Source organism: Campylobacter concisus, assembly GCF_002912895.1.
Lineage (GTDB): Bacteria > Campylobacterota > Campylobacteria > Campylobacterales > Campylobacteraceae > Campylobacter_A > Campylobacter_A concisus_G.
Window position 1 is genome coordinate 1 of the sequence record NZ_POZX01000009.1, and the last position, 57,671, is coordinate 57,671.

Below are 57,671 nucleotides of genomic sequence, written 5' to 3' on the forward strand. Positions count from 1 at the left end.
GCCTGTGATAGAGATAACGAAGCTATAAATTTTTCACTAAAAAAACTTGAGCCATTTGGTAGTAGGGTTAAAATTTATAAAAGTAACTTCTCTGAATTGACTAGCAAGCTAAGTCAAGAAGAAATTTTAAATATTAGAGGAATTTTGGCTGACATCGGTGTTAGCTCACTTCAGATAGATAAAGATGATAGAGGCTTTAGTCTTGGCTCAAGCGCGCTTGATATGCGCATGGATAAAGAGCGAAATTTTAGCGCATATGACGTTGTAAATGGATACTCTTTTGATGAGTTGGTTAGAATTTTTAGAGATTATGGCGAGCTAAAAAATGCTGTTGGGATTACAAACAAGATTATAAATGCTAGAAATTTAGGCAAGATAACGAGTGCAAAAGAGCTTGCAAATTTAATAGGTACAGCCCAGATAAAAGGGCGCGGAGTTAGCCCTGCAATACTTGCCTTTCAAGCCATCAGGATAGAGGTAAATGGTGAGCTAGATGAGCTAACAAATTTACTTGATAGTATAGAAAAATGTGGGTTTAAAGATTGTCTTGTGGCAATTATTACGTTTCACTCGCTCGAAGATAGGATCGTAAAAGAGCGCTTTAAAAAATGGGCAAATAGCTGTATCTGCCTACCTGGCGTCTATAGATGTGAATGCGGAAACAATCACGAACTAGGAGAAATTTTAACCAAAAAGCCACTAACAGCAAGCCAAAATGAGTTAAAGGTAAACTCACGAAGCAAGAGCGCAAAACTGCGGGTTTTTAAGATAAAGGGATAAAGATGCAAGAAAAAGAAGAGCTACTAACGCTTCACGACGAGGAGCAAAAACGTGAGGTAAATTTAAGCTTCAAGACATTAGTGATGGTCTATTTAGCTGTTTTTATAGCTCTAGCTATATTTTTGCCAAAAATTTACATAGCAAATCAAATTTATTATATAAGTAGGGATATAGCCGACATCAGTGGTAAACGAGATATGCTTTTAGAGGAAAATAGAGCCCTTAATATAAAGCTTGAAAATTTACGTTATAAAAATCAAATTTTAAACAATATGCAAGAGCGTCAATGGAAATAACTAAACATTTAAAGTTTTTTAAATTTTAGTGATTCAATTACATTGGCAAATAATATAGTCATTTTGTATACAACTGCACAAAAATAAAATTAACTCAATAAACAAAGCCTAGCTTAACTTACTAATTACTTTCTTTTTGAGAGATTAGCTTTTCATATATATATTGTTCTAAATCTTTTTTTGATATGTCATTTTTTATAGCAGTATTATAAATTTCTTCGACCTTGCTTGAGTATTTTTCATAGCTAAAATAAGGAAAATGCACACTCCATGCTTTCTTGATAAGATCGTGGCTTATCTCTCTTCTTGCCCAAACTTTAAACATATCAAAGCCAATAAAAACGGCCGAAGTGACGACAGCAGTCGCTATTATCGATATATGCGCGTCAGTCTTTGCTAAAAAATGATGCGTGATGATTAACAATGGAAATAAAATGGCAAAACAGATAAGTGCGTAAATCTGATAGAGCTTGATGTGGTTAAATCTAAAATTTAGCTTTGCTCCATCTATTAGCATACCTTCGTTAAAAAGGGCATTTGCTTCAAGTAGATCCCTGAATAAAACTGGCTGTTTTGAAACAAAAAAAACGTTTTTTATGATTCTATCTTTTAAAGTTTCTTGCATTTTTTATAGACTTTTTACCTTTGAAATTTTGGCTTATTATATCTAAGAATCTATAAATTCAAACAAAATTAGATACAATTTGCCCAAAATTTAAGGAGCTAAAAATGGCAGATCAAGCTTTACAAACCGTCTTTTTAAATGGAGAATTTTTGCAAAAAGATGAGGCAAAAGTTAGTGCTTTTGATAGAGGATTTATATTTGGTGATGGAATTTATGAGGTTGTGCCTGTGATAAATTCAAAAATGGTTGATAAAGATGGATTTTGGGCGAGATTTGAAAGAAGCTTAAATGAAATAGATATAAATTTGCCCTACGAAAAGGAAAAATTTGAAGCGATCTTAAACAAGATAATCTCCAAAAATGCCTTAAAAGAAGGCGGAATTTACATGCAAGTAACAAGAGGCGTGGCGTTTAGAAATTTCTATTTTATGGAGAATTTAACACCAAGTGTCTTTATTTTCTGTTACGAGAGTGAAATTTTAAACAATCCTGCTGCAAAAACTGGCATAAAAGTGGTAAGTATCGAGGATATCAGGTGGAAGAGGCGTGATATCAAGTCTATCTCACTTCTGGCTCAATGCTACGCTAAAAATGAAGCTCACAAAAAAGGTGCAGATGAGGGCTTTATGGTGGAAAATGGCTTTGTCACAGAGGGTTGTAGCTCGAGTGCTTTTATCATCAAGGATAAAACTCTAATCACAAAACCACTTTCAAATGAAATTTTGCCAGGAATTCGCCGTATGAGACTTTTAAAGATTGCTAAAGATATCGGTCTAAAGATAGAGGAGCGAAAATTTAGCATGGATGAAGTTTATAGTGCTGATGAAGTCTTTATCTCGGCCGCGACGCTCATACTCCTACCAGTCGTTTATGCTGATGGCAATGCGATAAATGGTGCAAAAGTAGGAGAAATTTCAAGCAAACTTCGAGAAATTTATGCTGGCGAACTTTTAAAAGAAGCCGGGCTTTGAGAGAAAAAATCTTAATAAGTGCTTGCTTGGTCGGCATAAATTGTAAATTTAACGGCGAAAATAATCTCTTAAATAAAGATGTTTTGGATGAAATTTCAAAGAGATATCATCTGCTTTTTGTTTGTCCTGAAGTTTATGGTGGACTTAGCACGCCGAGGGAACCGGCTGAGATGAAAAATGGTGCAGTTATTTGTAAATTTTCAGGTAAAGATGTGAGTGAAAATTTTAAAAAAGGAGCAGAAATTTGCCTGAGAATAGCCAAACTAAATGGTTGTAAAAAGGCTATTTTAAAATCAAAAAGTCCAAGTTGTGGAAGTGGGCAAATTTATGATGGAAGCTTTAGTAAGAGGCTTATTTTAGGCGATGGCATCACAGCAAAACTGCTAAAAGAAAATGAAATTTTAGTTTACAGCGAAGATGAGATAGTAGGGCTTGATGTTTGATAGGCTAAAAGACAACATTATACTTGAGGTGATTTTTAAATATATCATCTTGTTGCTGCTTTTTATCTGTGTGATCGGTCTTTTTATGAGCGGCGTTCTTTTCTTAAATGGGGAGATGAGTGAAAGTTCGCTGAATTTACATATTTTCTTTGGCTTTAGTTTGGTTGTCTTGACGATTGTTCATAGTTATGTTAAGAAGAAAAAGTTAAAGAAGCTAAGCCTTGAGTTTAAAAATATCTTAAATCACAAGCCAGTGCAGATGGACTGCAATACAACTAGGTTTTTAAATGCTTTAAATGATGTAAAAGTGGGCGAGCTTTCAAAGAAATTTGGCTCTGATATTGTAGAAATTTTAAGGTCAAATGACATAAAAGTAAAAAGCGTGAATGAGACTATGAAACAAATTTGTAAAAATAACGATGAAAAGATGTTTTATATTTTTGTTTTGATTGTAGAAGCTATTTTTAAGGATAAGGAAAAAAGTTGAAAAAGGGTATATTTTTAGCATTTAGTATTGCTTTATTTTTGGGATGTTCGCAGACCCAACCAAAGCCAAGTGTGCAAAATTCTTTACCAGATGAAAACGTATATAAGCCAAATGAACGCATTAGTTTGCTTGATTTTGAAATTAAGCAAGATGCCTCGTCGCTACCTCAAAATATGCAAAGTGCAAGCTTTGACCAAGAAGAAATTTTAAAAAGAAGGTTTAAGGTTTTTACATTAAGGGGTGTAAAATTTAATCCAAACGATGTCTTTTGGGCATTTAATATATATAAGCCAAGCGAAAAGAGAAAGTATTTTGGCTCAAATTTTAGACAGATACCTCAAAGCTGGTTTGACGCACAAAAGGACAATGCAAATTTTTCAGCTCTTTCAAGTATCTCTGCTTATGCTCTAACTTCGGCAAACACTGCTTTAAGAAATTTTCCAACCGATGAGCCGATATTTTTAAATCCGCAAACTCCAGGCGAGGGCTATCCGTTTGATTATCTGCAAGAATCAACCCTAAGCATCGCTCATCCGCTCTTTGTATCGCATCTTTCTAAAGACAGGGCTTGGGCGTTTGTTAGTGATGATGCGGTTTGGGGCTGGATAAAGGTCGAGGATATAAAATTTATAAGCGATGATGAGGTAAATGCCTATCAAAAGTCAAGTTTTGTAACTATAAAAACGGATAAAATGCCAGTTTATGACAAGGCTGGAAATTTCTTATTTTACTCAAGAGTTGGGGCGATACTTCCTGTTTTGGCACAGGATGATAAAAACTACTACGGTAAAATTTATGTAAGAAATCTTTTAAGAGAATTTGTGTTGCCAAAGTCTTTTGGTGCTCTTTTTCCTCTTAAATTTAACGACTCAAATCTAAAAACACTTATTAGCTCCCTTCTTACTCAGCCTTATGGTTGGGGTGGGGTCGATAAGCTAAGGGATTGCTCGCTTTTTACGAAAGATCTGCTAGCTAGCTTTGGTGTGTGGCTACCTAGAAACTCAAAAGCTCAAGCAAATATGGGACAAAAATTTGATCTAAAAGGGCTTAGTAACGCTGCTAAAACAAAAGAGATAAAAGAAAAAGGGGTGCCATATCTTACGCTTGTGCATCTGCCAGGGCACATAATGCTTTATGCTGGGTACAAGGGCGATGATATCTACGTGGTGCATGATGCTTGGGGGTTAAAAACTGAAAATAACGGTAGAGCGTTAATCGGTGCTACGGCAGTAACTACATTAAACATCGGACAAAACAGAAGCGATATACAAAACTCAAATTTGCTTATTTCAAAGGTTGATTCTATAAATGTGATAAAGCCCGAAAATGTAATAAGTGATAAAGTTAGAAAAATTTCAGCTTTACAAAGGGCTTATGATGTTAAGGTTGAGGATAATTTGGTCAAATTTGGTGATGGAACAATATTTGTCTATGATGACTTTAAACAAAAAGATGATGAGTGTAGTATCGGTGCTGATATAGAGGATATGAACGCGCTTGATTACGCTGCATTTTCGCCACTTAGCACCGCACTAAGCGATGCTGGCAGATGTAGAAATTATGAATTTTTAGGAAAAATTTATGGCTCAAGCGAGAGTGAAGTAAAAGCAAATTTGGTAGATGTTGTTTGGCTAAAAGATAGCCTTGCGCTAAAACTACCATTTAACTCTAAAAATGGAGCCGCAGCTGCTTTGCAAGACGTAAGCAATGAGCTCAACGATATGGTAAAAAGCGATGCGAGCTTGCTTGAGTATTTAAAAAATCCAGGTGGGACATTTAAATGGCGCATCATCGCTGGCACAAACCGCTTGAGTCCTCACAGCTACGGCATTGCGATCGATATAAATGTGAAAAAGAGCCACTACTGGCAGTGGAGTAGTGGCTACCAAAACCTCATCCCTGAAAAGATAGTGCGTGTTTTTGAAAAACATAAATTTATCTGGGGTGGACGCTGGAAGCACTTTGATACGATGCACTTTGAGTATCGCCCAGAGATGTTTGAGTAGATGCTAGATCAAATTTTAGAAATTTTATCTCGCTCAAACGTCTTTTTAACTGGTGGTGGAGGCGTTGGCAAGAGTTATCTAACGGCCTCTGTCATCAGACACTACAAAGAAAATTTTAAAAACGTCATCATTCTTGGCTCAACTGGCATAAGTGCCGTTAGCCTTGGAGGAGTTAGTTTGCATAGCTTTTTTAAATTTGGCTACTGCAAGGACTACGAGGAGCTAAGGCGCTTTGACTATCATCAAAAAGACAAACTAAGCAAGCTAAGAAATATGCTTGATGCATGTGATCTGCTTGTAATTGATGAAATTTCAATGGTGAGTTCAGATTTAATGGAGATGATAAGATATCGCCTGCTCACCTCTAAATTTAAAGGCAGGGTGCTTATAGTGGGTGATTTTTATCAGCTTCCGCCAGTGCAAAAGGAGCAAAACGAAAATAGGCTTTTTAATTTTTTATACGCTTTTAACTCCAGTGCGTGGGAGGATATGAAATTTACAAATGTTGAGCTACTAGTCTCAAAACGTACAAACGATCTTAAATTTTATGAGATTCTCTCTAGGCTGCGAGTAGGCGAGCTAGATGATGAAATAATGAGCTACATAGAGAGTTTAAGAGTGGTCAAGATAGAGCCAGATGATGATACGAGTGTGCTTTTTGGTAGAAACGCTGAGGCTGAAATGCTAAATCAAAAAAGGCTTTCAGAACTTGACACGCCACTTGAAATTTCAAACTCAGATGTGAGCATTTTGGATGAAAATTTAGATAAAAAAGAGTTTGAAAAATGGGCAAATACACTAAATATCTCAAGGGATTTGGAGATGAAGATAGGCGCTAAGATCATCTTTACGTCAAATAAATGGGGCGAGTACTATAACGGTGAGCAAGGCAAGATCATGCAAATTTTAAAAGAAAATGGCATCATCTCAAGCGTGATCGTGAAAAAAGATAGCGGCGAAATTTGTGAGATAGAAAAAGCCGCTTATATATTTAGTTCGTTAAATTTAAACGAAGATGAGATCGAAGAAAATGTACAGGCATCGCTCCATCAGTTTCCATTTAAGCTTGCCTATGCCCTAACCATCCACAAATCTCAAGGAATGAGCATAAACTCGCTCATTTGTAATATCAACCATATTTTTGCCAAAGGACAACTCTACGTCGCACTTTCTCGTGCAGTAAGTCCTAAAAATTTAAAACTTTTTTATGATAAAAAAAGTGATTTTAGGCAGCATTTAAGAAAAGTGGTTAAAATTGACGACGAAGTTAAGAAATTTTACCAAGAAAACGTATTTTTGCATATTAAGGAGAATTTATGAAAAAGCTATTTTTAAGCCTTACTTTTTGTATTTTTGTATTTGCAGACGTGCTAAAAGTAAGAGATTTTCAAACAGATATCTACTCAAAAGCTGGACAAAATTTAACAAAAAAGATAAATATGAACCTTGAAGTTGTCGGACGTGACGTTGAAGAAAATGAAGCGTATGTGCTTGATGCTTTAAACATAATAGTTGGTAGCTTTTACGTGGAGGATATCCTAACCTCAATGGGAAAAGAGAAATTTAAAGAGCTTTTCATAAAATACGCAGCCAAAAAGCACTCTCTTGATATTGATGATGTGCTTATCTTAAATATAAAAGTAATAAATAATCTTGAGCTAAGCGAGATCATAAAAGCAATAAAGAGCCAAAATTTATGCTCCGATCCAAGTGTTAATGAAGAGATTGTAACAAAACCAGAAAAGAAGAAAAAAGGCAATGAGATCATCATCTCGCCAGATCCAAATGATGTAGTTCAAAAGCCTATTGATCTAAATAATGTTCAAGAATTTGGAAAAGATTTTGGAGAGAAGTGAGTAAATTTGGCTAAAGCTAGCCAAATTTATTGATTTACAATGTCATAACCTTGAGGAATGACAGGTGTTAGCGTCTCTTGTGGTATGAGTGCATCTTTTACTGGATTGCTTAAGGTTATCTTTATTTTATTTGAAAGCTTGTCTTTATAGTCAATCGTCGTTGGAAGCGTGTTTTTAATAGTTATAAAGTACTCAACTCCGTCGTATATTGCTTTGTAAAGTGTTGGTTGAATTTGCTCCGCATGAGCCAAGATTTGTGTCAAATTTGGCGTATCATCAAGCTTTGAAATGATAGCTTGCTCAAGCTCGTCCTCAATCACGATCACACGCTCTTTGTTAAAATAAATTCTCTTTGGCGTTGGACTTTCATATATCCAAAGTGCAGTATTGTCGTTTTTTGCGTAAAATCTACCCTTATAATTTATGCTTTTGCCTTCGCTAAATACAGTTTGCGTAAAGTCACTTTGCAGGCTTTTGAAATTTAAGCCAGCACCAAATGAGCAAACTGCAACGAGAGATGCAACTAGAAATTGTCTCATTTTTTATCCTTTTTTGGCGTATTCTAGCCCAGTTTAATTAAATAAATAGTTAAACTATGCTAAGATCCAAAGTTTAAAAATTTAGGAAGGTAAAATAATGATTTCATCGGTATTTAGAAAGATTTTTGGCACCAAAAACGATAGAGAAGTCAAAAAGTATATAAAACGTGTGGCGCAGATAAACGCGCTAGAACCAACTTATGAAAAGATGAGCGACGATGAGCTTAAGATAAAATTTAACGAGCTTAAATCCCAAGTCGTCGAAGAAAAAGTCACTTTAGATGAAATTTTAAATGATGTTTTTGCGATCGTTAGAGAGGCTAGCAAAAGGGTGCTTAAGATGCGCCATTTTGACGTACAGCTAATAGGCGGCATGGTGCTAAACGAGGGTAGGATCGCTGAGATGAAAACGGGCGAGGGTAAGACCTTGGTGGCGACTTTGCCAGTTATCTTAAATGCGATGAGTGGCAAGGGCGTGCATGTAGTAACTGTAAATGACTACCTTGCAAAGCGTGACGCTACACAAATGGGCGAGCTTTATAACTTTTTAGGCTTAAGCGTAGATGTGATACTAAGCGGTGGATACGATGATGAAGTAAGACAAGCTGCTTATAACGCCGACATAACATACGGCACAAATTCAGAATTTGGCTTTGACTATTTGCGTGACAATATGAAATTTGAAGCTGGTCAAAAGGTACAAAGAGGCCATAACTTTGTTATCGTGGACGAGGTCGATAGTATCTTGATAGATGAAGCAAGAACACCACTTATAATATCAGGTCCAACAAACCGCACACTTGATGGCTACATAAGAGCCGATCAGGTCGCAAAACAGCTTACTAGAGGCACTCCAGCTGATCCAAATGTGCCAGGCTCAAAGCCAACTGGGGACTTTATAGTAGATGAAAAAAATAGAACGATAATGATCACAGAAGCTGGCATAAGCAAGGCTGAAAAATTATTTGGTGTTGAAAATTTATATAACCTTGAAAATGCCATACTAAGCCACCACCTAGATCAAGCTCTAAAGGCACACAACCTCTTTGAAAAAGACGTTCATTACGTCGTAAAAGATGGTGAGGTAGTCATTGTTGATGAATTTACAGGACGTCTAAGCGAGGGTAGGCGTTTTAGTGAGGGGCTTCACCAAGCACTTGAGGCAAAAGAGGGCGTAAAAATTCAAGAAGAGAGTCAAACGCTAGCCGATACAACATATCAAAACTATTTTAGGATGTATAAAAAGCTTGCAGGCATGACTGGTACGGCTCAGACAGAAGCTACTGAGTTTTCTCAAATTTACAACCTTGAAGTTATCTCGATCCCTACAAACCTGCCAGTTAAAAGAATCGATCAAAACGACCTTATCTATAAAACTCAAAACGAGAAATTTAAAGCGGTCATCGACGAAGTTAAAAAAGCTCACGAAAAAGGTCAGCCAGTGCTTGTGGGAACTGCAAGTATCGAGCGCAGTGAGGTGCTTCACGAGATGCTTAAAAAAGTTGGCATCCCACACTCTGTGCTAAATGCTAAAAATCACGAAAAAGAGGCCGAGATCATCGCACAAGCTGGCGTAAAAGGTGCTGTGACTATCGCTACAAACATGGCTGGACGTGGTGTTGATATCAGGATCGATGATGAGGTTAGAAATTTAGGCGGTCTATATATCATCGGCACTGAAAGGCACGAGAGTAGAAGGATAGACAATCAGCTCCGTGGCCGTGCTGGACGTCAGGGCGATCCTGGCATGAGTAGATTTTATCTAAGTCTTGAAGATAATCTTTTAAGAATTTTTGGTAGTGACCGCATAAAGGCGATCATGGATAGGCTTGGTATCGATGAGGGCGAGAGCATCGAGAGTCGAATGGTAACAAGAGCTGTTGAAAATGCCCAAAAGAAAGTTGAGAGCTTGCACTTTGAGGCTAGAAAGCACTTGCTTGAGTATGACGATGTGGCAAATGAGCAAAGAAAGACTATCTATAAATACCGCGACGAGCTACTTGATAAAAACTATGATATGAGCGAAAAGATAGCTCAAAATAGAAAAGAGTACGCTGCAAATTTACTTGATACGGCTGAAATTTTCCATGGTGGCTTGAAAGATGACTTTGATATTAAAAATTTATGCTCTATCATCCTTGCAGACTGCGGTGAAGAGATAGACGAGAGCGAGTTAAAAGGCCTAGAGTATGATGAGCTAATAGAAAAGCTTGCGCAAATTTTTGAAGCAAGATATAACGAAAAAATGAGCGTGCTAAATGAAGATCAAAGAAAAGAGATAGAGAAAATTTTATACCTTCAAGTGCTTGATAATGCGTGGAGAGAGCACCTTTATCAAATGGATATCCTAAAAACCGGCATCGGCCTTAGAGGGTATAATCAAAAAGATCCGCTTGTTGAATACAAAAAAGAGAGCTATAACCTCTTTATGGAGCTAGTTAGCAGGCTAAAAAGTGAGAGTGTTAAGACGCTTCAGGTTGTAAGATTTAAGAGCCGTGAGGAGCAAGAAGAGCAAGCTAGAATGATGCTTGAAGCTAGCCAAAATGCTGAAAATGAAAATTTAAGCTATAACAACCAAGGCGAGGATGAAAATTTCACGCCTGAAAAAAAGATACCAAGAAACGCTCCATGCCCTTGTGGAAGTGGTAAAAAATATAAAGATTGCCACGGAAAAAGTGGCCCTAAAAAAGGCATATTTGCTTAAAATTTCTACTTTTAAGGCGCCAAAAGCGCCTTAATCTTTTAAAGGCTATTTGATGACAAGCTTACCAAAGTATCTACTTTTTAAATATTTAAGATTTGATAAAACTCAGCCATTTATCACTCTAAGTGCCTTGCTTGCCTTTCTTGGTGTTAGCATCGGACTTATGGTTTTAATCGTTGCGATGGCGATTATGAATGGATTTGACAAAGAATTTGAGCGTAAACTTTTTACTATGAACTATCCAATAACCGTTCAAAGCGCCTTTAAGGGCTCCATTGATGATGACTTTGTTGATGAGCTAAAGGCTAGATTTAGCGATTTAAAATTTAGTCCATTTATAAGCACACAGGTCATTTACCGCTCGGCAAATGCACTTGAGGGCGGACTGGTTTATGGCGTAAATTTTAAAGATGAAAAACAGATAAACTCAGTCGTAAATGAAGCTTTAAAAGACAAAGAGCTAGATGGTTTTGAGATACTTGTGGGAAGTGGCATAATGAGCGAGTTTAGGCTAAGAGATGATGAGAAACTAACGCTTATCTTTACAAAGGCTGATCCTGCTGGCTTTTCGCTAACGCCAAAGATGAAGCGCTTTGGTATCGGTGGCTCATTTACATCTGGGCTAATTGCCTACGATAAGGCGTTTTCATACACTTCAGTTGAGGCTTTGAGGAAAATTTTAGACTATCCAAAAGGCGTTTATGATGGAATTCATATCTTTTCAAATAAGCCATTTGATGATATAAAAAGAGTGCGTGAAGGCCTGCCAACTGGCACGGTTGCCATTGGCTGGTGGGAGCAAAATGGCAACTTTTTCTCAGCACTCGCACTTGAAAAACGAGCACTTTTTATCGTTTTGATGCTAATTATCCTTGTGGCGTCGCTAAATATCATAAGCTCGCTGCTAATGACAGTGATGAACCGCAGGCAAGAAATTGCCTTGCTTCTTGCGCTTGGTGCTAGTAAAAGTGAGATAAAAAGAAGCTTTTTCTATCAAGGGCTAGTAATCGGCGGTGGCGGCATTATATTTGGCTTGATGCTTGGCTTTTTGGGGTTATTTTTACTTGGAAATTTCAACATCATAGACCTGCCAGCTGACGTTTATGGCTCAAGCAAACTACCACTTGAACTCTCAACCATCGATCTTGTGCTGATCGTAGTTGGGGCTGTGTTTATCGTGGCTATCTCGTCTTATTATCCAGCCAAAAAAGCTACTGAGGTAAATGTCCTTCAAACTTTAAGAAATGAGTAAAAGCCTGGCAAAACTAGGCTTTAAATTTAGTTTTTAAAAGCATATTATTAGATAATATGCTTTTATTTTAATTTGTACTAAATTCTATATTTTATCTTTTAATAGCTCATCAATTTTTACTTCTTTCCCATTAAGACTAGCATTGATGTTGTGGCTAGACAAATTTTTAGCTTTAAAATGATTTGTCTTATTATCTCTCTATTGTTTCTTATACAATTAAAAAAGTTGCTAATAGTTTTATCAATTTATTTAAACGAACTTAAAAAGCGTGTTTTAAGAAGCTAAATTTACTACGCTCTTACGTCGTGGTCGATCTTGCACTGAAGGGCTTCGTGAACAAGGGTTTTTGCCATGACGCGCTCTTCGCTTATAAGGTGGAAATTCTCGCCTAGCTCGCCAAAGATATCTTTGTTGCCCTCGCCATTTGCTTTGATGATCGTTTGGATATTTGCGCCGTAGTCTTTGATCTTTTGCGCGATTAGCTCAACTCTTTGCTCGTTATTTACAGTTATGATGACAGCGGCTGCATCGTCTAAGCAAGCGTTTTCAAGAGTGTTGCTTTGAAGCACATTTCCTAAAAATACATTTTCCCCGCGGCTCCTACCAAGCTCGACTAGGCTGATATCATTATCAAGCACGATGTATAAAAGCTTTGTCTCTTTTAGTCTTAAAACTACCTCTTGACCGAGCCTATCATAGCCAAAGACTACGATGTGATTTTTTAGTTTTTGTGGTTTTAAGGTCTCGTTTGACTCAACTACCACCTCACGCTCTACAAGATCAGCTAAGACATCAAGCTTTTTAAGTATAAAAGGTGTTGCAAACATCGATATAACAGAGGCTGCGATGAAAATTTGAGCTGTTTGTATATCAAGTAAATTTCTAGTAGTCATTAGTCCAAAAACAGCTAGTGCAAATTCGCCTATTTGACAAACACTAAGTGCGGTTTTTGCAGCAACTCTTCGCTTCAAATAGATATTTAAGATAGCAAAAACAACAACCGCTTTTATAACCATGACACTAAATACTAGGCCAAGAACAAGCCAGATGTTTGAGATGACGACAGCAAAATTTATCTGCATACCAACGGTTATAAAAAATAGCCCTAAGAGCAAATCTCTAAAAGGTATGAGATCAACTTCGATTTGGTGTTTATACTGTGTCTCAGCCATCATCATACCGGCCAAAAATGCACCCAAAGAGTATGAGAAGCCAAAGAAGTGAGCCAAAGTGCTAGAGCCAACGACCATAAATAAAATCGTAGCTATAAAAACCTCTTGCGAATTTGTTTGAATAACTTTATAAAATATCCAGTTGATGACATATTTACCAAGTAAAAATAGCACAACAATAAGAATAATCGCACTTGTAAATGTCTTTAGCAAAAGCTCATTTATTGAAGCATCTTGCGAGCTAAACATATCTATCATAAGCAAAATAGGAATGACTGCAATATCTTGAAATAGTAAAATTCCAAGTGCTTTTCTGCCGTAAATTTTACTCACATCGCCACTATCGTTTAGTGTCTTTAGCACGATCGCAGTTGATGATAGTGCAAGCGCAAGACCTGCAATAAGTGCTGTTTCGTCTTTTAAGTGAAGGGTATAATAAAGCATCACACCCATTATAAAGCCACTTAAACAAACCTGTAAGCCGCCATTTAAAAAGACCTCTTTTTTCATACCCATTAAGTGTTTAAAACTAAACTCAAGCCCAATGGTAAACATCAAAAATGCGATACCAAATTCCGCGATATGGGAAATTTCATCATTGCTTTTTAGGTTGAAAAATTCTGATATAAGCGTACCTGTTACGATGTAGCCGATGATGGTTGGTATCTGAAATTTTTTAAAAATGACGTTTAATGCGACTGAGATCGCTGCAACAAGCAAGAAACCTTCTAAAATTTGTTCCATAAATTATTTTTTACCTTCATAAAAGACTAGATCAAAGCTATTTTTTCTCTTTACGAGCGATCTTTTTGTGCTAGTTTGGCTGGTAGCTTCGTGCAATTTTTTATTTAGCTCATCAATAGTTGATTCTAAATCGTCAATTTTTTCTTTCAACTGAAGTATCACATCAACGCCGGCTAAATTTACACCTAGTTCGCGTGTTAAATTTAGTATAGTTTTTACGCGATCAACGTCTTTTTGTGAGTAGAGCCTCATCTTGCCATCTGTTCTTGATGGCTCGATAAGTCCCTCTCTTTCGTATTGTCTTAAAGTTTGTGGATGTATGCTTAAAACCTTTGCAACAACGCTTATTAAAAAAAGTGGTTCTTCATAATTTTGCATTTTTTTACTCCGGTAATTTCTCTTTTAACTCTTTTACTAAGCCTTCATCAAGCTCACTGATATTTGGAAGTTTTACCCTGGCTTTTAAGTAAAGATCGCCATAAATTCCGCTCTTTCTATTTTGCACGCCATATCCTTTTAAACGGATCTTTGTGCCTGTTTTTGAGTTCTCAGCGATCTTGATCGTGACATCTTTTTTGTAAGTATGCACATTAACTTTTCCGCCAAAAAGCATAGTTTTTAGTGGAATTTCTATATCTTTATAAAGATCGTCTCCGACTCTTTCATATTCGTCGCTTGGCTCAACACTAATAGCAAGTATGAGGTCGCCTTTCTGACCACCAGCGCTTTTACCTTTGCCTTTTACACGAAGCTTCTCGCCGCCTTCTATGCCACTTGGAATTTTTATCTTAATGCTTTCGCCATTAAAATTTATCTTATGTTCGCCACCAGTTACAGCTACGTCAAAGGGTATAGAAATTTTTGCGTTTACGTCTAAATCAGCTCCGCCAAAGCCAAATCCACCACTACTAAATCCGTCAAATCCACCAAAATTACTACCAAATCCGCTGCTAAATTTAGCTCCACCGCCGCCAAAACCACCTGAGAAGATATTCTTTAAAATTTCATTTAGGTCGCCCATATCGGCTGAACTACTAGCAAAGTCGTGGAAATTTTGACCGCCAAACATAGTATCGCCGTACTGGTCATATTGAGCTCGTTTTTTATCGTCGCTTAAAATTTCATAAGCAGCATTTATCTCTTTAAATTTATCTTCTGCTCCAGGGTCTTTGTTTATATCTGGGTGATATTTTCTGGCAAGTTTTCTATAAGCTTTTTTTATCTCGTCGCTTGAGGCACCCTTTGAAACTCCTAAAGTCTCATATAAGCTTTCACTCATATATTCTCCTTATATTTTTTTGATACGGATTATATCACAAAGCTTTAGTCTATGCAAGTCAAGTTTATTTTTGTTTAATAACAAGAAAAAGTGTTAAGATTTTATTTTTTCACTATATTTATAATTTGCAAAAATTTTTAGTTTAAAGGAAAAAAATGAAAAAGATTGTGCTAATTTCATTAGTAGCAGCTTCTTTTTTAGTGGGGGCTGATATTAAATTTAATGAAGCTAACTCTAATACCACGAGAGTCTCGCCACTTAGCGATAAAAATAGCGTACTTTCTTATTATGACTCGATCGCTCAGGCAAAGCTTTCAGTTGTAAATATCTCAACTACAAAAACGGTAAATAACGCTGGCATTGAGCAGATGTTTAACGACCCTTTCTTCAATGAATTTTTTGGATTTAATTTTGCAAAACCAAAAGAAAAAGAAAAAACTACTTCTCTTGGTTCTGGAGTTATTATCTCAAATGATGGATATATCGTTACAAATAACCACGTTATAGAAGATAGCGACCAAATAGTCGTAACCCTTGCAAATGGTGGTAAAGAGTATAAAGCAAAGCTAATAGGAAGTGATCCAAAAACCGATCTAGCTGTCGTAAAGATAGAGGCAAACGGACTAAATGCGATCACTTTTGCAGACTCATCAAAGCTACTTGACGCAGATGTCGTATTTGCAATAGGTAATCCATTTGGCGTTGGTGAAAGTATCACTCAAGGTATCATTTCAGGGCTAAATAAAGATAATATCGGCCTTAATCAATATGAAAATTTCATCCAAACAGACGCCTCTATAAACCCAGGAAATTCAGGTGGAGCTTTGGTTGATAGCAGGGGATATTTAGTCGGAATAAACTCGGCCATACTTTCAAAAAGTGGTGGCAACAACGGCATTGGCTTTGCTATCCCATCAAATATGGTAAAAGATATCGCTAAAAAGCTGATAACTGACGGCAAGATCGAGCGTGGCTTTATCGGCGTTACGATTGCAAATTTAACTGATGAGCAAAAAGAGCTTTACACAAATAAAGAAGGTGCTTTAATAAGTGGCGTAGAGCAAGGCATGCCAGCAGATGAAGCTGGACTAAAAAGAGGTGATTTGGTTATATCAGCTAATGACAAAGCTATAAAAAACGCAAATGATCTTAAAAATTTCATCGGTTCACTAACTCCAAATAGTAGTGTTGATATAACTTACGAGCGATCAAATAAAATAATGAATGCAAAAATCAAGCTTGCAAACGCTGATCACAATTCAAAAGACATAGCAAAAAGCATTATCATCGAAGGACTTAGCGTTAGCAATCTAAGCGATGAGATAAGATATAAATACAAAATTAGCCCAGATACTCAAGGCGTGCTAGTAACTGATGTAAAATCTGGCTCAAAAGCTGAAGACTTTGGCTTTGAAAGAGGCGATGTGATCGTGCAAGTTGGTGAAGAAAGCATAAAAGATCTTCAAACATTTGCAAATACTATCAAAAATACAAAAGGTAAAAAGACGCTAGTGTGGATAAATCGCGGTGGTATCATACAAGGCCTTGTTATAAAATAATCATCTAAGAGCTGAAATTTCAGCTCTTAACCCTTTTAAATTTTTAAAATCTTAATCTGCTATAATCCTTAAAAATCAAATTTACAACAGGAAAGATCATGACTAGAATTTTAATGATAGAAGATGATATGGAGCTTGCTGAAATTTTAACTGAATATCTAGAAAACTATGATATTGAAGTAGTGACTGCTGAAGAGCCATATATCGGACTTTCTACGCTAAATACAAGTAAGTTTGACTTAGTGATACTAGATCTTACATTGCCTGGTATGGATGGATTGGAAGTTTGTAAAGAGATCAGGAAAAATCACAATATCCCTATTATCATATCAAGTGCAAGGCATGATATAACAGATAAGGTAAATGCTCTTGATAACGGAGCGGATGATTATTTGCCAAAGCCATATGACCCACAAGAGCTTTTGGCTCGTATCAAAAGTCATCTAAGAAGGCAGAGTATCACCCCAGCAAGTGAGGCGAGAAATTTAAATAAAGACCTAGTTTTAAAAGAATTTGAACATGAAATTTTATTTAAAGGAAATGTACTAAATTTAACTGCCGCAGAATACGACATCTTAAAATATCTACTTTTAAAAGAGGGCGGAGCGGTTACTAGAGAGGAGCTTATCTATAACTGCGAGAGCATAAACGAAGATAGCTCAAACAAAAGTATCGACGTCATTATCGGCAGGATTCGCCAAAAATTAAATGAAAATCCAAAAGAGCCAAAATACATCCACGCGATCCGCGGTATCGGCTATAAATTGGTTCTTTGATGCCAAGATCGTCTATTTTTATAACCATAACTTTTATCTTTGGACTCGCGCTCGTTTCGATATTTCTAGCTTTTTTGTGGCTCATGGGCTTTGATAAGCAAAACTATACAAGAGAGCTAAATAACAAATACTCAAACGTTGCTAGGACAAATTTATTTTATATGGGTGGCATCATAAATAAAGCTCAGTATGATCGCCAGCTTTCAAATATCGATATGCCAGAGATAATAGACGAGAAGAGAAAAGATGAAATTTTAAAGCAAGCAACCGTTTTAGAAGAAATTTCAAGCGATTTAGGTTCAAGTGCGATCTTGCTTTATGACAAGCACCACTACTTAAGGATTGAGCATTTAGACGAGCTAAAGCTTTTAATGGATAAGGAATTTCAGCCTTATAGATACGAGGTGATAAAGGCAGTTTTTCTGGTGGTTGCGGTCATTTTGCTAGGTGCTTACATTTTTGTCATATATAAGATAAAACCACTTAGAAAGCTAAAGCGTCAGATCGTAAAATTTGCAAATGGTGAGCTTGACGGCGTACAAAATGTTGGCAACGGCAAGGATGAAATTTCTGAAGTTTCAGAGGCATTTTATGAGGCGGTTTGTCAGATCAAGGCGCTTAATGACTCAAGGCATCTTTTCTTAAGAAATATCATGCACGAGCTAAAAACTCCTATCACAAAAGGCCTAATAGCCGCTCAAATGATAGAAAAAAGTAAAAATCAAGAAAGGCTAATCTCTGTCTTTCACAAGCTTGAAAATTTAATAAACGAACTTGCAGCGATAGAGCAGATAACATCAAAAATAGGACTTAGCAATAAAACGCCATGTTTTATGAGGGATCTCATCGATGAAGCAATCGATATAGCCATGGTGGAAAAAGAGTGTGTTGGTGTCAGTGAGCTTGATGAGGTTAGGGTGCTCGTTGATTTCAAGCTATTTTCAGTCGCTATAAAAAATATGATAGACAATGGCATAAAATATTCAACTGATAAGCACGTAAATATCGTTGTTAGTAAGGATCATATGAAATTTATAACTCAAGGCGAGAAGCTAAAAAATGATCTTGACTTTTATATCCAACCATTTATTAAAGGAGAGGATACGCAAAAGAGTTTTGGCCTAGGTTTATATATAGTTAGCAATATACTTGATGCTCATGGACTCAAATTTAGATACGAATATAAAAACGGAATGAATGTCTTTGTTTTTGAAAATTTACAAGATATAATAGTGACTTAAATAAAACATAATAAACAAAAAAGGGCTAAAAATGGCAGCAAAAATTTTCTCACCAGTTGATATCTCATCAATAATAGATCTTGAAATAGCTTTTATAAATCGTTATAAAAATGTAAAAGATTATGCAAAAAATTTATCTTTGATATATTTTTCTTTGCCAAGCACTAAAGAGTATAGTGAGCTTTTTGAAAAATTTTTAAGACAAACTGATGTTGTTGTAAGAGAGAATGAGCATTATGTGGTCGTACTTCATGGAACAAATGAAAGAGGAGCTAGCGAACTATTATCAGGTATTCAAGAGTTTTTAAACGCTGAGCCAATTGATTTGATAGTAAGCTATCCAAAAGACGGAAGAAACGCTAAAGAGCTTACTACTAAGCTTCAAGATGAGATAAAAGATAATTACGGTGTATTGCTTGAAATGCTTTCAAATCAAGAAAAATTTGAAGCTTTTGAAAGCATGATTTAATATAATTTTGTGGAGCTTGTTTGGAGAATTTACTACTATTTTTTGCAGTTTTGCTTATAACTAGTATTCTTCTTAGTAAGATCTCTGATAAATTCGGAATTCCATCTTTAATAATATTTTTAGGTGTTGGCATGCTGGCTGGCTCAGACGGGCTGCTTGGTGTAAATTTTGACGACCAAGCAATCGCTCAAAATGTCGGCATGCTGGCACTCATATTTATACTTTATGCTGGTGGGCTAGATATTGATTTTGCAGCGATTAAACCGATTTTTGGTAGAGGTTTGGCTCTTGCAACACTAGGTGTTTTTTTAACTGCGCTAGCTATCGCTCCAGTAGCAAAATATCTGCTTGATTTTACTTGGGCGGAGGCCTTTTTACTAGGCTCCATTATCTCTTCAACAGATGCAGTAGCGGTATTTGCCATACTAAGAGCTAAGAAAATTTCACTTAAAAATAGCATTGCGCCATTGCTTGAACTTGAATCTGGCTCAAACGATCCAATGGCGATATTTTTAACTATGACGATCATTCAAATGATCTCACTAAATAGCACTCCAAGTGCGTCAGAGTGGGCGATCACACTTGTTAAGCAGTTTGGCATAGGTATCGCTATGGGCTATTTATTTGGCGTTGCTTTGCCAGCTATCTTTAATAGACTTCGCCTAAAAAGCTGGGGCCTTTATCCAGTTTTTTCTATCGCTTGGATATTGCTTTTATACACACTTTGCTTTAAGGTTGGCGGTAATGGCTACCTGGCTGTTTATATTGCTGGAATTTTTATAAACAAAAAAGAGTTTTCTCACAAGAAAAATTTGGTCGGTTTTCACGACGGTATCGCTTGGGCGATGCAAATAGTTGTCTTTTTAACACTTGGTCTTTTGGTAAATCCTTCCGAGCTTCCAGCAACAGCACTAATGGCGCTTGTTTTGGCCTTGTGGCTTATGTTTTTTGCAAGGCCACTTGGTGTTTTTGCATCGCTTGCATTTTCAAAATTTAAGATAAATGAGCAAATTTTTATCTCCTGGGTTGGGCTAAGAGGCGTTGTGCCAGTTGTGCTAGCTACCTATGTTTATGTCGATGGCGTACGTGATGCAGATATGATTTTTAACATTATATTTTTTATGGTTTTGATTTCTATTTTGATACAGGGCATGTCGCTTGGCTTTGCAGCTGATAAATTTAAGGTTAAAGAGAGTGAGCAAGAGGATGTTAAGGCAGTAGAAAACTCTCCGATCTTAAGCTACACACTTCGTCAGCATACCATCCACTATGGCTCAAAACTAATTGGCAAAGATTTGGCTCAGCTTGAGCTTCCAACTGAGTTTTTAATAATCCTAATAAAGCGTAAAAACGAGTATCAAAAGCCGACTGGCTCAACAATCTTTGAAGAAAATGACTTGCTACTGATACAATGCGAAAATCAAGTGCTTTATCAAGATACGATTAAGTATTTGACTTATTAAAATTTTGATAAAACTTGCCACATTTCATTTCTCTTTGTAAATTTTTAAAACTTTACTCGCTTGCCTTAGCAGACTACTAAAATTAGGCTACACTTCGTTTAGCACTAAATTTAGAGCCGTGATATGCTCGCTCATAAATTTTAAAATTTGCCAGAGTTTTTAATAGCATGCGGCGCGTTAGTACCTTTGTGTGCTACCTCTAATATGCGAGTGGTTTTAGTGGATTTTTAAAAGAGAGATAAGGAGACGACTTCTCGTATATGCCGTGTAGTTGCGAGCCTGCGAAGTAAAATTCAATCCCCCCCCTTGTCTCCATTTTGATGAAACAAAACTTTAAATTTCTAAAAAATATTTTTGCAAATTTTAAAATTCCATTCACTCGCAAGAATTGACTACTAAATTTTGGTTTCGCAAAGCTTGCCACTAAAATCAGAGCTGAAATTAATCGTTTATGAAATTTTAAAATTCGATAGACCTTTAATTAAAGCTATGCGATGTGGCGTATTTTCAGTGTATGAGAAAATTTACATTGATTTATTATTTTGGTCAAAAGCATACAGAAGGTTTAAAAGTTGAGTTAAATTTCTAGCCCAAAATGAGCTAGAAATTTGATTATTCTAAGGCTTGAGCCAGATCAGCGATTAGATCCTCAGCGTTTTCAAGGCCTATGCTAACTCTTATTAGCTCTTTTGTGATGCCGGCTTTGATGAGCTCTTCACTGCTTAGCTGTTGGTGGGTCGTTGAGGCTGGGTGTGTGATGAGTGACTTTGTATCGCCGATATTTACCACGATTTTAAAGAGTCTTACGCGCTCTAGCATCTTTTTTGCGCGCTCAAAGCTATCAGTCTCAAAGCAAAATAGCCCATTTGCCATGCCATCTTTAAAGTATTTTTGCGCCTTTGCGTGATCTACGTTATCGGCAAGCCCTGGGTATGCCACGCTTTTTATATGTTTGTGAGAGTTTAGAAATTTAGCCACTTTTAGCGCGTTTTGCGAGTGTCTCTCAACCCTAACAGCAAGCGTTTCGAGGCCTTGTATGAGCTGCCAAGAGTTAAAAGGAGAGATCACAGCACCGATATCGCGCACGATAGCAAGCCTCATTCTTAGCGTATAGATATCAAAACGATCCGTCATATCAGCATATACGATGTCGTGATAGCTCGCGTCTGGCACGTTAAAGTGCTCATATCTCTTGTTGCCTTTTAGCTTTTCGTTTAGGTGATTTGCGCTTACGACCACACCTGCTAGGCTAAGGCCCTGACCGCTCATGTATTTGCTTGCACTATGCACGCAAACATCGACTCCGTGGCGAAGTGGCTGAAAGATGATAGGCGTTGGTACGGTGTTATCAGTGATGCTGATGATGCCATATTTGTTTGAGGTTTCTACGATTTTTTCGATATTTGGGATAGAAATTTGCGGATTTGAAAGTGTTTCAAAAAATATAGCCCTTGTTTTATCATCTATCAAGACCTCCAGATCATCAGCCGTGTCGCTGTCAAAGACTCTGGCCTCTATGCCAAATCTTTTTAGTGTGTGCGTAAAAAGTACTGTCGTGCCGCCATAAATTTTTTTGGCAATGATGATATTATCGCCTGCTTGGGCTAAATTTATAATGCTGTAAAACAAAGCTGACTGACCGCTCGCAGTCGCTATCGCAGCGGCTCCGCCCTCAAGTGCAGCGACCCTTTTTTCAAAGATATCTGTCGTTGGATTGCCAAGTCTTGTGTAGATGTGGCCACCATCTTTTAGATCGAACCTAGCAGCCGCAGTCTCGGCGCTTCCAAAGTCGTAAGCTGTGCTTTGAAAAATAGGCACAGCCATCGTGCCAAAGCCCTCATGTGTGTCGTAGCCTACGTGGATCGCAGCGGTTTCTTGCCTCATTTTTGCTCCTTTTATGGTAATTTTGGCGTAAATTATACATTAGCAAAGCCAAAATTTAGGGGATAAAATCAAATTTTGATATAATTTGCCAAAAAAAAGGAAAAATTTGAACCAAGTTACGGACAAATTTAAACGTGTAAAATATCTTCGTGCACTAGAAAAATTTGCAAAATCAGCGATAAACGGGCTAAAAAGAGATGATTTTGACGAGGCTGAATTTCGCCAAAGAGTGGAGAAAAACGCGAAAGTCATCGAAAAAGTCGAGGCTGTCTATCTTGATCAGCCATACTCAAAGGTACTAGAAAATTTTATAAATTTGCTTATCAAAAATGCCTCAAAAGAAGAGCTTTTAAAGGCGGCAAACCTACTTGATAAGCTCAAAAATCAAAAGACATATAAAAAAGAAAAACATAAAAATAAATTTAAGGATGAGGATTGAAAGTAGTTATTCTTGATATGGATGGCACAGTGATCGATAGCGGCGAGGCGATATATAAAACGGTAAATGAAGTAAGAGATGAGCTAAATTTGCCCCCACTTGAAAAAGAATTTATTATAAAAGCGATCAACGAGCCAGGTAGAAATTTGCCCCTTGAGTTTTATGGCATCGATATGCCAAGCAGGAGCTTAAAAGAGGGTTTTGAAGAGAAATTTAAGAAATTTTACGATGAGTGCGCGACTACATATGAGGGCGTAAAAGAGCTTTTGCAAAAGTGCAAAGAGGCTCATTACAAGGTCGTTTTGGCAAGCAATGCACCACACGATACGCTAGAGAAAATTTTAAAGAAAAATGAAATTTATGAGCTATTTGACGAGGTTATCGGCGCTAGCAAAGAGATACCGCAAAAGCCTGATCCTGCGATGCTTTACTTAGCTGTTAGTAAAACTAAAGCTAGTAAGGCGATCTTTGTAGGAGATAGCCTAAAAGACGAGCTAGCTGCCAAAAATGCAAATATGCCTTTCTTACAAGTTAGCTGGGGATTTGGCGAGGAGAGCAAAACTGCCACATATAACGCTAAAAATGTTAGCGAAGCTTGGGAGATAATATTAAATTTTTAACTTAGTTTTAATTGGCTATAATCTTAAGAAATTTTCAAAGAAACAGCGATGATAGATATATTTGAGGGCAGTGCGAGGGATAAATTTTATGACATTTTGTTTAACGCAAATGCCGTTTTGGTTAAAAACGAGATAGATAAAATTTTTGAAAAATTTGTGGCTATGAGCGAGCTTTGCGAAAAGCATGGCATTAGCGAGGGCGAGATCAGAAATTTTATAGTCTCAGAGCAAGATAAAATTTATAACGGAGTAAATGACCTATATATCGAGCTTAGCGGAGAAATTTTAAGCCAAAATGAGTAAGATTTTCGCGCTCATTGCTTTGCTTGCCTCCATTGCTTTTGCAAAAGAGCCAAATTTTGATCCAAGCTCAGTGCATACATTTGAGCTTAAAAAAGATGAGTGGGCTAGGGTCTTTATAACTGAAAAGCGAACTCAAAGGGTTGAAACGTTTGACTTTCGCTGGACGCTATTTGATAGTACAAATATCACCGTGCAAAGCTTTTTTAGGCGCTATCCAAGGCAGATGGTCTTTTCACTAAGACAAGGACAGAACACCTATATGCAGCGAGTTTTGCCTGATTTTACGATGCCGCCAAATGAGAGCGTGAGCCTTTACATATCGTTTATTGATTTTAAGGATAAAAAGGCGCATTTTAGGGTGGCTCTGCTAGATGAGAGCAAGCGTGTGGATGTGGGTTTTAGAGATCCAGATGAGGCTAAATAGAAGGATAAAAATGGATAAAATCGATGAAATAATGGGTAAATTTATAAGCGAGCTTGGCTACAAAGAGGCGTTTGAGATGTTTTTAAAGATAAGCTCTGGCAAAAAGCTTCGCTCAAGACTTCTTTTAAAGATCGCGGGCGAGAGCGAAATTTCTCTTAAGCTTTGCGCTATCATCGAGCTCATCCACCTTGCAAGCTTACTGCACGACGACGTCATAGATGAAGCGAATATAAGACGCGGCAAGCCAAGCATAAATGCACTTTTTGGTAGTAAAAACTCAGTCATGCTAGGCGATATCCTCTACTCAAAGGCCTATTTTGAGCTTACAAAATTTGACCCAAACATCGCAGCTGTCATCTCAGATGCAGTCAGCAAGCTAAGTATCGGCGAGATGATGGATGTGAAAATGGCTGAAAATTTTAATGAAAACGAGCAAGAATATTTAAAAATGATCTACTATAAAACAGCTGTTTTGATAGAAGCCACGGCTATTTGCGGAGCAAAGCTAGCTGGCAAAGATAGCGAGAAATTTGGAATTTATGGCAAAAATTTAGGCCTTGCGTTTCAGATCGTTGATGACATATTAGACATAACTCAAGATGAGAAAACGCTTGGCAAGCCAGCACTCAATGACTTTGTCGAAGGCAAAACGACACTTCCTTACATTTATCTTTATAAGAGCTTAGACGAAGCTGGTAAGACAAAGCTTAAATCGCTTTGGTCAAAGAAGCTAAACGCGGGCGAAATTTCATGGCTAAAAGAGGAATTTGTTAAGACAACTTCGCTTCAAAAAGCAGTAAATGAAGCAAAAAGGCTTGGAAATGAAGCGATAGAATCGATAAAAGAGTATAAAAACGCCGAGCTTGAAGGGATCATAAAAAGCATGATAGATAGGGAATTTTAATGCACTATTTAGATATAAGTTTTACATATAAAAATACTGATATTTCAGTCAGAGAAAAGCTTGCATTCGATAGCGATGAGAAAAAAGAGCAAATTTTAAAACTACTAAGATCAAACAAAAGTATAAACGAATGTATGGTTTTAAACACATGCAACCGCGTCGAGATAATTGCAAGCGTTAGTGATCTAGAAAGTGCAACGACGCATGCGTTTAGATGCATGTCTGTATTTTCAGGTGTTTTTGAAGATGAGCTTTATGAGAGGGCTGATATTTATGAAGATAGCGGAGCCGTGCACCACCTCTTTGCCGTGGCAAGCTCGCTTGATAGCCTAGTCGTCGGCGAAACGCAGATCGTTGGCCAGCTAAAAAATGCTTTTAAATTTGCTTACGATAGCTCAGCTTGCGGCGAACAAATCAGTAAAATCATCCACTATGCATGTAAATGTGCTGCTAAAGTTAGAAATGAAACTCAAATTTCTAAAAACCCTATCTCTGTTTCAAGCGTTGCTGTGGCAAAAGCAAAAGAAATTTTTGGCACGCTTGAAGGCAAAACCGCTATCGTCGTAGGAGCTGGCGAAATGGGCGAGCTAGCAGCAAAACACCTAATCTCAAGTGGCGCAGAGGTGATCATTATAAACAGAAGCTCCGAGCGTGTTGAGCAGCTAGTTGATAGCCTTGGTGACAACGCTAGCTGGGATAGCATTTTAAAATTAAAAGAGTATGTAAATAATTACGATCTAATATTTTCAAGCACCGCAGCCCCGCACGCTATCATCACAAACGCTATAATCGAACCGAGAGAATTTCACAGATACTTTTTTGATATTGCCGTACCAAGGGATATTGATCTTATAAATACAGAATTTATTAGCGTCTATACGGTCGATAGTTTAGAGGAGATAGTAAGGAAAAATTTAGCCCTAAGAGAGGAGCAAGCACAAAAAGCTTATTCAATCGTAGGTCAAGGCACAAGCGAATTTTTAAAAATTTTAAAAGAAGATATGAGTGTGCCACTAATAAAATCGATCCGCAAACAAGCTGAAATTTGCGCTAAAAACGAGCTAGAAAAAGCGATAAAAAAAGGATATTTAAAGCATAGTGATTATGAGGAGGCACAAAAGCTCATTCATCAAGTTTTTAAAGCCTTCTTACATCAGCCAACGATGAAGCTAAAAAGCCTTGCGGATGAGGAGAGATCTAGCGAGCTTTCAAATGGAGTTAGATTTTTATTTGATATAAAAGAAGAGCAAAATTTTCAAGTGGGAGATATAGATGAGATTTAGTAAATTTTATGCACCAACGACCAAAGAAGCACCAAAAGACGCATCTTTGCCAAGCCATAAATTTTTAATAAGAGGTGGATTTGTCGAGCAGATAGGCTCTGGTCTTTATAACTATCTACCGCTTGGAAAGATCATGCATGAGAAAATTTCTCGTATCGTGCGAGAGGAGATGGATGAGGCTGGAGCGCTAGAGGTGAGCTTTAGCGTGGTTACTTCAGGCGAGCTTTGGAAGCAAAGTGGACGTTACAATGTCTTTGGCAAGGAGCTTTTGCGCTTTAAAGATAGAAAAGAAAATGATTTTGTTATAAGCCCTACAAACGAAGAGGCAGCCGTTGCTTTGGTACGTGGCAAGGTGACTAGCTACAAGCAGCTACCACTAAATTTATACCAGATAAACACCAAATTTCGTGACGAGGCAAGGCCACGCTTTGGCTTGCTAAGAGGGCGAGAATTTACAATGAAAGATGCTTATAGCTTTCACTCAAGCAAAGAGGATCTAAAGCGTGAGTTTGACCTTATGGAGGTAACTTATAGTAAAATTTTCACTCGTTTGGGGCTAAATTTTAGAGCTGTTGAGGCTGATAGTGGAGCTATCGGTGGTAGCGGCAGTAAAGAATTTATGGTGCTTGCAAGTAATGGCGAAGATGACATCCTTTGCTGTGAGGCTTGCAAATACGCTGCAAATATAGAGGCTGCTAGGAGAAAAGCTAGAACAACCGATGCTGAAGCACCAGAGGCTGACGCGGCTAAATTTAAAACACCAGATACAAAGACTATAAAAGGTGTGGCTGAGTTTTTCAAAGTTAGCGAGTTTTACTGCATAAAAGCTGTTATTAAAAAAGCTATTTATGAAGACAAAGAAGAAGTTGTGGTCTTTTTTGTAAGGGGCGATGACGAGCTTCAAGAGACAAAGGCACAAAACGCTTGCAAGGCACTTGAGCTTGTCGATGCTAGCGAAGAAGAGATTATAAGAGCTGGGCTTGTGGCTGGATTTTGCGGACCAGTTGGGCTAAAAGATGTAAAATTTTACATAGACAACGAGCTAAAAGGCGCAAATAATATGATATGTGGTGCCAACGAAAAGGATTACCACTTTGTTGGCGTTAGCGTTAGCGGATTTAACGAAGAGAGATTTAAAGACCTTGTAAAGGTAAAAGAGGGCGATAAATGCCCAGAGTGTGGCGGAAATTTAAAACTTAGTAAGGGCATAGAAGTCGGTCATATCTTTCAGCTAGGCGATAAATATTCAGCTGCGATGAATGCGACATATCTTGATGAAAACGGTAAGGCTAAGCCATTTTTGATGGGCTGCTACGGCATTGGCATAAGCAGGCTTATCGCTGTAATGATAGAGGCTAGCCACGATGAGAAGGGCTGCATCTGGAAAAAAGAGTGCGCGCCGTTTGATGTGGAGATCATCATCTCAAATTTAAAAGATGAAGCGGGCGTAAAATTTGCATTTGAGCTTTATGAGAGCCTTAAAAAAGCTGGCGTTAATGTCATCATCGATGATAGAAACGAGAGATTTGGCGTTAAGATGAATGATTTTGAACTCATCGGCTTCCCTTATGCGCTGCTTGTGGGTAAAGAATTTTCAAATGACAAGGTCGAGTTTATAACAAGAGATGGTTTAAGTAAAGAAACGATCGGTGCGAACGAAGCTTTTAAAAAGATAAAAGAAAGCTTATGAGATTTTTTGCTTTTTTGTTTTTTTTGATAGAAGCGATATTTATCTATCTTTTTGTTGATAAATTTGGCTTTTTAAACTACTTTCTTGAGGTGCTTGTTTCTGGATTTGTGGGTATCGCACTTCTTTTTAATGCTGGATTTTCTAGCTTAAATTCGCCTCAAGTGGCGTTTAAAAGCTTTCTTAGCGGAAATTTATTTAGTCAGTTAGGGCTTAGCTTTGGCGGAATGCTTTTGTTTCTGCCAGGAATTTTAACAGATGTTTTTGGTATAGCCGTAGTCGTTTTTTCTTTGATATTTAAGAAAAATGCAGCGAAAAATGAGAGCTATCAGGAGTTTAAATTTCAAAATTTTAGCGAGCATGGCACTAAAAAAGATGATGGCGAGATTATCGACGTTGAGGTTATAGAAGAGCCAAAAAGAGTAAATTAGGAGAGATGATGAAAGAGATAAAAATAGCAACTAGAAAGAGTATCTTAGCTCTTTGGCAAAGCGAGCATATCAAAGCTAGAATAGAATCAAAACATAACGATATAAAAGTTGAGCTTATTGGCATGAAGACAAAGGGCGATGTTATCCTTGATACGCCACTTGCGAAGATCGGCGGTAAGGGGCTTTTTACAAAAGAGCTTGAAGATAGCATGCTAAAAGGCGAGACTGACATCGCAGTGCATAGCCTAAAAGACGTGCCAGTAGTCTTTCCAAAAGGACTTAAACTAGCAGCGATTTGCTCACGCGAGGATACAAGAGATGCGATGATAAGCGAGAAATTTGCTAAATTTAGCGACTTGCCACATGGCGCGAAAGTTGGTACAACGAGCCTACGCCGTAAGATGCAACTACTTATCATGAGGCCTGATCTTGAGATCGTTTCGCTTCGTGGAAATGTACAAACTAGACTTAGAAAGCTAAAAGAGGGTGAATTTGACGCGATCATTTTGGCTATGGCTGGCATAAATCGCTTAAATATCAAGGCTGAAGTAGCGCACATCTACACATTTGGCTTTGACGAGATGATACCTGCGATGGGGCAGGGTGCTCTTGGGGTAGAGGCTAGAGATGAGAAGCAAATTTTAGATGAGATCTCTTTTTTAAACGACGAAAATGCGGTTATAGAAACGACCATAGAGCGTGACTTTGTAAGCGTTTTAGAGGGCGGCTGCCAGGTACCAATTGGCATAAGCGCAAGGCTAAAAGGTGATGAAATTTCTATCGATGCGATCGTTGGTCTGCCTGATGGAAGCGAGTTTATAAAAGATAGCTTAAAGGTCAGCAAAGATAAATTTCAAAGCGTTGGCAAGGAGCTAGCTCATAAATTTATAGAAAAAGGGGCGAAAGAGCTTTTAAAACGCGCTGAAGAGATGGCTTAGAGTGTGTTTGAGCTAAAATTTAAAGCAAAAGCCCTAACCGCTACTAAAAATAGCAAAGACAACTACTATATGATCGGTCTTGCAGACGACAAATACGACTATAAAAACTACATAATCTTTCAAAGACCGATCAGACTCAAAAAAGATGACGACGAAAACGCCGATATAAACGGCCTATACGCAGAGTGTAATGGCGACGTTTGCTATAACGCTTGCAAAAAGGTTAAGATCACTGATAAAACTATTATTTTTGAGGTGCAAGATAGCGTTATTAGCGTTGATATAGAGGGTGTTCAACTTAACGAGCGCTTTATGAAATATAGCAAAGAGATATTTGGCGAGCTGCTAGAGTAGTTTTAAATTTAATCATTCGCCTGCTTTGCCGCCATTTTTTAGCTGTGGCGAAAGAGCGTAAAATTATTATCATTGCGATAAAAATAGACAATAAACTAAACGCCACACAAACTGCCTTTGCGTGCAATAACAAAATATTAGCATCGCCTTTTTTATCAAATTTTAGCTATCATCTTTAAAAATTTAAGGGAAAAATATGGACTACATCAAGCTTTTAAAAGAAAATAATCTACTTCGTGTTATCGATGAGCCAACAGATATTGATCTCGAGATCGCACATGCAAGCTATATCGAGGTCAAGCGTGAGGGTTCGCAAGCGCTACTTTTTACAAACCCAGTCTGTAAAAAAACTGGGCGTAAATTTGCCCCAGTGCTTACAAATATCTATGGCTCAAAACACGCACTTGAGCTGATATTTGGCGTGCAGCCTGCTGAGATCGCAGCTGAGATAGAGAAGCTTTTAAAGCCCAAAAAACCTGAAAGTTTTAAAGAAAAGCTTGATTTTTTAACCTATCTTTTTAATATGAGAAAAATTTTTACTAAGAGATTAAAAGGCGAGGGCGAGTGTCAGCAGGTAAAATTTATAGGCGAGGATGCTGACCTTTTGAGCCTACCTGCGCTAAAGACGTGGCCACATGATGGTGGTGCTTTTATTACAATGGGGCAGGTCTATACGCAAAGCTTGGACGGCTCTTTGCAAAATTTAGGTATGTACCGCCTACAAATTTATGACAAAAACCGCCTTGGCATGCACTGGCAGATCCACAAAGACGGCGCAAATTTCTTTCACGAGTACAAGCGTGTAGGTAAAAAAATGCCAGTTTCAGTAGCCATTGGCGGCGATCCACTCTACATCTGGTGTGGGCAAGCACCGCTTCCAAAGGGAATTTTTGAACTTTTGCTTTATGGTTTTATCCGTAAAGAGCCAGCCAAACTTGTAAAATCCTTAACGAATGAAATTTATGTCCCGTACGATACAGACTACGTGATAGAGGGCTTTGTGGATACGACTAAGAGTGAGCTTGAGGGGCCATTTGGCGATCATACTGGCTTTTATACGCCTATCGAGTCTTTTCCAGTGATGGATGTAACGGCGATAACTAGCAAGCGTGAACCGGTATTTCACGCGACTGTGGTTGGAAAGCCGCCACTTGAGGATAAATATATGGGCTGGGCGACTGAGAGGGTTTTTTTGCCGCTTTTGCGAACGACCGTGCCTGAACTACTGGACTACAATATGCCTGAAAATGGCGTTTTTCACAACCTAATCTTAGCCAAGATAAATACGCTCTATCCAGCTCATGCAAAGCAGGCTATGCACGCATTTTGGGGCGTTGGGCAGATGAGTTTTGTAAAACATGCCATTTTTGTTGGAACCGATGCGCCTGAGCTTAAAAATTATAATGAATTTACTAGCTTTGTTTTAAATCGTTTTGGTAGCCAGAGTGTGCTAATAAGCCAAGGTGTGTGCGATCAGCTTGATCATGCTAGTCCAAACTCGTGTTTTGGTGGCAAACTCGGCGTAGATGCGACGCAAGACTTTTGTAAATTTAGCCCTGTGGTTTTAAGCGACAGTGAACTTTTGGCTAAATTTCAAAGCGTTACGCCAAATGTAAAAGAGCTTAGGCAGTTTAAAACAGATACCAAAACGCCTATTTGTGTTGTGAAATTTGAAAAAGATTGTGTGGTAAAAGAGCTTTTTGACAAACTTTTGACATTTAGAGAATTTTTCAAACTCCTTATCGTTGTAGATATGCAAAATCACCTTGAAAACCCATATATGCTACTTTGGCGCGTGACAAACAATATCGATGCATTGCGTGATATTTTCATAGATGGTGAAAATTTCTGCGTAGATGCGACGAGCAAGGACGAGCTAGAGGGATATACGCGTGGCTGGCCGTTACAAACGGATTGTGACCGCGAAGTAGTTGCTGATCTAGTTAAGCGCGGTATCGTAAAAGATGAGCCAGAGTTATTTAAAAAATTTGAAATATTTGGCTAGCTTTGAGGTGCTCAAGCAAATTTATAAATTTGCTTTTTGCTGCGGATTTGAAATTTTTAATAAGACTTGCTTAATCAAATGCTAGTGTTTGTTTGCTAATTAAAAATAGCTTTTAGACTAGGTCTAAAAGCTTAATTTGTTTTTTTAGCTCTCTTTTAAGAGTTTACTTGCGAGCATATCGGCTTTTGCTTTATCTGTATCTTTTTTTACGGATTTGTAAATTTTAGATATATAATTTTCCAAAACTTCGTGGCAAGATATTACTTTTTCATTTTCACCTCTTGCTACTTTTACGTATTCACCGCTATTTTGTAGCTCAAAAGCTAGGTCGTTATCGCTTAGCTGAAGCTCTAAAATTTCAAGTAGTCTCTCTTGAAGCCTTGGCTCAAAAATAGGTGTCATAAGCTCCAAGCGACGCTCTAAATTTCTTGGCATCCAGTCAGCACTTGAGATATAAATTTTTGGCTGAGCATGTTTAAAATATAAAATTCTAGCGTGCTCTAAGTATTTGCCAATTATTGAGCGAACTTTTATATTTTCGCTTTTGCCTTTTATGCCAGGCCTGAGTCCGCACACACCACGAACTATGAGATCGATTTTGACACCTGCGTTTGATGCGCGGCTAAGCTCATTTATCACATCTTCGTCGATTAGCGCATTCATTTTGGCAATGATCCTACCCTCGCTGCCTTTGCTTGCTTCTACTCTTATCTTTTCGATGATGCGCTCTTTTATCTGAAAAGGCGACATGCTAAGAGCGTTTAGACGGCGATTTTTATTATATCCTGAGAGGATGTGAAAAAACGAAGTCGTATCTTGGCTAAATTCTTCTTTGCTCGTAAATAGGCTCACGTCGGTGTAAATTTTAGCCGAACTGCCGTTGTAGTTGCCTGTGCCAAAGTGCATATAAAATTTAAGCTTATCGCCGATTTGGCGGATGACCTGGCTAACTTTTGCATGCACCTTAAAGCCTGTGATGCCGTATATCACGTGCGCACCTGCGTCTTCAAGTGCCTTTGCCCAGTGCAAGTTATTTTCCTCGTCAAACCTTGCCTTTAGCTCAACCATCACGGTTACTTGCTTGCCGTCACTTGCGGCGTCTATTAGACTTTGAATTATTGGTGAGCTTTTATCGACTCTATAAAGTGTCATTCGAATAGATATGACTTTTGGATCTTTACTAGCTTCTTTTATAAAGCTTACAACTGGATCAAAACTCTCAAATGGATGCACTAAGAGCACATCTTCTTTATCTATGGCGTCAAATACCGAGACACCATTGCCAAATGGCGGTAGCGTTTTTGGAACATAAGGTGCATTTGCCAGGTGGGTAAAATTTTTGCTTCCAGCTATCTCCCAAAGCGAGCTAAGAGTGAGCGGAATGCTTGAAAAATAGACATCTTTATGAAAAATTTTCATATGAAAATTTAAGAAGTCCAAGATATCAACGTCTACGTTTTTATCGATTTGCATACGAACAAAAGCCCCTTTTCTGCGAAGCTTTAGCCCTTGCTCAAGTATCATCATAAAATCATCCGCCTCTTCTTCTTCGATGACGATATCAGCGTTTCTCGTCACTCTAAAAGCAGCTGAGCTAAGTAGCTTATACCCTGGAAAAATTTCTTCTGCGTGGCGGTGTACTATCGTTTCAATCGGCACAAAAACATTACTACTTGGCTGTGTAAAACGTGGCAAGACTCTTGAAATTCTTATCATGCCGTATTTTAAAATTTCTGGATGCTCAATATCGGCAAGCTTAACTGCAAGCGAGAAGCTAAGGTTGTTTAGGTGCGGAAATGGATGAGTCGCATCAACAGCGATAGGAACGATGACTGGCAAGATATTTGAGAAAAAGTATTCGTCGCACTTTTGCTTCAAGCTATCATCAAGCTCGTCATAATTTTTTATAAAAAGCCCCTCTTTGCTAAGAGCATTTACTGTTTTTTTATAGTGATCTTCTACTAAATTTTGCTCATTTTGTAAATATTTTCTAATCTCTCTTAGCTGATCAAGTGGGCTCATGCCATCGCCACTGCTTGTAGTAGCTCCAGCTGCGAAAAGCTGCTTTAAGCCAGCAACTCTGATCATATAGAACTCGTCTAGATTTGTCATATAAATAGCTATAAATTTTAGCTTTTCAAGTAAAGGGATTTCCTTTTCACACTGAGCGAGCACCCTTGAATTAAAGCGTAGCCAGCTTAATTCTCGGTTTATAAAAAGAGTTTCATTTTCGCTCATCATCTTCTCCTTGTACGTTTTTGAGTTATTTTATGATATGTGCGGTTATAAAGTTCTTACTTTATTTAAATTTTTGGTTACAATAAGCCAAAACTTAAATTTAAAGGCTTGTTATGTCTGATTATATGATATTAGTTGGTATCTTTTTAGTGGCAGTCGTTGTTTTTGCGCTTATTAAAAAGATATCGTTTTAGCTTTTAAATTTCTCCCACCACAAATAAGCAAAGATAAGCCCAAAACCCTTGACTTTGCTCTCGTCAAAGGCAAATTTCATCATATCTTCTCGTTTTATAAAAACAAGCTCGATATCTTCGCCATCGACGCCACCGCCAGAATTTACCTTCATACTCTCATCGATCTTTGCGTAAAACATCGTTTGTGTGTTGCCTCCAAAGCCAAAAGCACCGTATGTCATTGTGATACGCTCTATCTCTTTTAGCTCATAGCCCACTTCTTCGATCGCTTCTTCTCTGGCTGTTTGCTCTTCGCTAAGTCCTTTATCCATAAGCCCTGCGCAAAGCTCATAAGTAAAGCCTTGTTCATTTGTTTTGATGCCTTCTTTCTCTTGTGAGTACCAAACAGCCGGGCGAAACTGCTTTACAAATAAAAAGGCATCTTTTTGCTCGTGATATAAAAAAATACTAACGCTATTCATCACTTTTACGCAGTCCCAATCTCTTTGAACACCATTTTGCATAAATTTCATCTTAAATGGCTTTAGGTATTTTGACTCATCAAGAGGCAGAATTTCTAAATTAGTTATAGTAGTATCCATTTTGCAAGTCCTAAAAAGCTAAAAAATCCTATCGCATCAGTAAAAGTAGTAAGAATGACGGCTGAGCCGACTGCAGGATCTATGTTAAAACGCCTTAGAGTAAGAGGTATGATCGTGCCAAAAAAACCAGCAAAGAATAAATTTGTGACCATGCTAAGCCCAATAACAACGCCAAGCATACCTTTGTCAAACCAAACAGAGGCGATTATGCCCATTACCACACCAAAGATTAGTCCATTTATGAGTGAAATACTAACCTCACGTTTTAGAACATTTTTGGCATCTTTAAACTCGATCTCGCCAAGTGCTAGACGGCGAACCGTAACGGTAAGTGCTTGTGTGCCGGTATTTCCACCCATTGATGCAACTATTGGCATTAAAACAGCAAGAGCGACGTAGGCTGCGATTGTCTCGTCAAAAAGTCCGATTATAGACGAGCTAAAAAGAGCTGTTAGTAAATTTATACCAAGCCAAACCGCACGACCACGACCAGCCTTAAAAAGCGTATCGTCCTCTTCTGACTCGTCATCAACGCCGGCTAGGTTATAAATTTGCTCAGTTGCACTCTCTTGAATGTAGTCGTGGATGTCATCAGACGTGATACGACCAAGTAAAATTCCAGTGCTACTAGTAACTGCAATAACGTTTAGATCGTACTCTTGAAACATATCAGCGACATTTTGCATAAGGTCCATATCATTTGCAACGTGTGGTTTGTAGTGATCGATCTGCGCTGACTCGATATTTTGCTTTAGCGTCTTTGTAAAATCAAAAAGTATAAGATCTTCAAGCGGGATAGCGTATTGTAAAACACCGTTTTTATCGATGATAAAAAGCTGCGAGATATTTTCTAGCTTGCCTTCTTGCTTTTCTCGTCTAAGTCTTGCTACTGCATTGCCAAGCTTTTCTTCAAGGTGAGCCGAAAAAAGCTCTGTTTGCATGTGAGCACCAGCTCTATCTTCTTCGTAGCTTCTAAGTCTTAAAATTTCATTTTGGTTTTCTCTGTCAAGCTCGTTAAAAAGCTCTCTAGCTTTATCTTCGTCGATATCCTCAATGTATTGAAGCAAGTCAGTCGCATCATCGCTCTCTAGCTCTTCAAGTGCTTCTACGATCTTTTCAGCTGGAAGTTGTTCGATCACATCTTTTAGCATGTGATCAGGTAGCTCGATAGCAACGTCGCCTAAAATTTCAGGGTCTAGCTTCTCAAGATAGTGAGCAAAAAGCTCTTCGTCGTGCTTTTTAAGTGTTTTTAGGTGTTGGGCTAGCTCGTAAGGTGAGAGTTCGTTATCTTCTAAATTTTCATCTAAATGCTGATCTATCAGCTCTTTTGCTTCTTCTAGTTCTTGGCTCAAGTTTTACCTTTAAAATTCTATTACATTAGGGAAAAATTCCACTTTGTGATACTCTTTTTCATTACTTAAAGCATTTTTTATTAGCTCGTCATTTTTGCTAACAACTGCTTTAAATTTAGCTGATTCTTTCTTATCCTCTAGGCTTTTAACGACTTTTATTGCACTTTCTGGATTAATAGGTTTATTGTCCCTATAAAGACCAAAATGAAGGTGTGGTCCTGTGCTCATACCGCTTGTACCAACGTAGGCTATGAGCGTACCTTGTTTGACTTTTAAACCACCTTTCATACCTTTAGCAAAGCCATTTAGGTGAGCATAAAGTGTCTCGTAGCCACCAGCGTGAGAGATGATAACGGTTCTGCCATATCCGCTTTTTTGTCCGACAAATTTAACCGTGCCATCGCCTGCAGCTTTGATTGGTGTGCCTTTTGGAGCACCGTAGTCAACGCCAAGGTGCGCTCTATATCTTTGTAAAATAGGGTGCCATCTTTTTAGGGTAAAAGCTGATGTGATTCTAGCATTTGCAAGAGGGCGGACTAGTAAAAATTTATCATTTTTCTTGCCGTTTTTATCATAAAATTTATCTTCAAATTTATACATGACATATCGTTTATTTTTTGTTTCTATCATCGCAGCATAGATTTCTGGAGTACCAAAAGAGCGTCCCATGCGTATTTTTTGATTATAAACGATAGCGATCGTATCGCCTTTGTTTATCTTTTTAAAATCAATGCCACTTCCTTTAAAAATTTCTTTAAAGCCAAGAGCTAACGTGCCAGAGCCAGTGTAGTCAAAAATGTCTTCGGAGACCGATTTGTCAACCTTTAAGGCCAAAAATTTATCCTCACTTTGATAAGAGATGGGAAGAAATTCGAGCTTAAATTTATCATTATCATCTCTAAAAATATGCATTTGAAGCTCGTCACTAACAGGGATTAGTACTTGTTTGGTATTGCCGTTGTCGTCTTTATAAATTTGATACTTTGTGCCAGCGATGATCTCTTCTGTTAGCTCTTGATCTTCGGTTGCTAAGTTGTAGTAAAGTGAAAGTGGGATTTTGTTTGTCTCTAAGAAATTTAAAAAATTGCTACCATTTGGCCAGCTGAGCTCTTCGACACTTGGTTTTATAGCGTATAAATTTATAGATAATATTGCAAAAATTATAAAAATACGAGGCATTAATGTCCTTTTAAAAAGCTGGTGGGATTTTAACTAAAACTTGCTTTAATTTTGCAAAAGATAAAGCATTTTAGGCTATAATCGCTCTAAAAATTTAAACTTAGGAGATATTTTTGAAACGTATATTTGTGATTTTATCGCTAGTTTTTGGCTTTACTTTTGGGGCTGATTTTTCTTTAAATGAGTATAGAACTCCTATAATTAGCGTCGATAGTGATGGCACAGCGACGATAGTTGATAGTCCAGAAATTTTAATCGGCTCAAGTGGTGTCGTACTTCATAAATTTGATACTGATAGCTCTATCATCGCAAGAGTTAGTGTTATATCAAAAAATTCTGGCTTTGCTAAGATTAGATTTGAGGTGTTTGATCTGCTTGAGCAAAAGGCTCTCCCGCTTCCAGGCATTGCACCTGCAAATGGCGATATGGTCGTGCTAAACTATCTTTATAACCGCTCATTAATCATCGTGCCAAATAAAGAAATTTACGAAGAGATCACATCTGCGTTTCCAAATATGATATTTATTCATCCAGATCTTATTGGAGCGTATCTAAGCTACGAATACAAGCCAAATCCAAACAGAGATGACTTTAGAAAAATGTGCGCTCAAAGTGCAGCTGGTTTAATTTTCGTAGCAATGGATGGCAGAAGTGTTTTTGCCGATTGTCAAAGCTTTAAAGTACTAAAAGAATTTAAAAGTGGCGAGGTTGAGTACTATCAGCTACCATTTTATACAAGAGTTAGCGACATAGACACCGTCTTTTGGAAGCTAAATAGCGAGCACATCAACAACTACGACGCTCACTACGAAAAACTTTTTGAAGAAGATAACTGATAAATGAGCCGTTTGTCCTTAAGTAAGCAAAGCTTAAAAGAGTTTTTAAATTTGCTCCCAACGCTTAAGGACAAAGAGCTCTTTCACTATGCCTCAAGCCTTAGTTTTCATACGATTTTATCGATCATTCCGATACTTCTTATATCGTTTTCTATCTTTACAAAACTGCCTAGTTTTGAGGATTATTACGCCAAGATTCAGGACTTTATATTTTCGGCTCTTTTGCCAAGTAATCAAGAGATCATTTCAAACTATTTGCAAAATTTCTTACAAAATAGCGGAAATTTAGGCTTAGTTGGCTTTGTGGCGATGATATTTACATCAGCCATGTTTTTTAGCGACTATGAATATGTAGTTTTAAAAGTGACACGTGCAAGTAAGGCTAGAGGATTTTGGTCGGCACTTAGTTCGTATTGGACGCTTATCACGCTTGCGCCACTTGGTCTTGCTGGCAGTTTTTATCTCTCAAGCCTCATTCAAGAGATGCTAAACTCAAACGTGATCACAAACTCGATAAATTTTTTAAGCATATTCCCATATCTCATCATCTGGGCGATATTTTGCATCACATATCTCATCTCAGTAAATGACGAGATAAAATTTAAGAGCGCATTTTTTAGCTCATTTGCCGCCTCGCTTGTTTGGTATATTGGCAAGTCGGCATTTGTCTATTATGTCCTTTACAACAAGACCTATCTAAGCGTTTATGGCTCGTTTTCAGCAGTGCTTTTCTTCTTTGTCTGGATCTACATATCTTGGATCATCTTTTTATATGGGCTAAAGCTTTGTGCTTATCTCTCAAACAGCTCAAAATTTAAAAGATAAATTTAATAGTTGGTACCAGCTGGCAATATGTTTTTATAAATTTACTAGCTAGCGTGATTTGTATTATTTTTTATGTAAAATTTTATGTAAAATCAGCGTTTAAACTCGCAAATTTCTATCTTTACTCCAAGCTCTTTGCTAAATTCTTTAGTCTTTTTCTCTAGCTCGTCTTTATCAAAGCAGATAAGATCTATGTAAGATCGTATCTCACCATTTGCTTCACCTATGATCTCGCAAATTTCACTCTCCTTTAGCGCATCTGAAATTTTATTTTTGCTATCAACGCCAAACTGTATGTCGCCACCGTGAGATATGGCTAAAAAGCAAAAATTTATGCCAAGTTCAAAAGCTTCGTTATAAGTATCGCTTGCACCGTCGTAGTACTCATTTAGTAACTCGCTAAGAGATGTAAATCCTGTAAAGATGTCGTCACGTAGCTTGTTTGAGCGAGGCTCTAGCTCATAGACCATAAAATTCTTAAGCGGTTCGTTTGAGGCTTCCTTACCAAATTTCTCATCTATAAGATCGGCAAAGTCGATCAGTGGCACGCCTTTTTCTCTTGGCTCGTCTATTATCTCAAACTCTCCAAGCATATTTATCATGATCATCTCGCCAACTACGTTGTCACAAAGTATGAGCGATAATGTATATGCCTTATTTTCATCTTCGCTTTTAAGCTTACTTAGAGTCTCGTTATATAGGCACATATCTACGCTTTTTTCTTCAAAATTTGCATAGACCATGACTTCATTTGCATCAATGCTTACGCCATACATCTGTATAGTAGCGACGTTTCGTGGTGCACGTGGCTTGCCAAGTGTACAAGTAAGCTTTGACTCATACTCTTTTGGCATGCGCGATTTGATAAATTTAAGCCACAAAAGCCTATGCTTAAGTCCTTCTGGAGTGAGTACTAGATCGATCTTGTCATCAATAAGGCCTATCATAAAAGTTGGATCAACTAAACATAAATTTAGCGCTTCTTCGGTCATTTTGCTTGCAGCTTCAAAATTTTTATCTTCTAAATTTTGTTTGATGGCGTCTAAATTTTTACCAAACTCGCTCCAAAATTTATCAACTCTGCTTGCAAAGCTAGAGCTCTTTTTAGAAAACCACATTTTTATCCTTGTTTATTAAATTTTTCAACATTTTTTTGCGTATAAATTTTCATCGATGGAAATTCTAAGGCACTTAGCTTGTCATATCCTTCTTTGTTAAAAATACATCCTGTATCGATATTGGCGCTATTTGTATAGAGCTTAGCCTCACGCACTGGCGTGTGTCCGTAGACATTAAATATGCCTTCTACTTGTATCATATCGCCTCTGCCTGATAGTACATGCCTTCTAAACTCATCTCTTGAGCTATCATCATCTCTTAAGCCCCAAAATTTACCAACGGCCGAGTGAGAGATGACTAGATACTCGCCATTTTGGTTTTTGTGGTCTTTAAACTCTAAATATACTGGAATGCTTTCTAAAAATTCTATGTGCCTTTGCTTGAACCCCACACTTTGCCCAAGATATGATCCATATGTCGCCACACCACCATTGTTGAAAAACCAACTCGTGTCAAATGGTGCTTGGTTGTTTAAAAATTCATATTTATTGCTTAGTAACCTTCTTTCGTGGTTTCCCATTACCATTTTATAGTTATTTTGTATGATAAGCTCGACTACATCGCAACTAAAAAGCCCACGATCTATCACATCTCCGACAAAGCAAATTTGTGATTTTTCTTTGTCTGGAAACTGCTTGATAAGCTCTAAAAGTGTGTTAAAACAGCCGTGCACATCGCCTATGATATAAATTTGCTCGCTCAATTTTTCTCCTTTGTGCCAAATTTTAGTCTATTAAGCTTAAAAATGTAGTGTTAAGAAAACACTTTTGTATAGCTGTACTATATTGGCGTAATACTAGTGATATATTAAAGTTAAAACCTAGTAAAAGATATTTAAAATTTAAGGAATTTAAAGCAGAAGGGAGCCTAAGCTCCCTAAAATCATTGTGCGTAAAAGCCGCTAACCTTACCGGTTAGGTCAATCATGATATTTTTCATTTGAGTGTAGTGCTCAAGGATGATCTTGTGAGTTTCTCGGCCGATACCTGAGTTTTTGTATCCTCCAAATGGGCTACCTGCTGGGATTTGGTTATAGGTGTTGATCCAGACTCTGCCAGTCTCCATAGACCTTGCAACGCGGAGCGCTTTTGTGATGTCTTGCGTGAAAATTCCGCCACCTAGGCCGTATTCGCTATCATTTACCATTTTGATAAGCTCGGCTTCATCTTTAAATTTGATGACAACGCCAACTGGGCCAAAAATTTCTTCTTGAGCTACTCTCATGTCGTTTGTCACATCAACTAGCAATGTTGGCTCGACAAATGCGCCCTTGTCGCAACCATTTGCTGTATAGGCTTTGCCACCGACTGCTACTTTTGCGCCTTCTTTTTTGCCGATCTCAATGTAGTTTAGAATTTGCTCAGCTTGTTTTTTATTGATTTGTGAGCCCATTTGAGTGCTAGGATCGAGCGGATCGCCAACTTTTATAGTGCTAAATTTCTTCACCGCAGCCTCTATAAATTTGTCGTAAAAGCTCTCTTCTACGAAAATTCTTGATCCTGCGCAGCAAACTTGACCTTGGTTAAACAAAATTCCAAGCTGAAGGCCGTCAAGCGCTTTGTCTAAATTTGCGTCGCTAAAGAAGATATTTGCGCTCTTGCCGCCAAGCTCAAGTGTAGCTGGGATGATACGGCGAGCAGCAGCTATGGCGATATCGCGGCCGATCTCGGTTGAGCCAGTAAATGCTAGCTTATCAAGGCCTGGATGATTTTTGATCCATTCGCCACTCTTGCTACCTTTGCCAGTTATGATGTTTATTAAACCTTTTGGCAAAATTTTATCTATCAGTCTAAATAGCTCAAGCACGCTTAGGCTTGTCTCGCTTGATGGCTTAAATACACTCGCATCGCCTGCTGCGATCACTGGAGCTAGCTTCCAAGCTGCCATCAAAAATGGAAAATTCCAAGGTACGATCTGACCCACAACACCTATTGGCTCACGCAAAACGATAGAGAGTTGTTTCTCGTCAAGGACGTTTGCGCTGCCTTCTTCGCCCATGATAACGCCAGCAAAGTACCTAAAATGCTCTGCTGCAAAAGGAATATCAACATTTAGCGTCTCTCGGATCGGCTTGCCATTGTCCATGCTCTCAACTTTCGCCAAGTGCTCTTTGTTTTCATCGATGATGTCAGCGATCTTGTTTAAAAGCTTTGCACGCTCGCTAATTGTAGTGTGTTTAAATTTCTTAAAAGCCTCGCGTGCAGCACGAACTGCGTCATTTACATCTTCTTCGGTAGCATCAGCGATCTTTGCAAGGTGCTCGCCATTTGCTGGATTTTTTGCATCAAGTGTAGCACCGTCTTTTGCGTCGCGCCACTCACCATTTATGAAAAGCCCATATTTTTCTAGTAACTTCATACTTTTCTCCTTGATTAAGATTTTGTAAAAGGATTATAATATTAATAAAATTTATCAAAAATAAATTTTGGACATAAATTATCTTTTTTAATAAATTTTATTATTTAAAGTAGGATTGTTTTAAAAATTTAGCTCTGCCAAGAGAGCAAAAACGTAGTCTCGCCATCAAGTTCGCTTTGGCACTTTACTTCGATACCATTTTTTATGCAGCAGCTTTTTACTAGACTTAGTCCTATGCCAAAGCCGCCTTGATCGTCGTTAAATCTCGTATAGCGGTCAAAAATTTTCATCTGATCCTCTTTACTGATGCCTCGACCGGTGTTACTTATGCTAAAGAAATTTGGCTCTAAAGTGATGCTTACTTTTGAATTTGGCGCTGCATATTTGGAGGCGTTGCTAAGAAGGTTGTCTAAAATTTTACTCACATCCTCAAGATCTGCATTTATAAGGCTTGGCTTTAGGCTAGTATCTATCTCAAGTCCGCGTTTGGCAAAAAATGGCGAGAAATAGCTCAGTCTTTGTGTGGTTAGTAAATTTAGATCTATGAGCTCTTTTTTGCTAGGCTTATCTAGGTTAAAGCTTAGATGAACGAGCGCGTCATAAATGTTATTTAGGCTCTTTGCGGCAAGGCTGATATTATTAAAACGCTTTAAATTTCGCTCATTTAGGTTGTCAAGATCGGCTGTTTCTATGCTCATCGAGATGACGCTTAGAGGCGTGTTTATCTCGTGTGTTGAGTCTTTTATAAAGCGGTTTAGCGTATCTATCTTTTCATAAAGCGGTCTTAGGCTTAGTTTTGCGAGATAAAAGGCGACAAAGAGCAGGGCAAAAAAGAAAAAGAGCGCCTTTAGCGTGGTTGAAATTTGTAAAGATAAAATTTCAGCCTTGATATCTTTGCCAACTAGAAAAATATCTGCGTGTGAGAGCTCGTCTGTAGTGTTATCGTCCATGTACTGGATCTTTTCAAATATCGCGACCTTGCCGCCGATCAAATTTACATTTTTGCTTTTGTCGATCTTTTGGCAGTCAAAGTCTTTATAAATTTTCTCGCCATTTTTTAGCACGATGCAAGCATGCACGCCTTTTTCTTTTGTTAGACTTGAAATTGAATCAAGTCCATTCATTCTAGCTTTCATGTAAATGCCCATTTTTATCTCTTTTAAAGACTTCACCTCGTTTAAAATGAGCGTTTCTTTTTTGTTTTTATAGTCGTGTATGAAAAAATATCCTAAAAATAGCACAGTGCTAACAAGATAGAGGGATAAAATTTTAAATAAAATTTGCGTCTTTTCAGACATAGACATAGCCGTCCCCACGCCTATTTAAAATGGCATCTTTGCCTAAAATTTGGCGTAAATTTTTGATATAGACACGAAGGCTAAGTTCGCTTGGCTCCTCGTCAAATTTCCAAATTTTATTAAAAATTTCATCTTTGGTTAAAATTTTGCCTTTGTTTTGTAAAAATAGGGCGAGTAGGTCGCTCTCTTTACTCGAGATATTTACATTTTTACCATCTTTGCTTAGTGTCTTGCTCTGCGGATGAAAGCTAAGCTCATCTGAAATTTTGATCACATCGCCACTGTGATGTGAGAAATTTCTCTTTAGAAGCGCTTGTATGCGGATAAGTAGCTCTTTTAGCTCAAATGGCTTTTTTAGATAGTCGTCGCAACCACTTTTGTAGCCTTTTTCAAGATCATCAATGGTATTTAGCGAGGTGGTAAAGATGCTAGGTGCGCTAACACCTAGCTCTCTTAAGGAAGAAAGAAGTGAAAAGCCATCTCCTTGTGGGAGTTTGACGTCAAGTATAAGCAGGTCGAAATTTTGCTCGTAGGCGAGATCAAGCGCTTCTTTGGCGTTATCTGAAGTAGTGACCTCATAGCCATTTTCAACTAGATACTCACTGATGAGATCAAGTAAAATTTCATCATCTTCAACGAGCAAAATTCTAACCATTAAGCACCTTTACATGCCTTTTTTCATTTCGTCTTTTTTCATACCCATGTCGTCTTTTTTCATTTCGTCTTTCATACCCATGTCATCTTTTTTCATCTCATCTTTTTTTACCATGGGTTTTTTGCCCATGTCATCTTTCATCATCTGCTCTTTCTTCATCATCTCGTCTTTGCCCATGTCATCTTTTTTCATCATTTCAGTAGCATTTGCAAGACCACCAAGCATAAACATAGCACCAAGTGCAACTAGTAGTAATTTCTTCATAACGTCTCCTTTAAATGAAATATGGTGAAATACTATCTCTTTAGTGTTAAGTGAGCGTGAATTTACGCAAATACAAAATATATAACTGGAAGCGTGATAAATGAAAATAGCACGCCTATGGCCACTGATGAGATGGCTAGCGAGCTATCAAGTCCAGCTTTTATGACCATCGCACTTGCAAGGGCTGATGTCGGCATCGCACATTGAAAGAGACCAACGACCCAAGTTTTGCTCATCTGGATACCTGAGACTTTCAATATGATGAAAAATACGATAGCTGGTAAGATCATCTTGCACAAAAGCACGACGCTAACGCCTTTATATGAGCTTGTGATGCTACTAAAGTTAAGGCCAACACCGATCGCAAAAAGTGCTACTGGAGTGACGCTGCCTTCAAACATCCTAAGTGGCGCAAAGATAAAATCTGGAAGCGGGACTTCTTTTAAGATAAGACCCATGATAAGCGCTATAAATGGTGGAAATTTTAAAATTTTCATTGTATTTTGAAACAATGAAACCTTCTCTGGTGCGGCAAAAGATAGGATGAGTGGTCCAAGGATCGAAAGTGGGATACCAGTGGCTATTTGGTCGTAAAAGATGACCTCATTTACCATCGCATCGCCAAAGAAGCCCTGAATGACAGGCATACCGACAAATAGGGTGTTACCAAAAAGGCTTAGCATGACCATACTGACGGTTGTTATTTTGGTAAATTTAAAAATCTTACCTATGACAAATGCCAAAGCAGCGCTAATGGCGGTTGAGGCAAAGCCGATTAAGATCGTATTTATAAGCGAGGCATCGACATTTACGTGATAAATTTTGTCAAATATTAGCGCAGGCATTGCAAAACAAAGGACAAAATCCACAAATGGGATCGAATGCTTTTGCTCAACAATGCCGACTTTTTTGGCAAAAAAACCAGTTGCGATTATGAAAAAAATTGCAAAAAGTGGAGTGAAGTTCATAGCATTTCTCTTTTAAATCTAAATTTTTACGGAAGATTGATTATAGGACCCATAAGATTAAATTACAATAAACCTTTTTTAAAATTTGCTCTCAAAATTTATGCCTTAATATCAACCTTTTTGTAAAATTTATCTCTCTCATCTATCTTTTCTTTACTCTTTAAATCATTTTCAAGATAGCTGATATTATAAATTTCTCTTGTAGATATGCTTTTGCCATTATTTAGACTGATTAAAAATTTACTCTCAAATTTATTAGATAGATTGACAATAGCGATCGCTCCAGCATCTTTTAGGCTTACGATTTTATCACCTTGCATGAAGCCAATATCCTTAAAATCCAAGCTATTTAGCTGCACATTATTCATCTCTTTTGCCTCTAAATTGATGCTAGTTTTTAGCTCACTTGATGTATTTAGCTTGCCAGTATCGTTATAAAGCTCTTTTACGTCTATCTCTCTACCACTATCAAATTTTAGCCTTATGGTACCATCTTTGTTTAGCTTCATAGCTATGACGCTATCGCTATCTTGCAAAGATGCGGCAGCTGTGGCTTCATTTGTTATAAAAGCCTTTTTTACTTTTTTTAAATTTGAGACACTAAACTCAAGTCCAGTTGCTTGCTTAAATTCATTTTCCATCGCGATCATTTTGGCTGATTTTGTCTTCTCAAGCCTTGATATATAAGCGTCCGCATTTTCTTCAAATTTCTTTAAATTATTGCCAAGATTTTCTATCATTTTGTTGTATGCGTCAAACTCAGCGTTATAATCTTTGTAAAATTTCATAAAACTATCTTTTTGAAATTTTGTATATGAGAAATTTTCATCTTTTTTGTAATCTTTACTCGGCTCAATGATCGGATTAAACTCGCTTAGTCTTGCAGTGTCATCAAAACCCACTTTAAGATAGGCAAAATTTTTAAAAGAGCTATCTTTGCCAAATATATTATTGTGTCTTAGATCGACCCAGCCGTCATTTTGGGCATATTTTTTAAAGAAATTATTTATATTATTTTTCTCTATCTTTTCATATCTGTTTTCTGCAGCGAACAAAGTATTTGGATCTGAGGCGTAGTAAGAGTGTCTATAATCAATATCTTTTGTATCCACATAAAGATCGGGATTGTTTGTGATCATTGCTTTACGATTTAGCTCTTCTCTTTTTATTTGGTTGTGATTTATGACATTTGTGCTGATAAACTGTCTAAGATCAACCCTTGGCATTACATCGCTTAAATTTGCTATTTTTTCATTTCCATCTTTGTCGTAACCCCTTGCTTTTAGCTTATCAAAGAGTATATCTTTTTGGTCTAGCACACCATCACTATTACTATCAAAGCTAAAAAAATAGCTATTATTTTCTAATTTTGTAGTGCCAAGTTTATCGTTATCGCCGTAAATATCTAAAAATACTTCTACTTCGCCATATTTTGTTTTTAGAGTGTTTGAATAAGCGTAATCGTTTAAATTTTTAAATTTTGTATTTTCTAGGTATCCACTTTTTAGTGTAGATAGCATGCTGCTGCTGTCTGAAGTTTTTATATTTTTAAAGTAGGCATTTTCACTAAAATGATAGCCTCTAGAAAGTTCATCGGAGTGGATTTTATTGTTGCTATAGATGAGATTTTTTGAGTAGTTATTTAAAATTTCTTCTATTTTTTGTAGGATTTTGTGTCTATTTTGCTCTTTGATCTCAGCATCGGTTATATTTATAACTTTGCTTGCTTTTATACTTTCTTTTAGACTTAAAATTTGTTCGTTATTTATCTCTAAACCTTGTTTATTCTTAAAGGCATAGAGCATATCTGTATGATTTTCTAAATCTTTTAAATTTATAAAGTTATATTTTAAAGGTGCAATATTCATCTAAAATCCTTTTTAAAGATGTTGCAGATAATATCGGATAAATTTAGAAAGTATTTAGACGTATAATGGTGCCCGAGGTCGGACTCGAACCGACACAAGGTTGCCCTTACCAGATTTTGAGTCTGGCGCGTCTACCAGTTTCACCACTCGGGCTAAGTTAAGATTGAAATTTTAGATTTGTGAGAAGAAAGAAAAAAGGGGAGAGTTGCTCCCCGAAAAAGAAAATTATTTCTTTTTACCTTTTTTAGCAGCACCAGCAGCAACTGCTTCTTTAAGTTTTTTGCCAACTTTGAATTTAACTGCTTTGCTAGCAGGAACATCGATAACTTTTTTAGTTCCAGGAACTCTAGCTTTTCTTGCAGCTCTGTCAGCAGTACCGAAAGTACCAAAGCCTATAAAGCTAATTGTATCGCCTTTTTCAAGAACTGCTTGGATTGTCTCCAAAGTAGCATCAACAACTTTTAGAGTATCTTTTTTTGAAAGACCAGCCTTATCGGCAACAGCTTGAATAAATTCAGCTTTTTTCATGAACCATCCTTTTAAGAAGTTATGTGGCTATATTACACTCTTTTAAAAAAAAATACAATACTTTTTCCCTAAATTTAGCTCTTTTTTACGTTTTTTTAACAAAAAATGCATTTTTTTAAAAATTTACTCGCAAATTTCAAACGTAAGCTCGGTCTTTAGACCAATCTTTTTCATATCAATAAGCTTTAAATTTTTAAAATTTAAGCTCATTAGTTCATCTTTATTTTTTATAAGCTTATTTGCTATTTGGCATAAGACTTCGCCTCTATATGCTTTTGCGTGATGACTCACTATTTTTTTATTTTTTATAAAGCAAAAAGCTATGTATTCTTTTTTTATAGTGTAAAATTTTTCATAAAACTTAGCTCTAAGGTCTAAAATCTCATCATTTTGCAAAAACCCATCAACCGCTTTACTAAAATTTTTTTCATAAAATTTTGAAATTTCAAAGCCACCTAGCTTTTCACCTTGCTTTAGTTTGTATTCTGGTATCTCATCTTTTGCTAAGATAGGCCCAAATAAATTTGAAAAGATTAAAACATTATTATCTATATATTTTTGCGCCTCATTGTCTAAACCACGATAGTTTAGATGTTTATAAGCCATTCCATCATACCTTAAAATAGCTTTTATGCTGCCTTTTTGAGATAGGCTTTCTCGCAACTGCTTGCTCTCTTCAAGCTCTTTTAGCCCAAAAAGCTTTTTTATCTCGTCTAGATTTGCGTTTTTTAAAAACTCATCGTATCTGTTTAAAATTTCAACTCTTTTGTCAAAAAGTTTTGGAAATATCAAATCCTTACCATTAAATTTATTATTTGTATTTAGAGAAATTTTACTTTCGCTTGGAGAAAAGAGAATTTTTAATGCCATTTTTCTTACCTATTCTTATATATAAATTTTTGTTGGATTATACAATAAACTTTTTATGCTAAAAAAAATCAAATTTTTACCGATATAAAAACAAGCGGAATCATTTTTGCTTAGAGTGAATAAAAATTTAGGAAAAAAATTATGAGAATAACAAACCAACTACGTTTTAGTCAGACTTTGCATGACTACCAAAAAAATATGACTGGTGTAAATAAAAGCTACAAGCAGCTCTCAAATGGTTTGAAAATTCAAGATCCATACGATGGTGCTGCGACTTATAATGATGCGATGAGGCTTGATTATGAAGCAACTACTCTCACTCAAGTAGTTGATGCCACTGGTAAATCTGTAAATTTCTCAAAAAATACAGATAATGCATTGCAAGAGTTTGAAAAACAGCTTGAAAATTTTAAGACAAAAGTAGTCCAGGCAGCTAGCAGCGTGCATAGTAAGACATCGCTAGAAGCTTTGGCAAATGACCTTCAAGGTATAAAAAATCACCTTGTGAATATTGCAAACACTTCAGTTAATGGGCAGTTTTTGTTTTCTGGAAGCGCTGTTGATACAAAGCCAATAGATGGTGCAGGAAAGTATCAAGGCAACCGTGATTATATGAAAACATCAGCTGGCGCTCAGGTTGAGCTTCCTTACAATATCCCAGGATATGATCTATTTTTAGGAAAAGATGGTGATTACAGTAAAATTTTGACTACAAATGTTCGTTTGGCTGATCAAACTAGAACCGACATCTCTTATGCGCCAAAATTTTTAAACGATAACAGCAAGATAAAAAATATGATCGGACTAAATTACGCTAGTGATTCAGTGGTTAGAAGTGATGGCTCTTACAATGGCACAATAAATCCAGATTATGATTTTTTAGATAATTCAAATGTAAATTTTCCAGATACATATTTTTTCATGCAAGGCAAAAAGCCAGACGGCACGACATTTACTAGCAAATTTAAGATGAGTGCAAATACAACAATGGCTGGGCTTATGGAAAAAATCGGTATGGAATTTGGCAATACAAAAACAACAAAAGTTGTTGATGTGAGCATAAATAACGATGGACAATTTAATATAAAAGATCTTACTAAAGGTAATCAAACTATTGACTTTCATATGGTTGCAGCCACATCGGTAGCACCAAATCGCGGTGCAATCGCTCAAAACAACGAACTTGATGCGGTAAATTCTCTTGAAGATCTTGAGACTAGGGCAAATAACGTTCCAAAAAAGGTTCATATCACCGAGTTTGTAAAGAGCAAATATACCGATAAAGATGGAAATGCGACAAATGCATTTGACTATGATAAGGTTAGATTTGAGAGAAAGGATAATGAATTAATAGCAAATTTACCACAAGTAGCTAGAAGAACTGGCGAATTTGCAACCGATCAAACAAAGCTAAGTGAAGTCTCTGGTACAAAAGAGAGCTACGATAGAAATTTATATCCAAAAGATGTTGACGCTAGAAAGAGAGAACTTTTTAATATCGACGACCAAGAGATAAAATTACAAGTAAAGTCAATCACCGGTACAAAATATGACATAAAAGTAAAAATGGGTACAGCAGGGGGCACAAATACTCCAGTGCAATTTGAAATAACATCTACACCACCAGGTGGTACGCCTTCTCCAACTAGAAATTTAACAGTCTATAACTCGGATGAGTTTGGAAGTTACAGAACTTACGCTAGTGATTTTACTTATAGACAGCTCATGGACATAGTTGCTATGGCAGCAAGTGATAATATCCCAAATCCTCCACATGCAGAAAATGCAAATTTTGATACAGATATAGAAAAAGTAAAAAGAGATCAAAACTATAATGCATATAAAGAAGCTCTATCAAAAACTAAAGGTGCAGTAGAGACAACTTTAGACGATCGTGGCAGAATGGTTTTAACTGATAAGACAAAATCAGTAACAAACATAGAAGTAACTATGTATGATGCAAAAAATAGTGATAAATTTGATGGAGATAGCACCGGCAGAGATACAGCTGGCAATGCTGGACACGCTCAAGGAAAAGGCTCTGTTTTTAGCTTTAATGAAAATAATGCTTTAACTATTGATGAGCCAAGCACTAGTGTTTTTCAAGATCTTGATAAGATGATAGAGGCTGTTAGAAAAGGATATTATAGAGCTGATGCCGATAATAATGATCCGAGAAACACTGGCATGCAAGGTGCTTTAAAGAGACTAGATCACCTAATAGATCATGCAAATAAAGAGCTTACAAAGATCGGCTCTCAATCAAGACTTTTAACAGCTACAAAAGAACGAGCTGAAGTAATGAAAGTAAATGTACAAACTGTTAAAAACGGTGTAATCGATGCAGACTATGCGGAGTCATATTTGAGATTTACGCAACTTTCTCTTTCATACCAAGCTACACTACAAGCAAGCGCAAAGATCAATCAACTAAGTTTGCTTAACTACTTAAATTAAAATTATAAATCAGCAGGCCTGGCTTGCTGATTTTTTTTAAAAATTAAACTCTAGCGTGCTATAATAAGCCTTTTTATAAAGGATCTAAAATTTTACGACATATATTATTTACTATTTTTGTTTGTATTTTTGTATATTTTGGTATAGCAACAGCTGCTCCTACTGCTGATTTTGTAGGCTCTCTTGGACAAAGCCTTGGTGTTTTAAATATCAAATATTTTGGACTTATCGCATATGTTTATCCGTTTTTATTGATCATTTTGGGCTATTTTGTCTATAAAAATTTTAAGAAATTTGATTTTGATTTTGCTCAGTTTTTAGTAGGAATTTTCCTCTTTTTTGTAGCTTTTTTGATGTTTCAAGCCTTGAGTGCTTCAAGTGTAAATGGCGGTATAATTGGAAATTTCATAGTTAGTGCCTTAAAAGAGGTGATCGGCTCTATCGGCACTGCGGTTGCTATACTTATGATGTTTATTATCTCGCTTGGGCTTGCTTTTAGGGAAAATTTTATTATTGTTTTAAGAAAGGCGTTTGTCGATAGAGAGCCAAAAAGCTACGAGGCGAGTAAAAATTTAAAGGATATAAAACCAAAACAAATCCCAAAGATAGAACGCAAGAGGTCAAAATCTGAAGGCACAAAAGAAGAAGAGCTTATAGAAGCTCAGGTGCTAAATGATGATGAACAGAATTTAGATGAAGAACTAGAGCCTGAGCCAGAAATAGAGAGTAGGGCCTCAACTATAAACGGAGTTGAAATTTTAAACGAAGTGGCTGAGAACAAAAAGTTGCTTGATCAAATAGAGCGAGGAAATGTAGAAAAGCCAAAGAATTTTGTCTTGCCACCGCTTAAATTTTTAAACGATCCACCAAAACGCTCACATAGTGTAAATGAAACGGAAATCGATCAGCAAATTTCTAATTTGCTTGATAAACTCCGTAAGTTTAAAATAGACGGTGATGTGGTTAGAACTTATACTGGGCCTATCGTCACGACATTTGAGTTTCGTCCAGCTCCACATATCAAGGTAAGTAAAATCCTTACTTTGCAAGATGACCTAGCTATGGCGCTAAAGGCACAAACGATCCGTATTCAAGCGCCAATCCCTGGTAAAGATGTGGTAGGCATCGAGGTGCCAAATCAAAATTTAGAGACAATCTATCTAAAAGAAATTTTAGAGAGCGAAGTCTTTAAAAATGCAAGTAGTCCGCTAACCATGGCTCTTGGCAAAGACATCGTCGGTGCTCCTTTTGTAACAGACCTTAAAAAACTACCTCATTTGCTAATCGCCGGAACTACAGGATCTGGCAAAAGTGTCGGTATAAACGCGATGCTTTTAAGCTTGCTTTATAGAAATAGCCCACAAACTTTGCGTCTAATGATGATCGATCCAAAAATGCTTGAATTTAGCATATATAACGATATTCCGCACCTTTTGACACCGGTCATTACAGAGGCTAAAAAAGCGATCACTGCACTTGCCAATATGGTCGCTGAGATGGAGCGAAGATATAAGATAATGAGCCAAACTCGTACTAAAAATATAGAGAGCTACAATGAAAAGATGAAAGAGGAAGGCGGTGAGCAGTTCCCGTATATCGTTGTGATCATCGATGAGCTAGCTGATCTGATGATGACTAGTGGCAAGGATGTGGAGCTTTACATCGGCCGCCTAGCACAGATGGCAAGGGCTAGTGGCATACACTTGATAGTGGCAACCCAGCGCCCAAGTGTCGATGTCGTGACTGGTCTTATAAAGGCAAATTTACCAAGTAGGATAAGTTATAGGGTAGGGCAGAGGATTGATAGTAAGGTCATTCTTGATCAAATGGGAGCTGAGAGCTTGCTTGGACGAGGAGATATGTTATTTACACCTCCAGGAAGTCCTGGTGTGATAAGACTGCATGCGCCATTTGCTAGCGAAAAAGAGATAGAAACGGTTGTAAATTTCTTAAAAGAGCAACAAGACGTAGTTTATGATGAGAAATTTTTAATAGAAGAGGGCACAAGCGGAAGTGTAGCCGCTGGTACTTTAGGAGAAGATGAGCTTGACGAGCTTTACGAAGAGGCTAAAGAGATCATTTTAAGTGAGCAAAAAACGTCAATAAGCTATCTGCAAAGACGTTTAAAAATAGGTTACAACAAAGCTGCAAACATAATAGAGCAAATGGAAAAAATGGGTGTTTTAAGTCCAGTGAATGCAAAAGGACAAAGGGAAATTTTATAGCTAAAGTCATAAATTGCTTTAATTTTAGAATTTTAATTTTTATTAAAAATCTAAAAAGTCTTGACAAAGCACATTAAAATCTATATAATTACAACTCTTAAAAACATTGGGGTATCGCCAAGCGGTAAGGCAACTGGTTTTGGTCCAGTCATTCAGAGGTTCGAATCCTCTTACCCCATCCACTTTTTAAATCCAAAATAATACTTATCGCGGAGTAGAGCAGTGGTAGCTCGTCGGGCTCATAACCCGAAGGTCGGCGGTTCAAATCCGTCCTCCGCAACCAAATACCCATTTTATCGATATTTCAAACACTTTTTAAAATGCTTAAATTATTCTGAAATTGATTTTAGTAAATTTTCGATAGTTTCTTTTGATTTTTTAACGTTTGCAGTAATATATTTTTGTGTTGTAGTGATATTTGTATGCCCCAATGTAAATGATACTTGCTCGATAGGAATTTTTAAATAATTAATTGAATATGTGCCAATTAAATGCCTTATATCGTGAAGTCTAATTTTAGGCAAGTTGTTCTTTTTAAGAAGTGAAGACCAGCTTTTACGCAAATCTTTGAATTTATCGTTAGTCATAGGATTAATAAAGACATAATCGTTTAGCCTATTTTCTTTCTTGGCTATCAAAAATCTTTTGTAAAGACGATTAAAAAGTTCATCGCTCATTTTATAAATCATATTTCTTTTAGCCTTATTAATTTTAAAGGGGATAATATAAGTCCTGGTCTTAAAATTTATATCGCTAAATTTTAAGCTTAATACTTCATTCTTTCGTCTGCCATGAAGTAGAAAAAAGAATATATCACAGCTTGGATCAGTATTTTCACAAATAGCCTTAATAAAACGTTTTTGAATAGTGATCGAGTAATCAAAATACCTTTTATTATCAAACTTTGGCAGCTCAATAAAATCGCAAGGATTTTTATTTATTAATTCCAGCTTTATACCTAGCTTGAAAATAACCTTTAGCTTTGCAACGATATTCTTAATAGTCTTTATCTTGTAATCTTGTTTGATAAGATCATTACAAAACTTTTGAATATCGATAAAATTTATATCTTCTATTTCTCTTAAGCCAAGTGAGTTTTTAAAATGCTTATTATAAGTAGCTATATCACTTCTTAGAGTGGTCGGACTTAAAATAAGCTCATAAAAGCTAATATAATTATTAAAAAGCTCATTTAAACACATTTTAAAACTCATTACAAATCAAAAATCTATCTACAAAGCTATCAATGTCAGGGGCATTTAGATCGTGCTTTTTGTGATAATGTGTGAAATTATCTAGCTCCCTATCGAGCATTATATTTTCAACATAGGCTAAATGCTGGGCATTTACATCACCGCCCAAGCTCTCGTAATAATTTACTAGCTCGTAATCTTTCATCTTACTTACTGGCTTAACTCGTTTTTCGGTCTTAAATAACTCATCGCAAATTTTTAAAATTTGCTTTTGATTTAAAGAATTGCCAAAGCTCTTTATTTCATCTTTTGCATTTTCGTCATTACGGCTATCAATTTTTAATCTATCGTAAAAATTCATAAGCCTGCCACTTATGTAATGCTCCAATCTGCCATTTAAATAAATAATCTCTTCTTTATTAAAAGGCAAATTTATATATATGTAATCATCTTTTTTATTCCACTCCAAAATAGCCCTATGATCGTTTTTTAAGTCGTTTAAGTGATAAAAGTCTTGCATCGTGCTAATAAAATTAATCTTCCTATACACCCATAACGGCACTTTAGTGCGAGAACTCAAAAAACGTCTTACCTTGTACTTTACATACCAAGCTGAAAGCTCATCAAAATCTTGCGTTTCTTTTAAGTTGATAAAAGTCTTTTGAATATACTTCATAACATAGCCGCTGGGATTATTAATGCTGGTTTGAAAGCCGTTTAATTCGCCGTTTTTCTCTTGCTCGCTTGTGATAGCATTTGTTTTTAGGTTTTGCGGAGCATAAAAAATATCTTTATAAATTCTTTTCATGAAATCGATCGTATAAGCTGGGACATAAAATAAAGCGTGGATATGTGGCACGCCATCTTTTTTGTGTGGCTCAAAACACCTTATATAGCTTCTATCGATTTTTTTAAATTTATAAGAATATCGCATAATAAATAAATTCCACTGATGATTAAGAACGGCTACCAGATCAGAAATAGTCAAAGGTGCTGAATTCTTAGCTTTATACTTAACTTCATCAGGCAAATATTTATAATCAATCGGCTTAAATTTAGAATAATCGCCATTTAACGCACCCCTAAAGCAGCCGTTAAGGGTAATGGTTAAAAATACCGGAACTTGAAAATAATCTATCGCAAAAGAGTTAAGCACATTAACACGATTAGACACTTCGGCATAATATTTATCGCTAAAGTTGGCAGACATTGAAATATCAAGCAAATTTCTAACCTACCCATTAATATTAACAAAAGAGAAAGAACGCATATACTCCCTTTGACTATCAAGCTTTGCTTGACAAAGCTCTACATCAAAAGACGAAACACCGTATAAATTCTTTACTGGCATAATCGCTTCCTTAAACCTAAGAGTTTTTTATTAATTTGACAAGGGCTGCTTTGTGGCGGACTTCGTCCGCCCAAAGGCAGCCTTTTTTGGCTACGCCAAAACACATATAGGCGAAAGGGGTGTTTTAAACCCAAAAAGCATATTAGCTGCACGGCTCGATTAAGAAAAACGTGCTAATAGGCTTTAATACTCGCCTTTTGTAGGGGAAAATCCCCTACACCCCTAAAAAAATTAAATAATTTGAATTGTGAGCGTTAGAACAGAATTTATCTCGCTGTCTTGCTCGACTGAAAAAAGATACTTTAAAAGCCATATATCTTTAAGTATAGGAACGCCATTTCTTAGCTTAGAAGTGGTTGTTTTATTGATACCACTAAGCACAAGAACGTCGCCACGCTTTAAAGAATATGAGCTTTTAAGCTCTTTTTTTGAAACAATGGGCGTTAATGATGAACTTTGCGACAAGATATCTTCAAGAATTAAATGTAAGTCAAAATCAATATGATCTGATAAAATGATAGGTTTTAAATTTATCTTTAGACCAATGTCTTTATATTCATAACTATCGGTTTTTTGATAATTTACGTTTGATATATCAGTTTTTGAAACTAGGTAAGGGATATTCTGAACGGAACTAAAATAAACTTCGGTATGGTTTTTTGCCGTTAATACTGGCGATGAGATAATTTTTGTAATGCCATTCGTATCAAGAAAATTTAATATGCCAAAAAAGGCACGATCATCATTTTTAATAATATTTGAATTAGTAATGTAAGGGGAAGTAATCAGATTAATATAATAAGCTAAATCGCCGTGATTAAGTGGCTTAAGCAAGCCTTTTAAATTTGTGCCTAAATCTTTAATGTCTTTTAAATTTGTTTCAGTGATAGTCAGTTTAAATGTTACTTGCTCCAGGCTCTTATCAATTTTCGCAATTGCTTCTTTGATTTGATCAAATATATAGTCATCAGCCCTAAAGAAAACTGAATTAGAAGACGTTGAGTAAGTAGCATTTAAATCAAACTGGCTAAGAATTTTATTTACATCATCATAAACATAATTCTTTAGCTCGATACGCCTAAGATCATAATCAGGCAATTTTTGAGAGCTTACATAGTAGAAATTATCCTTTTTATAAAGGTATAAATTCTTTGCTTCAAGCATTTTTCTAAACATTGCAATTGTGATCTTAACTTCGTCTTCATAGATGAAATAATATTCGCCCTGGTGTATGCTTTCATCAGTTACGATGGCTATATTATTTGCTCTACTTGTAAGGCGTGCGAAATCTAAAAGATCAGTATAAATTTCAGCAGCAAACAAACTATTTAAAAACAGAAGTGGAAGAACTAGGAACTTGATTAAACTTTTCATCGGA

Annotated in this window: 52 protein-coding genes, 3 tRNA genes and 3 pseudogenes (1 of these 58 running past the window's edge); 33 read left to right on the forward strand and 25 right to left on the reverse strand. The window is 36.9% G+C overall.

All coding sequences use genetic code 11. The annotated features are described in order from the left end of the window. Together rsmH and CYP51_RS00530 are read left to right on the forward strand one after the other, a co-directional pair. The coding region (gene rsmH / locus CYP51_RS00525; RefSeq protein ID WP_103623963.1) for a 16S rRNA (cytosine(1402)-N(4))-methyltransferase RsmH at nt 1–780 on the forward strand (780 nt) is incomplete at its 5' end. A 2-nt stretch (nt 781–782) separates the two neighbouring features. After that, on the forward strand, nt 783–1,076 hold the full coding sequence (locus tag CYP51_RS00530; RefSeq protein WP_021090986.1) for a hypothetical protein: 294 nt from the start codon (nt 783–785) through the stop codon (nt 1,074–1,076). Nucleotides 1,077–1,197: 121 nt separating this feature from the next. Here the strand turns inward: CYP51_RS00530 and CYP51_RS00535 are convergent, their stop codons facing one another. After that, nucleotides 1,198–1,701 (reverse strand): hypothetical protein, encoded by a 504-nt coding sequence (locus CYP51_RS00535; protein ID WP_103623964.1) that lies wholly within the window; start codon nt 1,699–1,701, stop codon nt 1,198–1,200. 104 nt (nt 1,702–1,805) lie between these two features. Here CYP51_RS00535 and CYP51_RS00540 point away from each other — a divergent pair, with 104 nt between their 5' ends. The 6 genes from CYP51_RS00540 to CYP51_RS00565 are packed head-to-tail and all read left to right on the forward strand — an operon-like array spanning nt 1,806 to nt 7,464. Next, nucleotides 1,806–2,672, forward strand: a complete 867-nt coding sequence (locus tag CYP51_RS00540; protein ID WP_103623965.1) for a D-amino acid aminotransferase — start codon at nt 1,806–1,808, stop codon at nt 2,670–2,672. Next, a complete protein-coding gene (locus CYP51_RS00545; RefSeq protein ID WP_103623966.1) occupies nt 2,669–3,115 on the forward strand; it encodes a DUF523 domain-containing protein in 447 nt (148 codons plus the stop codon). The genes CYP51_RS00540 and CYP51_RS00545 overlap by 4 nt, the downstream gene beginning before the upstream one ends. Further along, nucleotides 3,108–3,602 carry a chemotaxis protein gene (locus tag CYP51_RS00550; RefSeq protein WP_103623967.1) on the forward strand — a complete coding sequence of 165 codons (495 nt, stop codon included), beginning with the start codon at nt 3,108–3,110 and terminating at the stop codon, nt 3,600–3,602. Before CYP51_RS00545 ends, CYP51_RS00550 begins: the two co-directional genes overlap by 8 nt. Then, the gene (locus tag CYP51_RS00555) at nt 3,599–5,608 is read left to right on the forward strand and encodes a bifunctional C40 family peptidase/M15 family metallopeptidase (protein ID WP_103623968.1); all 2,010 of its coding nucleotides are present in this window, start codon (nt 3,599–3,601) and stop codon (nt 5,606–5,608) included. Before CYP51_RS00550 ends, CYP51_RS00555 begins: the two co-directional genes overlap by 4 nt. Continuing rightward, nucleotides 5,609–6,928 carry an ATP-dependent DNA helicase gene (locus CYP51_RS00560; protein WP_103623969.1) on the forward strand — a complete coding sequence of 440 codons (1,320 nt, stop codon included), beginning with the start codon at nt 5,609–5,611 and terminating at the stop codon, nt 6,926–6,928. Next, nucleotides 6,925–7,464 carry a hypothetical protein gene (locus CYP51_RS00565; RefSeq protein ID WP_103623970.1) on the forward strand — a complete coding sequence of 180 codons (540 nt, stop codon included), beginning with the start codon at nt 6,925–6,927 and terminating at the stop codon, nt 7,462–7,464. The genes CYP51_RS00560 and CYP51_RS00565 overlap by 4 nt, the downstream gene beginning before the upstream one ends. Before the next feature lie 26 nt (nt 7,465–7,490). Here CYP51_RS00565 and lolA read toward each other — a convergent pair whose 3' ends face one another. Further along, the gene (gene lolA / locus CYP51_RS00570) at nt 7,491–8,003 is read right to left on the reverse strand and encodes a LolA-like outer membrane lipoprotein chaperone (RefSeq protein ID WP_103623971.1); all 513 of its coding nucleotides are present in this window, start codon (nt 8,001–8,003) and stop codon (nt 7,491–7,493) included. Between the two features lie 97 nt (nt 8,004–8,100). Between lolA and secA the strand changes: the two are divergent. The 3 genes and pseudogenes from secA to CYP51_RS00580 form a co-directional block, all read left to right on the forward strand. Then, a pseudogene (secA, locus tag CYP51_RS00575) lies at nt 8,101–10,497 on the forward strand (preprotein translocase subunit SecA); the annotation flags it as partial. Between the two features lie 108 nt (nt 10,498–10,605). Continuing rightward, nucleotides 10,606–10,707: pseudogene (locus tag CYP51_RS10230) on the forward strand (SEC-C metal-binding domain-containing protein); the annotation flags it as partial. A gap of 52 nt (nt 10,708–10,759) precedes the next feature. After that, on the forward strand, nt 10,760–11,959 hold the full coding sequence (locus CYP51_RS00580) for an ABC transporter permease (RefSeq protein WP_103623973.1): 1,200 nt from the start codon (nt 10,760–10,762) through the stop codon (nt 11,957–11,959). 290 nt (nt 11,960–12,249) lie between these two features. On the opposite strand, the gene CYP51_RS00585 is transcribed toward CYP51_RS00580, so the two are convergent. From CYP51_RS00585 to CYP51_RS00595, 3 genes are read right to left on the reverse strand one after another with little or no spacing between them, the layout of a single operon-like run. Further along, nucleotides 12,250–13,875 (reverse strand): cation:proton antiporter, encoded by a 1,626-nt coding sequence (locus CYP51_RS00585; RefSeq protein WP_103623974.1) that lies wholly within the window; start codon nt 13,873–13,875, stop codon nt 12,250–12,252. Nucleotides 13,876–13,878: 3 nt separating this feature from the next. Then, nucleotides 13,879–14,253: a heat shock protein transcriptional repressor HspR gene (locus CYP51_RS00590; RefSeq protein WP_072594938.1), complete on the reverse strand. Its 375-nt coding sequence runs from the start codon at nt 14,251–14,253 to the stop codon at nt 13,879–13,881. Between the two features lie 4 nt (nt 14,254–14,257). Further along, nucleotides 14,258–15,154: a DnaJ C-terminal domain-containing protein gene (locus CYP51_RS00595; RefSeq protein ID WP_087578683.1), complete on the reverse strand. Its 897-nt coding sequence runs from the start codon at nt 15,152–15,154 to the stop codon at nt 14,258–14,260. A 155-nt stretch (nt 15,155–15,309) separates the two neighbouring features. Between CYP51_RS00595 and CYP51_RS00600 the strand changes: the two genes are divergently transcribed. The 5 genes from CYP51_RS00600 to CYP51_RS00620 all read left to right on the forward strand — a co-directional run bounded on the left by CYP51_RS00600 (nt 15,310) and on the right by CYP51_RS00620 (nt 20,662). Next, nucleotides 15,310–16,713 (forward strand): Do family serine endopeptidase, encoded by a 1,404-nt coding sequence (locus CYP51_RS00600; protein WP_103623975.1) that lies wholly within the window; start codon nt 15,310–15,312, stop codon nt 16,711–16,713. 98 nt (nt 16,714–16,811) lie between these two features. Beyond that, a complete protein-coding gene (locus CYP51_RS00605) occupies nt 16,812–17,489 on the forward strand; it encodes a response regulator transcription factor (RefSeq protein WP_021090796.1) in 678 nt (225 codons plus the stop codon). Beyond that, on the forward strand, nt 17,489–18,730 hold the full coding sequence (locus CYP51_RS00610; protein ID WP_103623976.1) for an ArsS family sensor histidine kinase: 1,242 nt from the start codon (nt 17,489–17,491) through the stop codon (nt 18,728–18,730). The genes CYP51_RS00605 and CYP51_RS00610 overlap by 1 nt, the downstream gene beginning before the upstream one ends. Before the next feature lie 31 nt (nt 18,731–18,761). Further along, on the forward strand, nt 18,762–19,199 hold the full coding sequence (locus tag CYP51_RS00615; protein ID WP_103623977.1) for a pyridoxal-5'-phosphate-dependent protein: 438 nt from the start codon (nt 18,762–18,764) through the stop codon (nt 19,197–19,199). Nucleotides 19,200–19,219: 20 nt separating this feature from the next. Continuing rightward, complete coding sequence (locus CYP51_RS00620; RefSeq protein ID WP_103623978.1) at nt 19,220–20,662, forward strand: potassium/proton antiporter; 1,443 nt, start codon at nt 19,220–19,222, stop codon at nt 20,660–20,662. A 612-nt stretch (nt 20,663–21,274) separates the two neighbouring features. On the opposite strand, the gene CYP51_RS00625 is transcribed toward CYP51_RS00620, so the two are convergent. After that, nucleotides 21,275–22,546 (reverse strand): O-acetylhomoserine aminocarboxypropyltransferase/cysteine synthase family protein, encoded by a 1,272-nt coding sequence (locus CYP51_RS00625; protein ID WP_103623979.1) that lies wholly within the window; start codon nt 22,544–22,546, stop codon nt 21,275–21,277. A gap of 106 nt (nt 22,547–22,652) precedes the next feature. Here CYP51_RS00625 and CYP51_RS00630 point away from each other — a divergent pair, with 106 nt between their 5' ends. The 11 genes from CYP51_RS00630 (at nt 22,653) to CYP51_RS00680 (ending at nt 31,934) form a co-directional block, all read left to right on the forward strand. Next, a complete protein-coding gene (locus CYP51_RS00630; protein WP_103623980.1) occupies nt 22,653–22,985 on the forward strand; it encodes a hypothetical protein in 333 nt (110 codons plus the stop codon). Further along, on the forward strand, nt 22,982–23,605 hold the full coding sequence (locus CYP51_RS00635) for an HAD family hydrolase (RefSeq protein ID WP_103623981.1): 624 nt from the start codon (nt 22,982–22,984) through the stop codon (nt 23,603–23,605). Before CYP51_RS00630 ends, CYP51_RS00635 begins: the two co-directional genes overlap by 4 nt. A 48-nt stretch (nt 23,606–23,653) precedes the next feature. Next, entirely contained in the window at nt 23,654–23,908 is a 255-nt protein-coding gene (locus tag CYP51_RS00640) for a DUF2018 family protein (protein WP_087578691.1), read from the forward strand. After that, complete coding sequence (locus tag CYP51_RS00645) at nt 23,901–24,332, forward strand: hypothetical protein (protein WP_087584352.1); 432 nt, start codon at nt 23,901–23,903, stop codon at nt 24,330–24,332. The genes CYP51_RS00640 and CYP51_RS00645 overlap by 8 nt, the downstream gene beginning before the upstream one ends. 10 nt (nt 24,333–24,342) lie before the next feature. After that, the gene (locus tag CYP51_RS00650; protein WP_103623982.1) at nt 24,343–25,236 is read left to right on the forward strand and encodes a polyprenyl synthetase family protein; all 894 of its coding nucleotides are present in this window, start codon (nt 24,343–24,345) and stop codon (nt 25,234–25,236) included. Further along, a complete protein-coding gene (gene hemA / locus CYP51_RS00655) occupies nt 25,236–26,519 on the forward strand; it encodes a glutamyl-tRNA reductase (protein WP_072594950.1) in 1,284 nt (427 codons plus the stop codon). The genes CYP51_RS00650 and hemA overlap by 1 nt, the downstream gene beginning before the upstream one ends. Further along, nucleotides 26,509–28,209, forward strand: a complete 1,701-nt coding sequence (locus CYP51_RS00660) for a proline--tRNA ligase (protein WP_103623983.1) — start codon at nt 26,509–26,511, stop codon at nt 28,207–28,209. Before hemA ends, CYP51_RS00660 begins: the two co-directional genes overlap by 11 nt. Continuing rightward, entirely contained in the window at nt 28,206–28,637 is a 432-nt protein-coding gene (locus CYP51_RS00665) for an FxsA family protein (protein ID WP_103623984.1), read from the forward strand. The genes CYP51_RS00660 and CYP51_RS00665 overlap by 4 nt, the downstream gene beginning before the upstream one ends. A gap of 8 nt (nt 28,638–28,645) precedes the next feature. Further along, nucleotides 28,646–29,575, forward strand: coding sequence for a hydroxymethylbilane synthase (gene hemC, locus CYP51_RS00670; RefSeq protein ID WP_103623985.1), 930 nt, complete (start codon nt 28,646–28,648; stop codon nt 29,573–29,575). A gap of 3 nt (nt 29,576–29,578) precedes the next feature. Continuing rightward, nucleotides 29,579–29,929, forward strand: a complete 351-nt coding sequence (locus tag CYP51_RS00675; protein WP_103623986.1) for an Imm10 family immunity protein — start codon at nt 29,579–29,581, stop codon at nt 29,927–29,929. 196 nt (nt 29,930–30,125) lie between these two features. Further along, nucleotides 30,126–31,934: a menaquinone biosynthesis decarboxylase gene (locus CYP51_RS00680; RefSeq protein WP_103623987.1), complete on the forward strand. Its 1,809-nt coding sequence runs from the start codon at nt 30,126–30,128 to the stop codon at nt 31,932–31,934. Nucleotides 31,935–32,078: 144 nt separating this feature from the next. On the opposite strand, the pseudogene CYP51_RS00685 reads toward CYP51_RS00680, so the two are convergent. The 4 genes and pseudogenes from CYP51_RS00685 to CYP51_RS00700 form a co-directional block, all read right to left on the reverse strand. Then, nucleotides 32,079–34,181 (reverse strand): annotated as a pseudogene (locus CYP51_RS00685) (RNA degradosome polyphosphate kinase); the annotation flags it as partial. Nucleotides 34,182–34,362: 181 nt separating this feature from the next. Then, nucleotides 34,363–34,947 carry an NUDIX domain-containing protein gene (locus CYP51_RS00690; RefSeq protein ID WP_054196503.1) on the reverse strand — a complete coding sequence of 195 codons (585 nt, stop codon included), beginning with the start codon at nt 34,945–34,947 and terminating at the stop codon, nt 34,363–34,365. Next, entirely contained in the window at nt 34,932–36,299 is a 1,368-nt protein-coding gene (gene mgtE, locus CYP51_RS00695) for a magnesium transporter (RefSeq protein ID WP_103623989.1), read from the reverse strand. The genes CYP51_RS00690 and mgtE overlap by 16 nt, the downstream gene beginning before the upstream one ends. Before the next feature lie 9 nt (nt 36,300–36,308). Then, a complete protein-coding gene (locus CYP51_RS00700; RefSeq protein WP_103623990.1) occupies nt 36,309–37,478 on the reverse strand; it encodes a peptidoglycan DD-metalloendopeptidase family protein in 1,170 nt (389 codons plus the stop codon). Nucleotides 37,479–37,591: 113 nt separating this feature from the next. Between CYP51_RS00700 and CYP51_RS00705 the strand changes: the two genes are divergently transcribed. Both CYP51_RS00705 and CYP51_RS00710 read left to right on the forward strand, forming a co-directional pair. After that, nucleotides 37,592–38,314 carry a plasminogen-binding N-terminal domain-containing protein gene (locus tag CYP51_RS00705; RefSeq protein WP_087585784.1) on the forward strand — a complete coding sequence of 241 codons (723 nt, stop codon included), beginning with the start codon at nt 37,592–37,594 and terminating at the stop codon, nt 38,312–38,314. Nucleotides 38,315–38,317: 3 nt separating this feature from the next. After that, nucleotides 38,318–39,139 (forward strand): YihY family inner membrane protein, encoded by an 822-nt coding sequence (locus CYP51_RS00710; RefSeq protein WP_103618613.1) that lies wholly within the window; start codon nt 38,318–38,320, stop codon nt 39,137–39,139. A gap of 92 nt (nt 39,140–39,231) precedes the next feature. Here the strand turns inward: CYP51_RS00710 and CYP51_RS00715 are convergent, their stop codons facing one another. From CYP51_RS00715 to CYP51_RS00765, 11 genes are all read right to left on the reverse strand, one after another. Further along, a complete protein-coding gene (locus tag CYP51_RS00715) occupies nt 39,232–40,257 on the reverse strand; it encodes a hypothetical protein (RefSeq protein ID WP_103623991.1) in 1,026 nt (341 codons plus the stop codon). Nucleotides 40,258–40,259: 2 nt separating this feature from the next. After that, a complete protein-coding gene (locus CYP51_RS00720) occupies nt 40,260–40,961 on the reverse strand; it encodes a metallophosphoesterase (RefSeq protein ID WP_103623992.1) in 702 nt (233 codons plus the stop codon). A gap of 179 nt (nt 40,962–41,140) precedes the next feature. Then, nucleotides 41,141–42,616, reverse strand: a complete 1,476-nt coding sequence (locus CYP51_RS00725; RefSeq protein ID WP_103623993.1) for an aldehyde dehydrogenase family protein — start codon at nt 42,614–42,616, stop codon at nt 41,141–41,143. Nucleotides 42,617–42,744: 128 nt separating this feature from the next. Next, nucleotides 42,745–43,914 carry a sensor histidine kinase gene (locus CYP51_RS00730; RefSeq protein ID WP_103623994.1) on the reverse strand — a complete coding sequence of 390 codons (1,170 nt, stop codon included), beginning with the start codon at nt 43,912–43,914 and terminating at the stop codon, nt 42,745–42,747. Then, the gene (locus CYP51_RS00735; protein ID WP_021090576.1) at nt 43,907–44,569 is read right to left on the reverse strand and encodes a response regulator transcription factor; all 663 of its coding nucleotides are present in this window, start codon (nt 44,567–44,569) and stop codon (nt 43,907–43,909) included. Before CYP51_RS00735 ends, CYP51_RS00730 begins: the two co-directional genes overlap by 8 nt. A gap of 9 nt (nt 44,570–44,578) precedes the next feature. After that, on the reverse strand, nt 44,579–44,833 hold the full coding sequence (locus CYP51_RS00740) for a hypothetical protein (RefSeq protein ID WP_021090687.1): 255 nt from the start codon (nt 44,831–44,833) through the stop codon (nt 44,579–44,581). 62 nt (nt 44,834–44,895) lie between these two features. Further along, nucleotides 44,896–45,801, reverse strand: a complete 906-nt coding sequence (locus CYP51_RS00745; protein WP_021085107.1) for an AEC family transporter — start codon at nt 45,799–45,801, stop codon at nt 44,896–44,898. A gap of 98 nt (nt 45,802–45,899) precedes the next feature. Next, nucleotides 45,900–47,669 carry a response regulator gene (locus CYP51_RS00750; protein WP_103623995.1) on the reverse strand — a complete coding sequence of 590 codons (1,770 nt, stop codon included), beginning with the start codon at nt 47,667–47,669 and terminating at the stop codon, nt 45,900–45,902. Nucleotides 47,670–47,735: 66 nt separating this feature from the next. Beyond that, nucleotides 47,736–47,822: transfer RNA gene (locus CYP51_RS00755), tRNA-Leu, on the reverse strand. A gap of 72 nt (nt 47,823–47,894) precedes the next feature. After that, the gene (locus tag CYP51_RS00760) at nt 47,895–48,197 is read right to left on the reverse strand and encodes an HU family DNA-binding protein (RefSeq protein WP_012001719.1); all 303 of its coding nucleotides are present in this window, start codon (nt 48,195–48,197) and stop codon (nt 47,895–47,897) included. A 123-nt stretch (nt 48,198–48,320) separates the two neighbouring features. Next, nucleotides 48,321–49,067 carry a YaaA family protein gene (locus CYP51_RS00765; protein WP_103623996.1) on the reverse strand — a complete coding sequence of 249 codons (747 nt, stop codon included), beginning with the start codon at nt 49,065–49,067 and terminating at the stop codon, nt 48,321–48,323. A gap of 141 nt (nt 49,068–49,208) precedes the next feature. Between CYP51_RS00765 and CYP51_RS00770 the strand changes: the two genes are divergently transcribed. The 4 genes from CYP51_RS00770 (at nt 49,209) to CYP51_RS00785 (ending at nt 54,032) form a co-directional block, all read left to right on the forward strand. Next, nucleotides 49,209–51,524, forward strand: coding sequence for a flagellin N-terminal helical domain-containing protein (locus tag CYP51_RS00770; RefSeq protein ID WP_103623997.1), 2,316 nt, complete (start codon nt 49,209–49,211; stop codon nt 51,522–51,524). 143 nt (nt 51,525–51,667) lie between these two features. Further along, nucleotides 51,668–53,749, forward strand: coding sequence for a DNA translocase FtsK 4TM domain-containing protein (locus tag CYP51_RS00775; protein WP_440588225.1), 2,082 nt, complete (start codon nt 51,668–51,670; stop codon nt 53,747–53,749). Between the two features lie 107 nt (nt 53,750–53,856). Continuing rightward, nucleotides 53,857–53,931: transfer RNA gene (locus CYP51_RS00780), tRNA-Gln, on the forward strand. A gap of 26 nt (nt 53,932–53,957) precedes the next feature. Beyond that, a tRNA-Met gene (locus CYP51_RS00785) sits at nt 53,958–54,032 on the forward strand. Nucleotides 54,033–54,078: 46 nt separating this feature from the next. Here CYP51_RS00785 and CYP51_RS00790 read toward each other — a convergent pair. From CYP51_RS00790 to CYP51_RS00805, 4 genes are all read right to left on the reverse strand, one after another. Beyond that, a complete protein-coding gene (locus tag CYP51_RS00790; RefSeq protein WP_258032753.1) occupies nt 54,079–54,963 on the reverse strand; it encodes a tyrosine-type recombinase/integrase in 885 nt (294 codons plus the stop codon). Further along, a complete protein-coding gene (locus CYP51_RS00795) occupies nt 54,953–56,098 on the reverse strand; it encodes a replication endonuclease (protein WP_219809024.1) in 1,146 nt (381 codons plus the stop codon). The genes CYP51_RS00790 and CYP51_RS00795 overlap by 11 nt, the downstream gene beginning before the upstream one ends. A gap of 426 nt (nt 56,099–56,524) precedes the next feature. Continuing rightward, on the reverse strand, nt 56,525–57,667 hold the full coding sequence (locus CYP51_RS00800; RefSeq protein WP_103624000.1) for a type II secretion system protein GspD: 1,143 nt from the start codon (nt 57,665–57,667) through the stop codon (nt 56,525–56,527). Then, nucleotides 57,618–57,671: the end of a zonular occludens toxin domain-containing protein gene (locus CYP51_RS00805; protein WP_103624001.1), read on the reverse strand. Its footprint extends 1,086 nt past the window's final position; 54 of the gene's 1,140 nt are visible here — the last part of the coding sequence; its start codon lies beyond the right edge, outside the window — the gene reads right to left on this strand; it ends in the stop codon at nt 57,618–57,620. The genes CYP51_RS00800 and CYP51_RS00805 overlap by 50 nt, the downstream gene beginning before the upstream one ends.

Bases quoted from the DNA above. Each gene is read 5' to 3' on its own strand.
- CYP51_RS00735 (WP_021090576.1), bottom strand. From the start codon at position 44,569: ATGGTTAGAATTTTGCTCGTTGAAGATGATGAAATTTTACTTGATCTC.
- CYP51_RS00665 (WP_103623984.1), top strand. From the start codon at position 28,206: ATGAGATTTTTTGCTTTTTTGTTTTTTTTGATAGAAGCGATATTTATC.
- CYP51_RS00710 (WP_103618613.1), top strand. From the start codon at position 38,318: ATGAGCCGTTTGTCCTTAAGTAAGCAAAGCTTAAAAGAGTTTTTAAAT.
- hemA (WP_072594950.1), top strand. From the start codon at position 25,236: ATGCACTATTTAGATATAAGTTTTACATATAAAAATACTGATATTTCA.
- CYP51_RS00610 (WP_103623976.1), top strand. From the start codon at position 17,489: ATGCCAAGATCGTCTATTTTTATAACCATAACTTTTATCTTTGGACTC.
- CYP51_RS00605 (WP_021090796.1), top strand. From the start codon at position 16,812: ATGACTAGAATTTTAATGATAGAAGATGATATGGAGCTTGCTGAAATT.
- CYP51_RS00590 (WP_072594938.1), bottom strand. From the start codon at position 14,253: ATGCAAAATTATGAAGAACCACTTTTTTTAATAAGCGTTGTTGCAAAG.
- CYP51_RS00700 (WP_103623990.1), bottom strand. From the start codon at position 37,478: ATGCCTCGTATTTTTATAATTTTTGCAATATTATCTATAAATTTATAC.
- CYP51_RS00725 (WP_103623993.1), bottom strand. From the start codon at position 42,616: ATGAAGTTACTAGAAAAATATGGGCTTTTCATAAATGGTGAGTGGCGC.
- CYP51_RS00585 (WP_103623974.1), bottom strand. From the start codon at position 13,875: ATGGAACAAATTTTAGAAGGTTTCTTGCTTGTTGCAGCGATCTCAGTC.
- CYP51_RS00640 (WP_087578691.1), top strand. From the start codon at position 23,654: ATGATAGATATATTTGAGGGCAGTGCGAGGGATAAATTTTATGACATT.
- CYP51_RS00740 (WP_021090687.1), bottom strand. From the start codon at position 44,833: ATGAAGAAATTACTACTAGTTGCACTTGGTGCTATGTTTATGCTTGGT.
- CYP51_RS00690 (WP_054196503.1), bottom strand. From the start codon at position 34,947: ATGGATACTACTATAACTAATTTAGAAATTCTGCCTCTTGATGAGTCA.
- CYP51_RS00595 (WP_087578683.1), bottom strand. From the start codon at position 15,154: ATGAGTGAAAGCTTATATGAGACTTTAGGAGTTTCAAAGGGTGCCTCA.
- CYP51_RS00730 (WP_103623994.1), bottom strand. From the start codon at position 43,914: ATGTCTGAAAAGACGCAAATTTTATTTAAAATTTTATCCCTCTATCTT.
- CYP51_RS00565 (WP_103623970.1), top strand. From the start codon at position 6,925: ATGAAAAAGCTATTTTTAAGCCTTACTTTTTGTATTTTTGTATTTGCA.
- CYP51_RS00715 (WP_103623991.1), bottom strand. From the start codon at position 40,257: ATGTGGTTTTCTAAAAAGAGCTCTAGCTTTGCAAGCAGAGTTGATAAA.
- CYP51_RS00600 (WP_103623975.1), top strand. From the start codon at position 15,310: ATGAAAAAGATTGTGCTAATTTCATTAGTAGCAGCTTCTTTTTTAGTG.
- CYP51_RS00645 (WP_087584352.1), top strand. From the start codon at position 23,901: ATGAGTAAGATTTTCGCGCTCATTGCTTTGCTTGCCTCCATTGCTTTT.
- CYP51_RS00580 (WP_103623973.1), top strand. From the start codon at position 10,760: ATGACAAGCTTACCAAAGTATCTACTTTTTAAATATTTAAGATTTGAT.
- CYP51_RS00560 (WP_103623969.1), top strand. From the start codon at position 5,609: ATGCTAGATCAAATTTTAGAAATTTTATCTCGCTCAAACGTCTTTTTA.
- CYP51_RS00750 (WP_103623995.1), bottom strand. From the start codon at position 47,669: ATGAATATTGCACCTTTAAAATATAACTTTATAAATTTAAAAGATTTA.
- CYP51_RS00765 (WP_103623996.1), bottom strand. From the start codon at position 49,067: ATGGCATTAAAAATTCTCTTTTCTCCAAGCGAAAGTAAAATTTCTCTA.
- CYP51_RS00615 (WP_103623977.1), top strand. From the start codon at position 18,762: ATGGCAGCAAAAATTTTCTCACCAGTTGATATCTCATCAATAATAGAT.
- CYP51_RS00790 (WP_258032753.1), bottom strand. From the start codon at position 54,963: ATGAGTTTTAAAATGTGTTTAAATGAGCTTTTTAATAATTATATTAGC.
- CYP51_RS00530 (WP_021090986.1), top strand. From the start codon at position 783: ATGCAAGAAAAAGAAGAGCTACTAACGCTTCACGACGAGGAGCAAAAA.
- CYP51_RS00535 (WP_103623964.1), bottom strand. From the start codon at position 1,701: ATGCAAGAAACTTTAAAAGATAGAATCATAAAAAACGTTTTTTTTGTT.
- CYP51_RS00550 (WP_103623967.1), top strand. From the start codon at position 3,108: ATGTTTGATAGGCTAAAAGACAACATTATACTTGAGGTGATTTTTAAA.
- hemC (WP_103623985.1), top strand. From the start codon at position 28,646: ATGAAAGAGATAAAAATAGCAACTAGAAAGAGTATCTTAGCTCTTTGG.
- CYP51_RS00745 (WP_021085107.1), bottom strand. From the start codon at position 45,801: ATGAACTTCACTCCACTTTTTGCAATTTTTTTCATAATCGCAACTGGT.
- CYP51_RS00680 (WP_103623987.1), top strand. From the start codon at position 30,126: ATGGACTACATCAAGCTTTTAAAAGAAAATAATCTACTTCGTGTTATC.
- CYP51_RS00650 (WP_103623982.1), top strand. From the start codon at position 24,343: ATGGATAAAATCGATGAAATAATGGGTAAATTTATAAGCGAGCTTGGC.
- CYP51_RS00625 (WP_103623979.1), bottom strand. From the start codon at position 22,546: ATGAGGCAAGAAACCGCTGCGATCCACGTAGGCTACGACACACATGAG.
- lolA (WP_103623971.1), bottom strand. From the start codon at position 8,003: ATGAGACAATTTCTAGTTGCATCTCTCGTTGCAGTTTGCTCATTTGGT.
- CYP51_RS00800 (WP_103624000.1), bottom strand. From the start codon at position 57,667: ATGAAAAGTTTAATCAAGTTCCTAGTTCTTCCACTTCTGTTTTTAAAT.
- CYP51_RS00760 (WP_012001719.1), bottom strand. From the start codon at position 48,197: ATGAAAAAAGCTGAATTTATTCAAGCTGTTGCCGATAAGGCTGGTCTT.
- CYP51_RS00770 (WP_103623997.1), top strand. From the start codon at position 49,209: ATGAGAATAACAAACCAACTACGTTTTAGTCAGACTTTGCATGACTAC.
- CYP51_RS00540 (WP_103623965.1), top strand. From the start codon at position 1,806: ATGGCAGATCAAGCTTTACAAACCGTCTTTTTAAATGGAGAATTTTTG.
- CYP51_RS00660 (WP_103623983.1), top strand. From the start codon at position 26,509: ATGAGATTTAGTAAATTTTATGCACCAACGACCAAAGAAGCACCAAAA.